Source organism: Streptomyces sp. NPDC033174, from assembly GCF_055577795.1.
This window is the reverse complement of record NZ_JBVIPQ010000001.1, coordinates 1274261-1331007: the sequence shown is the minus strand read 5'-3', so window position 1 is coordinate 1331007 and position 56747 is coordinate 1274261. Positions and strand designations below refer to the sequence as shown.

Below are 56747 nucleotides of genomic sequence, written 5' to 3'. Positions count from 1 at the left end.
CATCGGCTTCCGGATGCTGCCGCGCCTCGTCGCCGGCGGTCGTACCGCCGCCTGATCGGGCGGAAACAGCGCATGTGAGGGCCCGGGTCGCCGTTCGGCGGCCCGGGCCCTTGCGTCTGTCCGGATCTACGCGGTCTGGTGGGTCGCCAGCAGTGCAACCGCCGCGACCAGCACCACCAGAAGCATCAGCAGTGTCGCGGGGGACAGGCCGCCCAGCGGCCCCTGCTGCTGAAGGCGCTCACGGTTCGCCCTGCACACACGGCAGCGGCCCTCGGCGACCGGGGCCGCACAGTTGGCGCATACCAATCGGTCATAGGTCATGCGCTTTCCTCCTCCCGCGTGGCGGTTCCGTCCGCACAACGCTCAGGGCAACGCAACCGTTCCCCCTACCACTGTGCCAGCTCCCACGGGTTTCGGCGCGCCCCGCCGGATTACGCCCGTTCCGTTCCGGGGGTCATAAAGGATAAAGCACGCAAGCGCGGACGGCGACTGCGCGGGTCATCCCCGTTCGCGTATGGTCACGCACACCTACTCCCGGCCGACCGTGGTGCACCCGTGATCCGATTCGACAACGTCTCCAAGTCCTATCCGAAGCAGAACCGCCCCGCGCTCAGGGATGTCTCCCTGGAGATCGAGAAGGGCGAGTTCGTCTTCCTGGTGGGCTCCTCCGGCTCCGGAAAGTCCACCTTTCTCCGGCTGATCCTTCGGGAGGAGCGCGCCAGCCACGGCATGGTGCACGTCCTCGGCAAGGATCTGGCGCGGCTCTCCAACTGGAAGGTGCCGCACATGCGCCGCCAGCTGGGCACCGTCTTCCAGGACTTCCGGCTCCTCCCCAACAAGACCGTCGCGGAGAACGTGGCGTTCGCCCAGGAGGTCATCGGAAAGCCCCGCGGTGAGATCCGCAAGGCCGTACCGCAGGTCCTCGACCTGGTCGGTCTCGGTGGCAAGGAGGACCGCCGGCCGGGCGAGCTGTCCGGTGGCGAGCAGCAGCGCGTCGCCATCGCCCGCGCGTTCGTCAACCGGCCGATGCTCCTGATCGCGGACGAGCCGACCGGCAACCTCGACCCGCAGACGTCCGTCGGCATCATGAAGCTGCTGGACCGGATCAACCGCACCGGCACCACCGTGGTGATGGCGACCCACGACCAGAACATCGTCGACCAGATGCGCAAGCGCGTCATCGAGCTCGAAAAGGGCCGTCTCGTACGCGACCAGGCGCGCGGCGTCTACGGCTACCAGCACTGAGCTGTAGAGGAAAGGCTGAAAGAGTCGCATGCGCGCTCAGTTCGTACTGTCCGAGATCGGCGTCGGTCTCCGCCGCAATCTCACGATGACGTTCGCCGTCATCGTCTCCGTGGCCCTCTCGCTCGCCCTCTTCGGCGGCGCGCTGCTGATGCGCGAGCAGGTCAGCACGATGAAGGACTACTGGTACGACAAGGTCAACGTCTCCATCTTCCTCTGCAACAAGAGTGACGCGGGCACCACGCCCAAGTGCGCCAAGGGCGCGGTCACCGGTCAGCAGAAGGAGCAGATCGAGGCCGACCTGAAGAAGATGACCATCGTCGAGACGGTGACCCACGAGTCCGCCGACGAGGCGTACAAGCACTACCGGGAGCAGTACGGCGACACCCCGATCGCCTCCACCATCACCCCGGACCAGATGCAGGAGTCGTTCCGGGTGAAGCTGAAGGACCCGTCGAAGTACAAGGTGGTCGCCACCGCCTTCGCGGGCCGCGACGGCGTGCAGTCGGTCCAGGACCAGCGGAACATCCTGGAGAACCTCTTCTCCCTGATGAACGGCATGAATGTGGCCGCGCTGGGGGTGATGGCGCTGATGCTGGTGATCGCGCTGATGCTGATCGTCAACACGGTGAGAGTGTCGGCGTTCAGCCGGCGCCGTGAGACCGGCATCATGCGGCTGGTCGGCGCGTCCAGCTTCTACATCCAGATGCCGTTCATCATGGAGGCCGCCTTCGCGGGCCTCCTGGGTGGCGCCGTCGCCTGCGCCATGCTGCTGGTCGGCCGGTACTTCCTGATCGACCACGGTCTGGCGCTCGCCGACAAGATGCAGCTCGTCAACTTCATCGGCTGGGACGCCGTGCTGGCCAAGCTGCCGTTGGTGATCGCGATCGGTCTGCTGATGCCCGCCATGGCCGCGTTCATCGCGTTGCGCAAGTACCTCAAGGTGTGACATGCGCCCCGGGCGCCGTACGGTCAACGACCGTACGGCGCCTTTCGCTTGTCCTACAGTGGGCGACATGCCGGGTCCCGACTCCTGTATGCGGCCCCGCGGTGCCCGCCGCGGGGCTCTTCTCACGTTGGTCTTCGCCGGCGTCCTCGCGACGGCCGCCGTCACCAACTGCCTGCCCCGTCAAGAGCCCACGGCCGCGCGTCTGGCCCCCGCGCGGGTCACCGGTGCGACGGTCGACCGCGAGGCACTCGCGCGTGCAGCGGCCGACGCCGTCGCGGACGGGAAGTCCGGTACGAAGGCGGCCGAGGAGTTCGTCAGCCGCAGCGGTGACCGCTGGGGCGCGGTGTACGCCCCCAGTGAGTACGAGGAGTTCGAGCAGGCCCTCGGCGGCGCCTACACCGGCGTCGGGCTCTCCGCCCGCAAGGGCGACGGCGGACGCGTGGAAGTGGCCGGGGTCCAGAGCGGCGGCCCGGCCGCCAGGGCGGGGCTGCGGCCCGGTGACCGCATCCGTACCGTCGACGGCCGCTGCGTGGACGGACGGCCCGTATCCGAGGTGGTCGCCCTGCTGCGCGGCGACAAGGGCGGTACGACCGCCGCGCCCGGCTCGTCCGTCGTCCTCGGCGTCGAGCGCGGCCGGCACGCCTGGACCGAGACGCTGCGCCGGGCAAGGCTCACCACCGAACCCGTCACCGTTCGGAGCCTCGACGGCGACGCCGTGGTGATCAAGGTGGCGGCGTTCACCAAGGGCGCGGGAGAGCGGGTGCGGGACGCGGTGCGCGGAGCCCCGCCCGGCGCCGGTGTCCTCCTCGACCTCCGGGGCAACGGCGGTGGACTGGTCGCCGAGGCCGCCGTGGCCGCCTCCGCGTTCCTCGACGGCGGTCTGGTCGCCACGTACGACATCGACGGCGAGCAGCGGGCCCTGTACGCGGACGCGGGCGGGGACACCGGCCGGCCCGTGGTCACGCTCGTCGACGGCGGCACGATGAGCGCCGCCGAGTTGCTCACCGGGGCTCTCCAGGACCGCGGCCGGGCCGTCACCGTCGGCTCCCGCACCTTCGGCAAGGGATCCGTGCAGATGCCGAGCCAGCTCCCCGACGGCTCGGTCGCCGAGCTGACCGTCGGCCACTACCGCACCCCCGCAGGCCACAGCGTCGACGGCCGGGGCATCACACCCGACCTGGTGGTGAGCGGACGGGCCGAGGCGCGGGCCCGGACAGTATTGAGTGGCCTCGGGGGCCGGTCGTAGTGCGAAAATGACCGCACTATGGCTAAGGAAAAGGACACAGGGCGCAAGATCATCGCGCAGAACAAGAAGGCGCGGCACGACTACCTCATCCTGGACACCTACGAGTGCGGTCTCGTGCTCACGGGTACCGAGGTGAAGTCGCTGCGCCAGGGGCGGGCCTCGCTGGTGGACGGCTTCGTCCAGATCGACGGCAACGAGGCGTGGCTGCACAACGTGCACGTGCCGGAGTACGCGCAGGGCACCTGGACCAACCACTCCGCGCGGCGCAAGCGGAAGCTGCTGATGCACCGCGCCGAGATCGACAAGCTGGAGTCGAAGGCCCAGGAGTCGGGTCACACGATCGTGCCCCTGGTGCTGTACTTCAAGGAGGGCCGGGCGAAGATCGAGATCGCACTGGCCAAGGGTAAGAAGGAGTACGACAAGCGCCAGACGCTGCGCGAGAAGCAGGACCTGCGGGAGACGAACCGGGCGATCGCCGCCGTCAAGCGCAAGCAGCGGAGCGCCTAGCCCGCCACCCCGGCGGGAATACGCTGGCACCGTCGTCCGTTGGTCACGTACGATGGGTCCTGCACCTCACAGCGGGTGCACTGCTTTGAAAAAACAACATGGGGATGATCGGTTTCGACAGCGGATGTCGATGCAGGGGAAGCGAGCCGAGGAAGCGGCAATGATCTCGTTAACCACGTGTCGCAACCAATAATCGCCAACTCCAAGAGCGATAACTCCCGCTTCGCCCTCGCTGCCTAATTTTAGGTAACGAACAGAAGCCTCTGTGAGGAGCGTCAGCCCGGGCTTGATCCCGTCCCGGTTCCTGGCGTCATTCAGGGATCTAAACCTCTAGCTCCGGTCACGGGGGCTGGAGGGAAATCAAACAGTGACTGAGCCCGTCGGAGACTTGTCCGCGTGATCTCCGGGGCCGAGAAAATCGCAGCGGACTGCGCTCGGAGAAGCCCTGCTTCTGCACCGTTGGACGCGGGTTCGATTCCCGCCATCTCCACTCATCCCATGTTCCAATTGAATAGCGTTGACGAAGGCCCGGCAGCCGTCATGGCAGCCGGGCCTTCGTCATGCCCGCCGGAGCAGGTCAAGCACTCTGCGGCGCAGGTCAGACGCTCTGCGGCCGGCCCGTCAGCAGTGTGAGCAGCTCGTCCATCTCGCCGCGCCACTGCCGGTGCACGTTCATCCGGGCCGGTTCGGCCTGCCCGGGCAGCTGGAGACGGAAGGAGCTCCAGACGGCGTTGCGGCGTATGTCGCCGACGGCGCCCGTGACCTGGTCGAAGGTGAGCGCGTACGCGATCTCCTTCGGGCGGTTGCTGAGCCGGTCCGCCTTGTGGATGACGACGGCCTTCTCGGTCACGGTGATGAAGTAGTACGTGAGGAACGCCTGGCCGATCAGGCCGAGCATGCTCATCAGCCAGACACTGGGGCCGGCGATGGCCTGGATCGTGACGACCGGGCGGTCGGCCGGGTTGGCCTGCGCGATGGCGGCGGCGACCTGCTGCTGGATGGTGGCCTTCTTGACGGCCATGGGCCCTCCAATGAGCGGAGTAAGGGTGGGGACGGGAAAGAGCGGAATGATCGCCCCCGCTTGGGGGCGGTGCAGCGTACCGCCCCCGTGGGACCCTCATCCGCGGCGGGGGAGGGCAAGTGCGGCCAGGACGAGCGCCAGGGCCGCGGCCGACACCGGGACCAGATAGCCGTACGCCGGGCCGGCGTGCTCGACCGTCCAGCCGCCGGTCACCGAGCCCACCGCGATGCCGCCGAGGATGGCGGTGACCGCGAGCGTCATGCCCTCGTTCAACTGCCCCTGGGGGGTGAGCCGCTGAACCGCCGTCATGGCCGTGACCATCGTCGGGGCGGTCGCCATCCCGGCGAGCAGCAGACCGCCGGCCACCGCGAGCAGGGAACCCGTGGCGGCGGCGAGGAGCGGCAGGGCCATCAGTACCGTCATCGCGGCGAGGCAGGTCCGCAGCCGGGCGCCGCGCCGGGCCCGGCCGTAGACGAGGCCCGCCCCACATGAACCGGCCGCCTGCAGGGCCAGCACCGGGCCGGCCGCCGGGCCGTCGGCGAAGGCGATCGTGACGACCTCCGTCGACCCGAAGACCGCGCCGGTCGTGAGGAACACCGCGAGCATCGCGGGCATCCCCGGAACGCGCAGCGGCGAGGACTTGGAGGCGCGGGGTGCGACGGGCGGCTCGGTCGAGCGCTGCGCGGCGAAGACCACGACACCGGTGAGCAGGAGAGCCGCGCCGGCCAGCGTGCCGGCCTCCGGGAACAGGGCGGCACAGAGGAAGGCCGCGAGCACCGGGCCGAGCATGAAGCACAGTTCGTCGACGGCCTGCTCGAAGGCGTTCGCGGTGTGCAGGGCCGCCGGGTCGCCCCGGTGGAGGTGGGCCCAGCGGGCGCGGGACATGCCGCCGGTGTTCGGGGTCGTCGCGGTCGCGGCGTACGCGGCGAACAGCGTCCACGCGGGTGCTTCGTAGTGCACGCACAGCAGCAGCGCGAGCGATCCGAGTGCCGCGACCGCCGTGGCGGGCACGGCGACGCGGGCCTGCCCGTACCGGTCCACCTGGCGCGCGGTCCACGGCGCGACGAGCGCGGTGGCGGCGAGCCCGGTGGCGGTGACCGCCCCGGCCAGCGCGTACGAGCCGTACGCCCCGGCGATCATGATGACGGCGCTGACGCTGAACATCCCCATGGGGATCCGGGCGATGAGGTTCCCCAGCGTGAAGGCGCGGGCTCCCGGCGCGGAGAACAGCCGCCCGTAGGGGCCCGGGAGCCGCGGGGGGCGGGCGGCGGCCCGCCTGCGGGGCAGGGCGGCCGCCTCGAAGCGGGGGGCCAGGACGAGGGTCCCGCCCGTGGTGGTCATGCGTGAGGTGGTCGTCTGCGGCATGGATCAAGACTCGGCGCCGGGGTACCCGCGGGTCCAACACCTGCGGCCTCGCCATTGACGCACTCGCGTTGTCAAAGCCCACGCTGTTGAATGCGTCGGTGGCCTCCGACACCGATCCGCGCCTTCTGCGCGCCTTCCTCGCCGTCGCCGACGAGTTGCACTTCACCCGCGCCGCCGCGCGCCTCTACATCGCCCAGCAGGCGCTCAGCCGGGACGTCCGGCGGCTGGAGCGGGAGTTGGGCACCGAGTTGTTCGTACGGACCACCCGGCAGGTGTCCCTCACGGCCGACGGTGAGCGGCTCGTCCCGTACGCCCGGCGCGTGCTGGACGCGCACGACGAGCTGGGCGCCGCCTTCGCCGACGCCTCGCGGCCGCTGCTCGTCGACCTCAACACCGAGGGCATGATCTCCGGCCGGGTCCTCGCCCGCGCGCGGGAGCTCGCGCCGCAGTGCGAGCTGATGGCCCGCTTCGAGAGCGGGCTCACCGGCGCCGCCGCCGGGATACTCGCCGGGCGGCTCGACGTCTCCTTCGGATACGCGGGCGGCCTGGACGCCGCAGTACGGGCCGGGCTCGGGCACCAGCCCGTACGGTACGAACCGCTGGCCGTGCTGCTGCCCGAGGACCATCCGCTCGCCGGCCGCGCCGAGGTGCCGCTGGACGCGCTCGCCGGTGAGTCGATCTACGCGGGCGCCGGGAACCCCGCCACGCTGGAGTGGACCGGTCTGGCGGCCCGGCTCTTCGAGGGGCGGGGGATCGCCATCGCCCCTCCGGCGCCGGTGGCGATCGGCAAGGAGGAGTTCCGGCGGGTGATGGCCAAGACCCGCAGCCCGGTCCTCGCCACGGTCGACTTCCCCGAACTCCCCGGGTCCGTGCTGCGGCCGCTCACCGACCCCGTACCCCTCTCCCCGGTCTTCCTGGTCTGGCGCCGGGGCCTGCGCCACCCCGGGCTCGATGCCCTGCGCGCGGCGGCCGCGGAGCTCGGCGCCCGCGAGGGCTGGCTGCGCATCCCGCCGGACGCCTGGCTGCCGGCGGACGATCCCGGTCTCACAGCCGCGCCCGGCCGCGGGTGAGAGCAAGGTTGCGCAGGGGTCACTTCCTGCCACCGGGCTGAAACGAGGCATCCCTAGCGTCGGTGCCACGAGGTTCCAGAAGGTCCGGAGCTCTGCACGCTCCGGGCCCGACACCGTGGAGGTACCTGATGGGCGGCCGGTGGATCGAACGGTGGGAGCCGGAGGACGAGACCTTCTGGCGTGAAAAGGGAGAGCGGATCGCCAAGCGCAATCTGCTCTTCTCCGTGCTCTCCGAGCACATCGGGTTCTCCGTCTGGAGCCTGTGGTCCGTGATGGTCCTGTTCATGGGACCGCAGTACGGCATCGATCCGGCGGGGAAGTTCTTCCTGATCGCCACGGCGACCGTGGTCGGCGCGGTCGTCCGGGTGCCGTACACCTTCGCCGTCGCGCGGTTCGGCGGCCGGAACTGGACGATCTTCAGCGCCCTGATGCTGCTCCTGCCGACCGGGGCCGCGTACACCGTGATGGAGCCCGGCACGTCGTACACCACGTTCCTCGTGGTGGCCGCGCTCACCGGTGTCGGCGGCGGCAACTTCGCCTCCTCCATGACCAACATCAACGCCTTCTTCCCGCTGCGGAAGAAGGGCTGGGCGCTCGGGCTCAACGCGGGCGGCGGCAACATCGGCGTGCCCGTCGTACAGCTCGTGGGACTGCTGGTGATCAGCACCGCCGGAGCGACCCATCCCCGGATCATCCTCGGCGTCTACATCCCGCTGGTCGTCGTCGCCGCGCTCTGCTCCGCGCTCTTCATGGACAACCTCGCGCCGGTCAAGAACGACACCGGCGCCGCCCGGCAGGCCGTGAAGTCCCGGCACACCTGGATCATGGCGTTCCTGTACATCGGCACCTTCGGGTCCTTCATCGGCTACAGCTTCGCCTTCGGGCTCGTGCTGCAGACCCAGTTCGGGCGCACCCCGCTGCAGGCCGCCTCGCTGACCTTCATCGGGCCGCTGCTCGGCTCGCTGATCCGGCCCGTCGGCGGCTCGCTGGCCGACCGGTACGGCGGCGCCCGCATCACCGTGTGGACCTTCGCCGCGATGGCCGCGGCGACCGGTGTGGTGGTCTACGCGTCCGTCATCGAGTCGCTGGGCGTCTTCCTCGTGGGCTTCATCGGACTGTTCATCCTGAGCGGGCTCGGCAACGGCTCCACGTACAAGATGATCCCGGCCATCTTCCTGGCCCAGGGGCACCGCAAGGGGCTCGCGGGCGAGGAGGCCGAGGCGTACGGCCGCAGGCTCTCGGGGGCCGCGATGGGTCTCATCGGGGCGGTCGGCGCGCTCGGCGGACTGGGGATCAACCTCGCCTTCCGCCAGTCCTTCCAGACCGCCGGAACGGGAACTTCCGCCTTCGTGGCCTTCCTCGCCTTCTACGCGGCGTGCATCGCCGTCACCTACGCGGTATACCTTCGGCGGCCCGCCGAGGTGCCCCCCACGGCGGCCGCGGCGGAGGAAAAGCCGCAGCTCGGTTACGCCGAGGTGTGATCGGGAGTGGTCCGTAACGGCGGAGAAATACAGACGAACCGAATCTGTCACGTGTCACCGGCAGGCTCGGCTCTCATGTACGAGCAAGAGCAGGGTCCCCTCGCGGGGTTCACCGTCGGAGTCACGGCGGCGCGGCGCGCGGACGAGCTGGGCGCGCTCCTGCGGCGCCGCGGCTCGGCCGTCGTCCACGGTCCGGCGCTGCGGATCGTGCCACTCGCGGACGACACCGAACTGCTCGCCGCCACGAAGGAACTCATCGACCGGGCCCCGGACGTCGTCGTCGCGACCACCGCGATCGGCTTCCGGGGCTGGGTCGAGGCGGCCGACGGCTGGGGGTACGGCGAGGAGCTCCTCGACTGCCTGCGCGGGGTCGAGCTGCTCGCCCGGGGCCCCAAGGTCAAGGGCGCCGTCAGGGCGGCCGGGCTGACGGAGGCGTGGTCGCCGTCCTCGGAGTCCATGGCCGAGGTGCTCGACCGGCTGCTCGGGGAGGGCGTGGCGGGCCGCCGCATCGCCCTCCAGCTGCACGGCGAGCCGCTGCCGGGCTTCGTCGAGGCGCTCCGGGCGGGCGGCGCCGACGTCGTGGGCGTCCCCGTCTACCGGTGGATGCCTCCTGAGGAGCTCGGCCCGCTGGACCGGCTCCTCGACGCCACGCTGTCGCGGTCGCTGGACGCGGTCACCTTCACCAGCGCGCCGGCGGCCGCCTCGCTGCTCTCCCGGGCGGAGAACCGCGGGGTCCTGCCGGAGCTGCTCGACGCGCTGCGCCACGACGTGCTGGCGGTCTGCGTGGGGCCGGTCACGGCCCTGCCGCTCCAGGCCCATGGCGTCGACACGCTTCAGCCGGAGCGCTTCCGGCTGGGGCCCCTGGTGCAGGTGCTGTGCCAGGAACTGCCGGCCAGGGCGCGGACCTTCCCCGTGGCCGGGCGGAAGGTGGAGATCCGGGGCCATGCCGTCCTGGTGGACGGGGAGCTGCGACCGGTGCCACCGGCCGGGATGGCGCTGCTCAACGCGCTGGCTCGGCGGCCCGGCTGGGTGGTTTCCCGGGGGGACCTGCTCCGGGCGCTGCCGGGCGCGGGGCGCGACGAGCACGCGGTGGAGACGGCGATGGCCCGGCTGCGTTCGGCGCTGGGGGCGCCGAAGCTGATCCAGACGGTGGTCAAACGGGGGTACCGGCTGGCCCTGGACCAGGCGGCGGACACGAAGTACGCGGACCTGGAGACGGACTCGGGCGCGGGCGCCTGAACGGCCCCGGCCGGTCAGGCCCGGCGCCGCCCGCTCGCAGCCCCGGCCGGGTCACGCCCCGCGCAGCCGCCCGGGCACCCGCAGCAGGCACAGCAGTGCCGCCGTCGACAGGACGCCCCGTACCGTGTTCCAGGCCGTCCAGGGGGCCTCGAAGCGGTCCCGTATGCCCGCCGGGTCGGCGATCGAGGCGGGAGGGCCGGCCGCGGCCAGTGCGTCGTTGAGCGGCACGTTCACGGCCGAGGTGACCACCACGACCGCGACGGAGAGCAGCAGCGCCGCCAGGGTCCAGCGGGTCGCCGGGGTCGCGCGGAGCTGCCAGGCCGCCACCGCCGACAGGACGAGGGCGCCGAAGAAGACGGCGAAGAAGACCGGGTTCTGGATCACGTCGTTGATGTTCTGCATCACCTCGATGAAGACCCGGTCGTCGCTTCGGCCCAGGGCGGGCATCACGGAGCACGCGTAGGCGAACCAGACGCCCGCCGTCAGTCCCGTCGTCACCGTCGCCGCCGCGAGTACCGCGTTCGTGGTCCGTGTCATCGCCGTCTTTGTCATGAGCTCAGTCAACCGGTGGCGGCGGACCGCGACCATGGGCGAGCGTCGCAGGCGCATACGTCTGCGTCCAGGCCTGTGGGCCGGCACGACTGCGGGGCGCATAGCGTGACCGGATGACCGTTCAGATCCGCGGCGCCCGCCCGTCCGACGCGCCCGCCCTCGCCGAGGCCCTGGCCCGCAACCGGGCCCACATGCGCCCCTGGGAGCCGCACCGGCCCGAGGCCTACTTCACCGCCGAGGGACAGGCCGTCCGCCTCGCCGACGCCTCCGTGCGCTGGTTCGCCGTCGACGGGGAGGCGATCGTCGGCGCGGCCACCCTCTCCGGCATCGCCCTCGGCCCGTTCCGCAGCGCGAGCCTTGGCTACTGGGTCGACGCCGAGTACACCGGCCGCGGCCTCGCCACCCGGATCGTCGGGGAGGTGTGCCGCGCCGCACGCGAGGAACTCGGCCTGCACCGCCTGGAAGCCGGGACCGTGCTCCACAACACGGCCTCCCAACGGGTCCTGGCCAAGAGCGGATTCGAGCGGTACGGAACAGCGCCCCGCTATCTGCACATCGACGGCGAGTGGCGCGATCACCACCTCTTCCAGCGGATCCTGCACGACGACCCGCCGCCGCTCGGGTAGCGGGGGTTCCGGTCGCCGCCCCCGGCGGGCACTCTGTTCGGTACACCCGACGGTGACCCCGAGGCGGTGACAGGTACATGGCGCTGACTTTCGATTCCGGGCGGATCTGCCTGGATCTGGCGGCGGAAGAGCTCGACCGTACCGACACGCTCGACCAGTGGCTCAGGGCGGCCGGACTCGTTCCCGCCACCACCCCGCTCCGCGCCCTCGACGCCTGCTGGGTCACGCGTTTCCGGGAACTGCGGGACTGCATAGGCGAGTTGGTCCGGGCGCAGATCGAGGACAGGTGCGCCGACGCCGCCCTGGAGCGGCTCAACACCCTGGCCGCGGCCGCTGCGCCGCCCGCGCCCCGTGCCGTCCGTACGGAATCAGGCCTGCTCGTACGGGTGCTGAGCGGTGAGCCCGACTGCCTCGCCCTGCTCGCCGCCGTCGCCCGTGACGCCGTCGACCTGCTCACCGACCCCGTCGCGCGCGGGCGTCTGCGGCAGTGCGAAGGGGACAACTGCCGCCGCTGCTACCTCGACATGTCCCGCGGGCTCCGCCGCCGCTGGTGCTCCAGCGAGGTGTGTGGAAACCGCGAGCGCGTCGCCCGCCACCGCCGGCGGCACGGCGCCGTTCCGGCGCGGGCCTGAGCGCCGACGGCGGCGGCGTCCGCCGGCCCCGGCGCCGGTCTTCGAAAAAAAAGCCTCGCGCCCGTTGAGTCGATTCCCGTCCGTCTCCGTAGTGATGGGGGACAAGCAGTCAGACAGGGTCTCGACCAGGAGGTTCAGGTGCGCAAGGATGCCGCCGTGGCCGATGACCGTCCGCACAGGGCCCGGCATCGCAGTCAGGCATCACGCTTCGACCCCTCCGTCCCCGACGAGGAGTTGATGCGTGAGCTCTACCGCGAACACGCCGGCCCTTTGCTCGCCTACGTACTCCGACTCGTCGCCGGCGACCGCCAACGCGCCGAGGACGTCGTACAGGAGACGCTCATCCGTGCCTGGAAGAACGCCGGTCAGCTCAACCGGGCCACCGGCTCTGTCCGACCTTGGCTGGTGACGGTCGCCCGTCGCATCGTCATCGACGGCCACCGCAGCCGGCAGGCCCGGCCGCAGGAGGTCGATCCGTCGCCGCTCGAGGTCATGCCCGCGGAGGACGAGATCGACAAGGCGTTGTGGCTCATGACGCTCTCTGATGCGCTCGACGATTTGACCCCGGCCCACCGGGAAGTGTTGGTCGAGACGTACTTCAAGGGGCGTACGGTCAATGAGGCAGCCGAGACGCTCGGCATACCCAGCGGGACCGTCCGGTCCCGCGTGTTCTACGCACTGCGTTCCATGAAGCTGGCGCTGGAGGAGAGGGGGGTCTCGGCATGACGACGTACGAACACGAATCGGTCCACGACGCGGCGGGTGCGTATGTACTCGGCATTCTGGACGCCGCCGACGCCGCCGTCTTCGAGGCGCATCTGGCGGGATGCGAGCTCTGCGCGGCACACCTGGACGAATTCGCCGGTATCGAACCGATGCTGGCCATGCTCGCGGACGCCTCCGGTCCGCCGCCGGTCGTACGTCCCGTCGCGCCCGCACCCACCTCCGGCCCGCCGCTCCTCGACAGGCTCGTGGACGAGGTCGCCGTCAAGCGCGCCCAGCGCCGCCGCCGCACCAGGTTCCTCGTCGCGGCCGCCGCGGCCCTGATCATCGGCGGTCCCGCCGTCGCCGTGGTCGCCACGTCCGGAGGCGGTACGGAGAACCGGGCGGGCGCCGACCCGCACCCCACCAGCCCCGCCGAGGACGCCTTCTTCAACCACATGGACGAGAAGGTCCGGGCCACGGACGCGACCACCAAGGTCAGCGCCACCGTCGGCATGGAGAAGAAGGGCTGGGGCACGCACGCCGTCCTGGAGCTCAAGAACGTCAAGGGCCCCCTGAAGTGCAATCTCGTCGCCGTTTCCAAGAACGGCGAGGAGGAGGTCGTCACCTCCTGGGCGGTCCCGAAGTGGGGCTACGGCATCCCCGGAGCCTCCGAGGAGATGGCCAGGAACCCGCTGTACGTCCACGGCGGCGCGGCGATGGACCGCAACGACATCGACCACTTCGAAGTGCGTACATTCGACGGCAAACGCCTCGTGGAGGTCGACGCCTGAGACGGAGCCTGACAGAGCCGCCCCCTTCGCGTACGCTCGACGGCTGCCCAGTGCACGTCAGAAGGGGGCCTCGGTGGCCACGCAGGAAGCCGACGGTGTGGTCGATACGGTCCGGGACCGCGAGATCAGTGTCGAGCAGGACCATCTCGACCAGGTGTACCGCCGCCTCGAGGAGAAGATCCACGAGGCGGAGTTCCTCATGAACGACGCCGCCAAGCGCGGCCAGGTCGGCACGCCCGGCGCGCTCGCCGAACGCGACGCGCAGGTGTTCCGGGCCGGTATCCATCTGAACCGGCTCAACAACGAATTCGAGGACTTCCTCTTCGGCAGGATCGACCTGCTGCGCGGCAAGGACGGCCAGAAGGGCCCGGACGGGGCGTACACCTCGGTCGAGCCCGCCGAGGACGCCGTGGCGGGGGACAACACCGCCGAGATCGCGGAGACCCTCCACATCGGCCGCATCGGCGTCCTGGACTCCGACTACTCGCCGCTGGTCATCGACTGGCGCGCACCCGCCGCGGCGCCCTTCTACCGCTCCACCCCGGTCGATCCGGGCCGGGTGGTACGCCGCCGGGTCATCCGCTCCAAGGGCCGCAAGGTCCTCGGCGTCGAGGACGACCTGATGCGCCCGGAGCTGAAGGCCACCCTCGGCGGCCGGGACCTCCCGGTGATCGGCGACGGCGCCCTGATGGCCGCCCTCGGCCAGGCCCGCGGCCACACCATGCGCGACATCGTCGCCTCCATCCAGGCGGAGCAGGACATGGTCATCCGGGCGCCCGCCGCCTCGGTGACCTACGTCGAGGGCGGCCCCGGCACCGGCAAGACCGCCGTCGCCCTGCACCGGGCCGCCTACCTGCTCTACCAGGACCGGCGGCGGTACGCCGGCGGCATCCTGATCGTCTCGCCGACGCCACTGCTGGTGTCGTACACCGAGGGCGTCCTGCCGTCCCTCGGCGAGGAGGGGCAGGTCGCGATCCGCGCGGTCGGTTCCCTGGTCGACGGCGTCGAGGCCACCGCGTACGACGATCCGGCCGTGGCCCGCGTCAAGGGCTCCTCCCGGATGCTGAAAGTGCTGCGCAAGGCCGTCCGCGGGGCGCTGGAGACACCGCCCCCAAGACGCACCGGACAGCTCGCCCTCGGCGAGGACGAGGAGCCCCAGGGCGCCCCCGGCACCCCCACCCGGCTGCGGGTCGTCGCCTTCGGCCGCCGCCTGGAGCTGGAGAACGACGAACTCCAGCGCATCCGCCACAACGTCCTCGGCGGCTCCGCCCCCGTCAACCTGCTGCGCCCGCGCGCCCGCAGGCTGCTCCTCGACGCGCTGTACGCCAAGTCCGGCGCCGGCACCCGCCACACGGATCCGGAACTCGCCGCCGAACTCCGCTCCTCCTTCGACGAGGACATCACCTCCGAGGACAGCTTCATCGCCTTCCTCGACGCCTGGTGGCCGGAGCTCACACCCCGACAGGTGCTCACCGCGATGGCCGACGAGAGGCGGCTCGGCCGCTGGGCCCGCCGGATCCTCAACCCGGGTGAGGTGCGCCGGGTGGCCCGCTCGCTGCGCCGCGACGCCCTGTCGGTCCACGACGTGGCGATCCTGGACGAGCTGGAGCTGCTCCTCGGCGCCCCGGCCCGGCCCCGCAAGCGGCGCGAACTGGACCCGATGGACCAGCTGACGGGTCTGGAGGAGCTGATGCCCGTACGCGAGGAGACACAGCGCGAGCGGGCCGAGCGGCTGGCGCAGGAGCGCACCGAATACGCCCATGTCATCGTCGACGAGGCGCAGGACCTGACGCCGATGCAGTGGCGCATGGTCGGCCGGCGCGGCCGCCAGGCCACCTGGACCGTGGTCGGCGATCCGGCCCAGTCGTCGTGGTCGACGCCGGACGAGGCCGCCGAGGCCCGTGACGAGGCCCTCGGCAGCCGTCCCCGGCGCCGTTTCGAGCTCACGGTGAACTACCGCAACCCGGCCGAGATCGCCGAGCTCGCGGCCAAGGTGCTGGCCCTGGCGATGCCCGGCAAGGAGTCGCCGCGCGCGGTCCGCTCCACGGGCGTGGAGCCTCGGTTCGTGGCCACGAGTGGCGGGGACCTCGCCGAGCTGGTCCGCGCGGAGGCACAGCGCCTCCTGGACCGGGTGGACGGCACGGTGGGCGTCGTCGTGGCCATGAACCGCCGCGAGCAGGCGGCGCGCTGGCTCGCCGGTCTGGGAGAACGGGTGGTCGCGCTCGGCAGCCTGGAGGCGAAGGGGCTGGAGTACGACGCCACGGTCGTCGTCTCGCCGGCGGAGATCGCGGACGAGTCGCCGGCCGGTCTTCGGGTGCTGTACGTGGCGCTGACCCGCGCGACACAGCAGTTGACGGTCGTCTCGGGGCCGCGCGACGAGCCGGACGCGGACGGGGTTCCGGACCTGCTCAGGGACTGATCCCGGGGAGCTTCGACGGCTCCGGTTCCGGGTCTTCGCGTCAGGACGGCGAGTCAACTCGTCAAGGAGGAATCACTTACCGGGGTGGTTTGTTAGCCTGTAGGTGGCACCGGCTCGATCCAAGCCCCCGGGCCCAACCTTCGTCGCTCAGAGCGACCACTTGCCGCGAGGCGAGCATGGCGGGTCGGTGCCACTTGGTACGTACATACAGAAGAGGTCCGCGTCACCGCTCCGGTGACGCGGACCTCTTCTGTTTCACCATCACTTCTCGTATGGTGGAAAACAGTTTCCGAAAACAAAATGACCGCATTACCTGCTACCCGCAGGTAGGTGCGACCATCGGAGGGCGCCGCCGGGCAACCAGCCGTGGCGGCGTAGCAACGAAGCTAGGGAAAGCAGAGGAACCCGGTCATGGCAACGGCGCCCAGCGTCTCGTACTCGATGACGGTCCGGCTGGAGGTGCCCGCCAGCGGAACGGCGGTCTCCCAGCTCACCACGGCCGTGGAGTCCTCCGGCGGCTCCGTCACCGGCCTCGATGTGACCGCCTCAGGCCACGAGAAGCTGCGGATCGACGTCACCATCGCGGCGACCTCGACCACCCACGCGGACGAGATCGTCGAGAAGCTCAGCGGCATCGAGGGCGTCACCCTCGGCAAGGTCTCCGACCGTACGTTCCTGATGCACCTCGGCGGCAAGATCGAGATGGCGTCGAAGCACCCCATCCGCAACCGTGACGACCTCTCCATGATCTACACCCCGGGTGTCGCCCGGGTCTGCATGGCGATCGCCGAGAACCCCGAGGACGCCCGCCGCCTCACCATCAAGCGCAACTCCGTCGCGGTCGTGACGGACGGCTCCGCCGTCCTCGGTCTCGGCAACATCGGCCCGATGGCCGCGCTGCCCGTGATGGAGGGCAAGGCGGCCCTCTTCAAGCGCTTCGCCGGCATCGACGCCTGGCCGATCTGCCTCGACACCCAGGACACCGACGCGATCGTCGAGATCGTCAAGGCCATCGCCCCGGGCTTCGCCGGCATCAACCTCGAGGACATCTCCGCACCGCGCTGCTTCGAGATCGAGGCGCGCCTGCGCGAGGCCCTGGACATCCCCGTCTTCCACGACGACCAGCACGGCACCGCGATCGTCGTCCTGGCCTCGCTCACCAACGCGCTGCGCGTGGTCGGCAAGGCCATCGGTGACGTACGGGTCGTCATGTCCGGCGCCGGAGCGGCCGGTACGGCCATCCTCAAGCTGCTGATCGCCGCCGGTGTAAAGCACGCCGTCGTCGCCGACATCCACGGCGTCGTCCACGCCGGCCGCGAGGACCTGGTCGACGCCGCGCCCGGGACGCCGCTGCGCTGGATCGCCGACAACACCAACCCCGAGGGCGTCACCGGCACCCTCAAGGAGGCCGTCGTCGACGCCGACGTCTTCATCGGCGTCTCCGCCCCGAACGTCCTGGGCGGCGACGACGTCGCGGCGATGGCGGACGGCGCGATCGTGTTCGCGCTCGCGAACCCGGATCCCGAAGTGGATCCCGCAATCGCCCGCCAGACGGCGGCAGTTGTGGCCACCGGCCGCTCGGACTTCCCCAACCAGATCAACAACGTGCTGGTCTTCCCCGGCGTCTTCCGCGGTCTGCTCGACGCGCAGTCCCGGACCGTCAACACCGAGATGATGCTCGCGGCCGCCGCCGCCCTCGCCGACGTCGTCACCGACGAGGAGCTGAACCCGAACTACATCATCCCGTCCGTCTTCAACGACAAGGTCGCGGGCGCGGTCGCGGGCGCCGTCCGCAACGCAGCGAAGGCCGCGGGCCCCGCTGTGACGGGCCCCACGTCCGCCTGACCTACGGCGCGTCGCGGGCACCGGGGCCGTAAACCCACCTTTAGGGTGGCGATTCGGCTCCGTGGAGTCCCCGCGGAGTCGACGGAACGTCACGATGACGAGGCAGTGGCGCTTTTCGTGTGACTCCGGGGGGTGCCGGATTGGCTTTCCCGCCGCTGGTGGGGGCAGGATGCTCCATTGAGGGCCTGCGCCCCAGGGGGAACCCCACCGGCGCGGCGGGTCTGACGGCAGACCCGGGTCCGGGGACTGTCCGAGGGCCCTGGCAGCATCGGCTTCGATCTCACGCCTCACAGGCAAGAAGAACACGGGAGTAACAACATGAACCGCAGTGAGCTGGTGGCCGCCCTGGCCGACCGCGCCGAGGTGACTCGCAAGGACGCCGACGCCGTGCTGGCCGCTCTCGCCGAGACCGTCGGTGAGATCGTCGCCAAGGGCGACGAGAAGGTCACCATCCCCGGCTTCCTGACCTTCGAGCGCACCCACCGTGCCGCTCGCACCGCTCGTAACCCGCAGACCGGCGACCCGATCAACATCCCGGCCGGTTACAGCGTGAAGGTCTCCGCGGGCTCCAAGCTCAAGGAAGCCGCCAAGGGCAAGTAACACCCCGAGGCAACGGAGGAGGGCGGTCACCCTGTCAGGGGGTGGCCGCCCTTCGCCGTTGCGCACACCTGCGTGTCAGGGGTCCCGTCAGGGAGGCGGCACGAAAACAGCCCCCGCCGAAGCGGGGGCTGTCGTCCTTCGCCGGGTCAGACGAGCGCCCTGCCCGGGAGTTCGACCTTCGCGCCGAGCTCGACGAGCTTCTCCATGAAGTTCTCGTAGCCGCGGTTGATCAGGTCGATGCCGTGGACACGGGACGTCCCCTGGGCCGCCAGGGCCGCGATCAGGTACGAGAATCCACCCCGGAGGTCCGGGATGACCAGGTCGGCGCCCTGGAGCTTCGTGGGGCCGGACACGACCGCCGAGTGCAGGAAGTTCCGCTGGCCGAAGCGGCAGTCCGAACCACCCAGGCACTCGCGGTACAGCTGGATGTGGGCACCCATCTGGTTCAGCGCGGAGGTGAAGCCCAGCCGCGACTCGTAGACCGTCTCGTGGACGATGGAGAGCCCCGCCGCCTGGGTCAGGGCCACCACCAGCGGCTGCTGCCAGTCGGTCTGGAAACCGGGGTGCACGTCCGTCTCCAGGGCGATCGCGTTGAGCGAGCCACCCGGGTGCCAGAAGCGGATGCCCTCGTCGTCGATCTCGAAGGCGCCGCCGACCTTCCGGTACGTGTTGAGGAAGGTCATCATCGAGCGCTGCTGGGCGCCGCGCACATAGATGTTGCCCTCGGTCGCCAGCGCCGCCGACGCCCAGGAGGCCGCCTCCAGGCGGTCCGGGAGCGCCCGGTGGGTGTAACCGCCGAGGCTGTCGACGCCGGTGATCCGGATCGTGCGGTCGGTGTCCATCGAGATGATCGCGCCCATCTTCTGCAGGACGCAGATCAGGTCCTCGATCTCCGGCTCCACGGCCGCGTTGGAGAGCTCGGTCACGCCCTCCGCGAGCACGGCCGTCAGGAGCACCTGTTCGGTCGAGCCGACCGAGGGGTACGGCAGCCGGATCTTCGTGCCGCGCAGTCGCTGCGGGGCCTCCAGGTACTGGCCGTCCGCGCGCTTCTCGATCGTCGCGCCGAACTGCCGCAGCACCTCGAAGTGGAAGTCGATCGGCCGGCCGCCGATGTCGCAGCCGCCCAGGCCCGGGATGAAGGCGTGGCCGAGGCGGTGCAGCAGCGGACCGCAGAAGAGGATCGGGATGCGGGACGAGCCGGCGTGGGCATCGATGTCGGCGACGTTGGCCGACTCGACGTGGGACGGGTCGAGGATCAGCTCGCCGGGCTCGTCGCCCGGCCTGACCGTCACACCGTGCAGCTGCAGGAGCCCGCGGACGACGCGGACGTCACGGATGTCGGGCACATTGCGCAGTCGGCTCGGCCCGCTGCCGAGGAGTGCGGCGACCATCGCCTTGGGCACGAGGTTCTTCGCGCCGCGGACGCGGATCTCGCCCTCGAGCGGGGTTCCGCCGTGGACAAGCAGTACATCGTCTGTGCCGGTCATGAATCTCGCGTTCCGGAGAGGTGGGCAGGGGGCCAGGGAAAAGGGTACGGCGCTTCTACCCCCGTTCTGTAAGGCCAAGGGGGCCTCGGGCCTGTAATGAATTGGGTACAGCACTATCTGTCCCGCAAGCCTCGCGGAGCGTTACCGTCCGTTTGTTCGAGGGGAGGGGTGCGGGTGCGTGCGCCGTCCCCTGTGTACTGCGTAGCAATCGCACACCACCGGGGCCCGCCGTACAACCCCCGCGAAGGCCGAAGATGCGGGATCATGTCTCGCATGACCGAGGTGTCCTCGCTCACAGGACGGCTGCTCGTCGCCACCCCCACGCTGGTGGACCCGAATTTCGACCGCGCGGTGGTGCTCCTCCTCGACCACGACGACGAGGGCTCCCTCGGCGTGGTCCTCAACCGTCCGACCCCGGTCGGCGTGGTGGAGATCCTGGAGCAGTGGTCCCCTCTCACCGGCGAGCCGGGCGTGGTCTTCCAGGGCGGCCCCGTCTCCCTGGACGCGGCCCTGGGCCTCGCGGTGATCCCCGGTGACGAGGGCCCCCTTGGCTGGCGGCGGGTCTACGGCGCGATCGGCCTGGTGGACCTGGAAACCCCACCGGAACTCCTCGCGGAGGCCCTCGGCTCCCTGCGGATCTTCGCCGGCTACGCGGGCTGGGGCCCCGGCCAGCTGGAGGAGGAGCTCACCCAGGGCGCCTGGTACGTCGTCGAGTCGGAACCGGGGGACGTCTCCTCCCCGCGCCCGGAGGGCTTGTGGCGCGCGGTCCTGAGACGCCAGCGCAACGAACTCGCGATGGTCGCCACGTACCCGGACGACCCGTCGCTGAACTGACCCGCCCGGCTTTCAGTACCCTTGGCATTTATGAGCACTCTCGAGCCCGAGCGCGGGGCAGGTACGGGAACCCTCGTGGAGCCGACGCCACAGGTGTCCCACGGTGACGGCGACCACGAGCGCTACGCCCATTACGTTCAGAAGGACAAGATCATGGCGAGTGCCCTCGACGGCACTCCCGTGGTGGCACTGTGCGGCAAGGTCTGGGTGCCGGGGCGTGACCCCAAGAAGTACCCGGTCTGTCCGATGTGCAAGGAGATCTACGAGTCCATGGGCGCCGGTGGCGGGGACAAGGACAAGGGCGGCAAGGACAAGAAGTAGGGACCGCCTGCAGCGGGGTTCTTTTCGCAGGGGACGGCCCCCGGCGCGCGTACTCGGGTACGCGCGCCGGGGGCCGTTCGCATGGGTGCGCGGCGCCGTGGGGGTGTTCGCGTTGCAGGGCGTGCAACCGCTGGTCACAGAGTGGTCGAGACCACTTGTCGTGCTCTTCGCGCGGGCCTAACCTCACGCGTGTTGTGCAGCACGAAACGTTCGTTGCGTATGCTGCAACGCCATCGGAGGGGATCCCGTATGAAGCTTCCTGCCCGAATCACCGCCCCGATTGCCGCCCTCGCGCTCGCCGGCCTCGCTGCCACCGCCGGGTGCGCCCCGCAGACCTCCGACACCGGCGCGAAGAAGGACGAGACGAGCGGCACCTTGCGCGTCTGGCTCTTCCAGGAGGTCAACAACAAGCCCAAGGAGCAGGTGGTCGAGGCCGCCGTCGCCGCGTTCCAGAAGCGGCACAAGGGGGTGAGTGCCGAAGTGGAGTACATCCCGGTCGACACCCGCGCCCAGCGCATCAAGGCCGCCTTCAACGATCCCAAGAGCGCGCCGGACCTGGTCGAGTACGGCAACACCGACACCGCCGGGTACGTGAAGGACGGTGGACTCGCCGACATCAGCGCCGAGTTCGGGGCGTGGCCGGAGGCGAAGGACACCGACCCGACGGCACGGACCTCGGTCACGGTGGACGGGAAGGTGTACGGCGCGCCGCTGTTCGTGGGGGTGCGCGCTCTGTACTACCGCACCGACGTCTTCCGGGAGATGGGGCTCGCGGCGCCGAAGTCGCAGGCCGAGCTGATCGACACCGCGAAGAGGATCCACAAGGCGAAGCCGGAGCTGTACGGCCTTGCCGTCGGCGGCGCGTACACCTATGGCGCGATGCCGTTCATCTGGGCGAACGGCGGCGAACTCGCCACCGGGAGTGGTGGCGCGTACAAGGCCGCGATCAACAGCGAGGCGGCGCGCAGGGGCATCACCTCGTACACCTCGCTCTTCGGTGACGACAATTGTCCCGCCGCCAAGTGCGCCTCGATGGGCGGCAACGCGACCGTCACCGCCTTCGCCTCGGGCAGGGCGGCGATGGCGATCGGTGGCGACTTCAGCCACGCGGCGGTCGAGGCGGGTGCGGTGAGGGGAAAGTACGCGGTGGTGCCGCTGCCGGGTGTGGCGGCGGGCTCGATCGCCCCACCCTTCGCCGGCGGCAACAACATCGGGGTACTGAAGAGCAGTTCGCACCGGACGCTGGCCGTCGACCTGATGAAGTCCCTGGCCGGGAAGGAGACCCAGGGCAAGCTCTTCGACGCGATGGGATTCCTGCCGACGTACACGGACGTGCGGGCGGACGTGGCGAAAAGGGAGCCGTTCGTGAAGCCATTCGTCGACTCGCTGGGCGCGGGGGCGAAGTTCGTGCCGGCGTCCCCGGGCTGGGGGCAGATCGACGCGTCACTGGTGCTGCCGACGATGTTCCAGGAGATCGTGAGCGGCCGTAAGGACGTGGCGGCCGCGTCGGACGACGCGGCGAAGAAGATGGACGCGGCGTTCGCCGCGGCGGGCTGACCCGGTGATCGACGGTACGAAGACGCGCGCCGCCGGGCCGGAGGCGGCGCCGGCGGCGGGGAGCGCCGTCGGGGCGCGCGGCCCCCGCAGGGCTTCCGGCCCCAAAGCCTCCGGTGGCCCCGGTCGCCGGGGCGGCTGGACGCCCTGGCTCTATCTCGCCCCCGCGCTCGTCGTGCTCGGCGGGCTCCTGGTGTACCCCATCTACCAACTGGGCCTGATCTCCTTCCTGGAGTACACGCAGGCCCAGGTCAGTGGCGGCGAGCCGACCTCCTTCCAGGGCCTCGGCAACTACTCCGCCCTCTTCTCCGACAGCCAGTTCTGGCAGGTCCTGCTCGCCACCCTGCTCTTCGCCGCCGCCTGTGTCGTCGCCACCCTCGCCGTGGGCTGCGCGCTCGCCGTGCTCCTCACCCGGATCCGCGCCGTTCCCCGCCTCGCGCTCATGCTGGCCGCGCTCGGCGCCTGGGCGACGCCCGCCATCACCGGGTCCACCGTCTGGGTGTTCCTCTTCGACCCGGACTTCGGACCCGTCAACAGGGTTCTGGGGCTCGGCGACTTCTCCTGGACGTACGGGCGCTACAGCGCCTTCGCGCTCGTCCTCTTCGAGGTCGTGTGGTGTTCGTTCCCGTTCGTGATGGTGACCGTGTACGCGGGCATCAAGGCCGTCCCGGGCGAGGTCCTGGAGGCCGCGTCGCTCGACGGTGCCTCCCAGTGGCGCACCTGGCGGTCGGTCACCGCACCCATCCTGCGGCCGATCCTCGTCGTCGTCACGATCCAGTCGATCATCTGGGACTTCAAGGTGTTCACCCAGATCTATGTGATGACCGGCGGCGGCGGTATCGCCGGCCAGAACCTCGTCCTCAATGTGTACGCCTACCAGAAGGCCTTCGCGTCGTCCCAGTACAGCCTGGGCTCGGCGATCGGCGTCGTGATGCTGCTGATCCTGCTGGCGGTCACGCTGGTCCATCTCCGTCTGCTGCGACGCCAGGGAGAAGAACTGTGAGCCTCCCGCGCCCCGCCGCCCGTGTCCGCCGTCCCCTCCCGCGTGTCCGCCGCCCCGGGCGCCTCGCCGCCGAGGCCCTCGCCCTCCTCGTCGCCGCCGTCGTCGCCTTCCCGCTGTACTGGATGGTCCTCTCGGCCCTCAAGCCGGCCGGGGAGATCCAGTCGACCGAGGCGCGCCCATGGACCCTGTCCCCGTCCCTGGATTCCTTCCGCCGCGTCTTCGAGCAGCAGGATTTCGGCCGTTATTTCGTCAACAGTCTGATCGTCGCGGGCTCGGTGGTCGTCGCCTCCGCCCTCATCGCCTTTCTGGCGGCGACGGCCGTGACCCGCTTCCGCTTCCGGCTCCGCACGACCCTGCTGATCATGTTCCTGGGCGCGCAGATGGTGCCGATCGAGGCGCTGACGATCCCGCTCTTCTTCCTCATGCGGGACCTCGGCCGGCTCAACACCCTGGGGTCGCTGATCCTGCCGCACATCGCCTTCTCGCTGCCCTTCGCGATCTGGATGCTGCGCGGCTTCGTCAAGGCGGTCCCCGAGGCCCTGGAGGAGGCGGCGTACATCGACGGGGCGAGCCGCACCCGCTTCCTCTGGCAGATCCTCTTCCCGCTGGTGTTCCCCGGCCTGGTCGCGACGAGTGTCTTCTCCTTCATCTCGACGTGGAACGACTTCCTCTTCGCCAAGTCCTTCCTCATCAGCGACACCTCGCAGTCCACCCTCCCCATGGCCCTGCTTGTCTTCTTCAAGCCGGACGAGAACGACTGGGGCGGGATCATGGCCGCGTCGACCGTGATGACGATCCCCGTGCTCGTCTTCTTCGTACTCGTACAGCGCCGCCTGGTCTCGGGCCTCGGCGGCGCGGTGAAGGACTGACCCGCCATGTCCCCAACGGACCTGATCCCCGCTCCGCGTGCAGTCCGCCACGGCGGGGCAGGCGGCTCCTTCTCGCTCGACGAACGGACCACGCTCGATGCCGGTCCGGGCACCGAGGGAGTGGCGCGATGGCTGCGTGCCACGCTCGGGGCCGCCACCGGGCTCCCGTTCGCGGAAGGGCCCGGGCCGCGCGGTGTCCGCCTGCGGCTCAGCGACGCGGTGGGACGCGAGCTGGGCCCGGAGGGCTACCGGCTGTCGACCGACGGGTCGGTCGAGGACGTCGCCGTCCTCATCGAGGGCGGCAGCGCCGCCGGAGTGTTCTGGGGAGCCCAGACACTGCGGCAGCTGCTGGGCCCCGACGCGTACCGCAAGGCGCCCGTCGGCCCGCCGGGCCGTGACTGGGACCTCCCCGAGGTCACGGTCGAAGACGCCCCCCGCTTCTCCTGGCGCGGCCTCATGCTCGACGTCTCACGGCACTTCGTGCCCAAGGACGACGTCCTGCGCCATCTCGACCTCCTCGCCGCGCACAAGCTCAACGTCTTCCACTTCCACCTCACCGACGACCAGGGCTGGCGCATCGAGATCAAGCGCCACCCGAGGCTCACCGAGGTCGGCGCCTGGCGTTCGCGTACGAAATGGGGGCACCGCGCCTCACCGCTGTGGAGCGAGGTCCCGCACGGCGGTCACTACACGCAGGACGACATCCGCGAGATCGTCGCCTACGCCGCCGAGCGGCATATCGGCGTGATCCCCGAGATCGACATTCCCGGCCACTCGCAGGCCGCAATCGCCGCGTATCCGGAACTCGGCAACACCGATGTCATCGACACGACCTCCCTCACCGTCTGGGACACCTGGGGCGTCAACCCGAACGTACTCGCCCCCACTGACAACACCCTCCGGTTCTACGAGGGCGTCCTGGAGGAGGTGCTGGAACTCTTCCCGGCCGAGACGTCTCCCTTCGTCCACATCGGCGGCGACGAGTGCCCCAAGGACCAGTGGAAGCAGTCGCCGACCGCCCAGGCGCGGATCCGGGAGCTGGGCCTCAAGGACGAGGACGAGCTCCAGTCCTGGTTCATCAGGCACTTCGACAACTGGCTGACCGCGCGCGGCCGTCGCCTGATCGGCTGGGACGAGATCCTGGAGGGCGGCCTCGCGCCCGGCGCCGCCGTCTCCTCCTGGCGTGGGTACGCGGGCGGCATCGCCGCCGCCGAGGCCGGTCACGACGTCGTCATGTGCCCCGAGCAGCAGGTCTACTTGGACCACCGCCAGGCGCCGGGTGACGACGAGCCGATGCCCATCGGATACGTCCGCACCCTCCAGGACGTGTACCGCTTCGAGCCCGTACCGCCGGGGCTCTCCGCCGGGGCGGCCGCCCATATCCTCGGCACCCAGGCCAATGTCTGGACCGAGGTCATGGAGAACCGCGCCCGCGTCGACTACCAGGTCTTCCCGCGTCTGGTGGCTTTCGCGGAGGTCGCCTGGTCCGCGCTGCCCGCACCCGCCGAACGCGACTTCGCTGATTTCGAGAGGCGAATGACCGTCCACTACCGGCGCCTTGACGCGCTCGGCGTCGACTACCGGCCCCCGACCGGCCCCTTGCCGCGGCACCTGCGGCCCGGCGTCGTCGGTCGCCCGATCGAGGGGGCGCCCCCGAACGTGTGAGCCCGGTGGGCAGGCGGCCGTCCCGCGCCCCTCCGCCCGGGACGGCGGAGGCCCGTCGGCGCCCCGGGGAGCCGCGTGGGCCCGGGCGCCGCCGGACCGGTCGGAACCGTCAAGAACAAGTCGCCCAAGGTTCGCCGAAGGACAGCAATCCGCATGTGACGCCAATCCTGTGGCAAATCGGGCCATCTCCCTGGTCAACGGACGTCAGGGACGGAAGCATCCTTCGCGGACCCTCTCGTCGGTCGGCTCGGAAGATGTGCCAGAGTTGCCACGTCCGGGCTGTGAGCACGTACCGTACGGCCTCACAGGCGGGACAGCCGGGACAGCCGGGACACCGGGAAGGGGCAGCTGGGTTGACCACGCACGCACCGCAGGCGGCGCAGTCCGTGATGCTGCCGACCTCGCTCGACGAGGCCGTGGCGGCGCTGAGCGCCATGCCCGCCGCCGTGCCCGTCGCGGGCGGCACCGATCTGATGGCGGCCGTCAACAGAGGTCAATTGCGCCCGGCCGGACTCGTCGGCCTCGGCCGGATCAACGAGACGCGCGGCTGGCAGTACCAGGACGGCAACGCCCTCCTCGGCGCCGGCCTCACCCACGCCCGTATGGGCCGCCCCGACTTCGCCGCCCTCATCCCCGCGCTCGCCGCGGCCGCGCGCGCGGCCGGCCCGCCGCAGATCCGCAACGCCGGAACGCTAGGGGGCAACATCGTCACCGCCGCCCCGACCGGAGACTCCCTGCCCGTCCTGGCCGCCCTGGAGGCGGACCTGCTGATTTCGGGCCCGGCCGGCACGCGCGAGATCCCCGTCTCCCATCTGCTGGCCGGCCGGGAGATGCTCGGCCCCGGCGAACTCATCGGCTTCGTGCGGGTGCCGCTCCTGCACGCCCCCCAGGTCTTCTTCAAGGCGACGGGCCGCACCGGCCCCGGGCGGGCCACGGCCTCCGTCGCGGTCGTCCTCGACCCGGCGCGGCGCGGCGTGCGCTGCGCGGTCGGCGCGATCGCGCCCATGCCGCTGCGCCCGCTGGAGGCGGAGCGCTGGATCGCCTCGCTGATCGACTGGGACGGTGAGCGGGGGCTGGCACCGGAGGCGCTGACGGCGTTCGGCGAGTACGTCGCCGCCGCCTGCATTCCGGACCCGGTGGCCGTCGACGGCGAGGAGCCGCCCGCACTGCCGCCCGCCGTACTGCATCTGCGGCGCACGGTCGCCGCGCTGTCCCGACGGGCACTGGGGAGGGCGCTGTCGTGAGCACCGACGAGAACGAGAACGAGAACCAGCGGCCGGGGCCGCAGCAGGGCGGCTGGCAGCCGGTCCCGCACGGCGGCGAGTACGACGCCGAGGCCACCGCGTTCGTACAGCTGCCGCCGGGCGACCTGCTGGACGGGGCGCCGCTGGCCGCACCGGGCCACGGTTACGTGCCGCCGCAGTTCACGCCGCCCTCGATCGTGCCGTTGACGCCGGCCGCCGGCACCGACCCGGCCGCGACGGGCACCTGGGTCGTCCAGACGCCCGGGTCCGTCCCGGACCCCGCCGCGGAGCCTTCGGGCGAGCAGGTGACCTGGCCGGAGCCGGGCGCGGTGCACGAGGCGGCGCACGACCCGCGGGCGACAGGACAGTGGACCTTCCCCGAGGCGGCGGAGGGCGGGCCCGGCGGCCCGGCCCCCTCGGAGCTGACGGGGCAATGGACGATCCCGGTCGCCCAGGGGGATCTTCCGGACGAGTCGGGCGAGTTCACCACGTCGGCCCTGATGTCCCAGTGGGCGGGCGGGGCCCCGCCGGCCACGCTGCCCGGCGGCGCGCCCGCGCCCTGGGCCACGCCCGCCGTGCCACAGCACCCCGAGCCGGCGCCCGAGCCCGAGGAGGGCCACGCGTCCTACGCGACGGCGGGCGGGCCGGTCACCGGCCCGCCGACCCTGCCCGGTGGCGCACCCGCGCCGTGGGCGACCGAGGCGGCCGCGGCCGCCGCGCCGGACGCCGGAGAGGCCGCCGGCGCGGAGCCCGCTGCCGAGGACGCCGTCGCTCCCGTGGAGCCCCAGGAACCCCTGGAGCCGGTGGAGAGCGCACACGGGCCCGCACAGCCCGTGGAGCAGCCCCCGGAGCCGTTCACGGAGCCCGTGGGGCAGCCCGCGGCCGAGGCTCCCGCCGTCATCGCCACGAGCAGCAGTGACAGCGACGAACACCCCCACGGCTCCTACGTCCTGCGCGTCAACGGCACCGACCGTCCCGTCACCGACTCCTGGATCGGCGAGTCGCTGCTCTACGTCCTGCGCGAGCGCCTCGGCCTCGCCGGGGCCAAGGACGGCTGCTCCCAGGGCGAGTGCGGCGCGTGCAACGTCCAGGTCGACGGGCGGCTCGTCGCCTCCTGCCTGGTGCCCGCGGCCACCGCCGCCGGCAGCGAGGTCCGTACGGTCGAGGGCCTGGCCGTCGACGGCGAACCGTCCGACGTCCAGCGCGCCCTCGCCAAGTGCGGAGCCGTCCAGTGCGGCTTCTGCATCCCCGGCATGGCGATGACCGTCCACGACCTCCTGGAGGGCAACCACGCCCCCAGCGAGCTGGAGACACGCCAGGCGCTCTGCGGCAACCTCTGCCGCTGCTCCGGCTACCGGGGCATCGTCGACGCCGTCCAGGAAGTGGTCGCCGAGCGCGAGGCGAGCGCCGCGGCCTCCGCGAGCGCAGCCGCCGGTACCGCCCGCGCGGCGCACCCACCGCACGCGCCGGCCCAGGGCGCCGGCGACGAGCTCCGCATCCCGCACCAGGTTCCCCACCCGCACGACGGAGGCATGGCGTGAGCAACGACGCGGCCACCGCCACCATGGCGGTCGACGGACCCCAGCAGGAACCGCCGGCCCACGGCCTCGGCGCGTCGCTCCCCGCGGCCGACACCCGGGCCAAGACCGAGGGCACGTTCCCGTACGCCTCCGACCTGTGGGCCGAGGGACTGCTCTGGGCCGCGATCCTGCGCTCGCCGCACGCGCACGCGCGGATCGTGTCGATCGACACCACGGCCGCCGCCGAGATGCCGGGCGTACGGGCCGTGGTGACGCACGCCGACGTCCCGGGCGACCCGGCCTACGGCCGTACCGTCGCCGACCGTCCCGTCTTCGCCACCGACCTCGTGCGCCACCACGGCGAGGCCATCGCCGCCGTCGCCGCCGACCACCCCGACACGGCCCGCCTCGCCGCCGCGGCCATCGCCGTCGAGTACGAGCTCCTCGACCCGGTCACCGACCCCGAGAAGGCGTTCGCGGCCGAACCGCTGCACCCCGACGGCAACCTGATCCGCCACATCCCGCTGCGCTACGGAGACCCGGACGTCACCGGTGACGTGATCGTCGAGGGCCTCTACCGCATCGGCCGCCAGGACCCGGCCACCGTCGGCGCGGAGGCCGGCCTCGCCGTGCCGCGCCCCGACGGCGGCGTCGAGATCTACACCGCGTCCACCGACCCGCACACCGACCGCGACCTCGCGGCGGCCTGCTTCGGCCTCGAAGCCGACCGGGTCAAGATCGTCGTCACCGGCGTCCCCGGCGCGACGGGCGACCGCGACGACCCCGGCTTCCAGATCCCGCTCGGCCTGCTGGCCCTGCGCACCGGCTGCCCCGTCAAACTCACGGCCACCCGCGAGGAGTCCTTCCTCGGCCACGCCCACCGCCACCCCACCCTGCTGCGCTACCGCCACCACGCGGACGCCGAGGGCCGGCTGCTGAAGGTCGAGGCCCAGATCCTCCTCGACGCGGGTGCCTACGCGGACGCCTCGTCCGAGTCGCTGGCCGCGGCGGTCGCCTTCGCCTGCGGCCCGTACGTCGTGCCGCACGCCTTCATCGAGGGCTGGGCCGTCCGTACGAACAACCCCCCGTCCGGCCATGTGCGGGGCGAGGGCGCGATGCAGGTCTGCGCCGCGTACGAAGCGCAGATGGACAAACTGTCCGCCAAACTCGGTATCGAGCCCACCGAGCTGAGGCTGCGCAACGTGCTGGCGACGGGCGACATCCTGCCCACCGGCCAGACCGTCACCTGCCCCGCCCCCGTGGCCGAACTCCTTCAGTCCGTACGCGACTTCCCCCTGCCCGCTCTCCCCGTGGACGCCCCGGAGGACGACTGGCTCCTCCCCGGCGGCCCGGAGGGCGCGGGCGAACCGGGCGCCGTGCGCCGAGGGGTCGGCTACGCCCTCGGCATGGTCCACATGCTCGGCGCCGAGGGCACGGACGAGGTGTCGACCGCCACCGTCAAGGTGCACGACGGCGTCGCGACCGTCATCTGCGCGGCCGTCGACACCGGCCAGGGCTTCACCACGCTGGCCCGCCAGATCGTGCAGGAAACCCTGGGCATCGACGAGGTCCACGTGGCCTCCGTCGACACCGACCAGCCCCCGGCGGGGCCGGCCACCCACGGCCGCCACACCTGGGTCTCCGGCGGAGCCGTCGAACGCGCCGCGAAGATGGTGCGCACTCAGCTCCTCCAGCCGCTGGCCCACAAGTTCGGCATGTCCACCGAGCTGCTCCAGATCACCGACGGCAAGATCACGTCGTACGACGGCGTCCTCTCGACGACGGTCACGGAAGCCATGGACGGCAAGGAACTCTGGGCCACCGCCCAGTGCCGCCCCCACCCCACCGAGCCCCTCGACGAGGCGGGCCAGGGTGACGCCTTCGTCGGCCTCGCCTTCTGCGCGATCCGCGCGGTCGTCGACGTGGACATCGAACTCGGTTCGGTCCGCGTCGTCGAAATGGCCGTCGCCCAGGACGTCGGCCGCGTCCTCAACCCCGCCCAACTGGCCACCCGTATCGAGGCGGGCGTCACCCAGGGCGTCGGCGCCGCCCTCACGGAGAACCTCCGCACCACCCGCGGTGTCGTCCGTCACCCCGACTTCACCGGCTACGCCCTCCCCACCTCGCTGGACGCCCCGGACATCCGCATCGTCAAGCTCGTCGAGGAACGCGACGTGGTCGCCCCCTTCGGCGCGAAGGCGGCGAGCGCGGTGCCCGTGGTGACCTCCCCGGCGGCGGTGGCCTCGGCGGTCCGCGCGGCGACCGGGCGGCCCGTCAACCGCCTCCCGATAAGACCCCAGGCGGCGGTGGCGGCGCCCGTCCAGTGACGGCCTGAACCGATCCCTTCCGTACGCTCGGGATGCACCGTGTCACTGTCAGTGACTACAGTGTGTCCCGACGCTTTTTCGCGACGCGTACGGGTGGGACCGGGGGAGGGGCGGCGGCATGGTGACTGCGGGCGGTGGGACGGGCCGGGAGCGGCCGTCGCAGGCCGAGACGGACAAGCTCTGGAGGGATGCTCCGAGCAAGGCGATGCTGGTCGAGGCCGACACCCTCCGGAAGTTCCGGCACCGGACCGACGAGGCCCTCACCAAACTCCTCGGCTCCCCGACCGCGCCCGGCCGCCTCGCCGACGAACGCATCGCGCGCGGCCAACTGGGCGGCGGAAACGGTCACTTCGCCGAGGCGGAGGATCTCTTCGGTGCGTACGAGACCGTCGTGACCCAGCTCAAGCAGCTCTCCACCATGCTGTCCGACTCGATCGAGGGGCTGAGCATCGCCGTCCACGCGTCCCAGGCGGGCTACGACGCGATCGACGAGGACGTACGCCGGCGCCTGGCGGCCCTCGACCGGAACACCCGCCGCTGGGCCCAGGCCCACCCTCCGGCGGGCACTCCGAAGAGCAGCCCCTCCCGGGGCACGGAATTCTGACGACGCCGACGACCGGGAGGCGCGACATGGGTACGAACACGGGCGGGCACGGGGTCTCGACACCCTTCGAGACCATGACCCACGACCAACTCCGGGCCTGGCTGCACCCGGCCAGCAGCGACGCGGTGACCGCGATCGCCGACCGCCTGACCGCGGCCGCGCGGACCATGCACGCGATCTCCGCCGACCTCAAGGCCCACATGAGCCGCGTCGGCTGGCAGGGCGAGGCGGGCGACGCCTTCCGCACCTGGGGCACGGACACGGCCAACGCGACGGCCCGCCTGGCGAACTACAGCGCGGGCGCGGCGAAGTGGCTGTCGATCGCCTCCGAAACGATCGCCGAGGTCAAGAGCGCGATGCCCTACGACAAGGGCTCCCCGAAGGCCAACCTCGCCTCCGCCCTCTCCCACCCGAACAGCCAGGACCCGGCGACCGCGGCCTGGGCGGCCCGAACGACCCTGGTGGCGGACGAGGGCCTCCGCCAGGCGGCGATCCGCCAGATGCGGAAGCTCGCGGGGGCGTACGCGTGGGCGGCGAGCGGGCTGAACGCGTTGGAGGTACCTCGGTTTCCGGCGCCGCCGGGGGAGTTTGTGCCGGCGGGGTTGGAGGACGTCGGCGCCCGTCGACAGGATTATGGATCCGGCGGTTTGCCTGCGGGAGGCAGTGGCATTGCTTCCGCGGTGCCATGGACTGCTCATACTCCGTCGCAACCAAGCTTCGCGGATTCGGAGCACAACCCACGGTTCGAACTTGACGGCGGCGCCACTCCGTTGCAGCAAAGTTCGGTTCCTGTTGCCGATAGCGGCGTCCCCAGCCTGGGAAGAGCGGACGGAGGCGGGTTCGTACCTGCCGTCGTGCCCTCTCGCGGGCTAACTCGGCTAACAGGCAACCTGACAGGAATCCCCGACGCCATAAGGATGTCCGAGGTGGGCCAACTTCCAACAGTCCCGCAAGACGAAGGCATCGTGGGCGGGCGCCCTGTACTGCGCGAGCCCGGACGGACTGCTGGTGGGATTCCGCGGGGCACCGTGATCGGAGTGGAGGGGACGCATGCTCGTACTCCGTCGAGCCGGGGTATTGGCGGCCCAGAAACGGCTGATCCCGGCAGCCCTCATAGCGGTGTGGCGGGCAGCCGTCGTATTACCGCCTCACCCGCTCTCAGCGACTCGCCCCACCACACCACCATTGGCGGCGCTATCGGACCCGGCGGTCATGGAGGCGTGTCAGGTAACCAGGCCCGCAGGAGCACGCGACCGGACTACCTCACCGAGGACGAGGAGACTTGGCGCTTGGGTGGGCGTCGGGTCGTGCCACCGGTCATCGAATGATCGCGATCACGGAACTGGGCTAAGGAAGCAGATGCGCAGCATCGGTATTGGTAGAAGCCTGAGCCGGCCAGCTCTGGCCCTCGCGCTGGCATTCCTGGTAGTTGGCGCAGCTGGTGTCCCGGCGATCGCGGATTCCATCCGCTCGGGTCAGTGGCACCTTGACGCTATGCATGCCGAAGAGATGTGGAAGACGAGTACCGGCCTGGGGATTACGGTCGCCGTGATCGACACGGGTGTGAATGCGGCGCATCCCGACCTGAAGGGTCAAGTCTTCGAAGGTAGGGACCTTGCCACGGGTGAGCGCGGTGATGCGCAAACCGACTATCGGGGGCACGGGACCGGGATGGCTGCGCTCATTGCTGGGACAGGTCGACAACGAGGTGGGGACGGCGCCTTCGGCCTGGCACCCGGCGTCAAGATCTTGCCGGTACGTATGCCGAACTCCGAGGGCTCGAAGAATCAGGCGGAAGTGAATCGCAACTACAACGCGCTGATCGATGATGCGATTCGTTACGCCGCGGACTCCGGTGCCAGAGTCATCAACATCTCCCAGGCCGTCCCCGAAGGGTCCCCACAGCTGACGGCCGCCGTCCGATACGCACTTCGTAAGGGATCACTCATCTTCGCCGGCGTGGGCAACGACGGTGATACGGGCAACGCCCCCATGTACCCCGCCGCCACCCCCGGCGTCGTCGGCGTCGGCGCAGTCGGGCGGGATGGGAAGAGGACCGTCGAAGCCCAGCACGGTCCCCAAGTCGACCTCGTGGCCCCCGGTTGGGACATCGTCGCCGCCTGCAACGGCAAGACCGGCGTATGTAAGACCAGCGGCACAAGCGACGCCACCGCCCTCGTCTCCGCCTCCGCCGCTCTGCTCTGGGCCGCTCATCCCGACTGGACCAACAATCAGGTCCTCCGTGTCCTTCTTCGTACGGCCGGTGGCACCAAGAGCGCCGCCAAGCGGGACGATCACGTCGGGTACGGCGCCGTGCGGCCGAGGGTTGCTCTGGTGGAGCCGGGGGACCCCGGGCCCGCCGACGTGTATCCGCTTCCGGATCTCGCCCCCGTGCCGCGGACTTCGCCCTCCGCCTCCACCACCGCCCCGGCCGCGCGCGGAGTCGGCCTGGGGGTGGGGGTGGGGGTGGGAGTCGGCATCGCCGTACTCGTTCTCGGCGTCGCCGTCCCTCTCGTCCGGTCCCGTCGGCGCCGCACCTGACGGGCTCAGTCGGCGGCCGGCTCCGGGTCGGAGCCGGGCGGGAGGAGCAGGGACGCGGCGAGGATCGACGCGCGGGTGATCAGCGCCGCGAGGAGGATCGGGCCGAAGCCGTCGACCTGGAGGTCCGCGATCTCGCCGCCCAGCCAGGAGAGCAGCCACCAGATGAGGGCGTCCTGCACGTACCCGGCCGCCGCGAAGGCCAGTAGCGCCGGGGCGGGGACGGGCGCGGACGGGCCTATGAAGATGAGCTGGGTGAGCAGTGCGACCACGATGAACGCGACGGCGAGGGAGAAGACCGCTTCTTCGCCGGACGGGCCCAGTGTGATGCCGGGCAACAGCGTTCCGGCGAGGCACACTCCGACGAGCGCGCCGAGCTTGCGTCTGCCTTGTGCGGTCATGCGCGGACTCTGGCACACCCCTACCGGGGTTGTGAAGATCCTCTGGAGGCCGTGATCGGAATCGAACCGACGTAACCCGCTTTGCAGGCGAGTCCCTAAGCCACTCGGGCACACGGCCGTGTGCTTTTCGATGTCATGACCGTAGGCCCGCGCCGCCCGGGGTCTCAAGGGCCCCGGCCGCCCTGCAACATGACTGCCATGTTGCGTTCACGCTGGTCGTACGACCAAAGGCGCGCAGCGTGCCCGTCTCGGGACAGGGTCCAACTGGAGGGACGCCCCTTACGCTGGTGGTCATGGCCCCCCTGGAACCACGTGACACGGATGTCACTCGCGCCACCCCGCCCGCCCAAGAGGAGCGGCCCGGGGGCGCCGCCCGGGTTCTGGACCGGGCCCATCGTGCCCTCAGTGTCGGCATGGTCTCCGTCGTCCTGCTGATCGCCTTCGAGGCGACCGCGGTCGGCACGGCCATGCCCGTCGCCGCCCGGGAGCTGAACGGCGTCCCCCTCTACGCCTTCGCCTTCTCGGCGTACTTCACCACCAGCCTCTTCGCGATGGTGCTCTCCGGGCAGTGGTCCGACCGCAGCGGGCCTCTCGCGCCGCTCACCACCGGCATCTCCGCCTTCGCCGCCGGTCTGCTGCTGTCCGGTACGGCCGGCAGCATGTGGCTCTTCATCGCCGGCCGGGCGGTCCAGGGTCTCGGCGGCGGACTGCTGATCGTGGCGTTGTACGTCGTCATCAGCCGGGCCTACTCCGAAGAGCTGCGCCCGGCCATCATGGCGGCCTTCGCAGCCAGTTGGATCGTCCCGTCCATCGTCGGGCCCCTCGCCTCCGGAGCCGTCACCGAACACCTCGGATGGCGCTGGGTCTTCGTCGGCATCCCCGTCCTCGTCGTGCTGCCACTGGTGCTCGCGTTGCCCGCGATCCGGCGCACCGCGTCCGGGCCCGCCGACCCCGACGCGCCGGTGACGCCCTTCGACGCGCGGCGGATCCGGCTGGCGCTCGGTATCTCGTCGGGGGCGGGTCTCCTTCAGTACGCCGGGCAGGAGCTCCGCTGGCTGTCCCTGGTCCCGGCCGTGGCCGGTGCGGCACTGCTCGTGCCGTCGGCGCTGGGGCTGCTGCCGCGCGGAACGTTCCGATCGGGCCGTGGGCTGCCCTCGGTCGTCCTGTTGCGCGGGATCGCGGCCGGGTCGTTCATAGCGGCGGAGTCCTTCGTACCGCTGATGCTGGTCACCGAGCGGGGGCTGAGTCCCACGCTGGCCGGGATGTCGCTCGCGGTCGGCGGCGCGACCTGGACGCTCGGGTCGTACCTCCAGTCGCGGCCGAGGGTGGAGCCGTACCGCGAGCGGTTGGTCGTACTCGGCATGGTGCTCGTCGCGGCGGCGATCGCGGCAGCGCCGAGCGTGCTGATCCCTGCGGTGCCGGTGTGGGTGGTGGCGGTGGCATGGGGGTTCGGCTGCCTCGGCATGGGCCTGGTGATCGCGTCGACCAGCGTCCTGCTGCTCACCCTGTCGGCGCCGGAGGAGGCGGGAGCCAACTCGGCCGCGCTCCAGATCTCGGACGCCCTCTCCAACGTGCTGTTGCTCGCCGGCGGAGGGGCCGCGTTCGCGGCGCTGGGCGGGGGAGCGGTGGCCGCCCACGGGGTGACGGCGACGGCCGGTTCCCATCCCTCGGCCTTCGCGGCGGTGTTCCTGCCGATGGCGGGCGTGGCCCTGGTGGGCGCGTGGGTGGCGACGCGCCTGCGTACTCACCCGGTCCACCCGTAATCCGGCGAGCCCGAGCGCAAGGGGTGGCTCCGCCCTGTCTGACCCGCACCCCTGCCTGACCCGCACCCCGGCCTGCCTCGCGCGCCGACCGAAACCGGGAAACCGGGGGCGCCCCCCCGCACCCGCTGACCAGGACGCCGCATACGACCTGCTCATCGCCGTCGCCCCCGGTGAGCCGTCCCGTACCCGCGCCGTCCGGGACGTACCGCGGCGGCTGTGAGCCAGGTCTCAACGGCCGCCGTCCCGGCCCCGTTCCGGCGGGAGGCGGGAGTCCCCCCGGTAGGGTGGCCCGGTTGTCGTACGTAAGCAGTACCCACGAGAGCCGAATCGGAGACCGTGACTACTACCGCCTCCCATCACCTCTCACCCGCCTTCCCCGGCCGCGCCCCCTGGGGCACCGCCAACAAGCTGCGCGCCTGGCAGCAGGGCGCCATGGAGAAGTACATCCAGGAGCAGCCGCGTGACTTCCTCGCGGTCGCAACCCCCGGCGCCGGCAAGACCACCTTCGCGCTGACCCTCGCGTCCTGGCTGCTGCACCACCACGTGGTGCAGCAGATCACCGTCGTCGCGCCCACCGAGCACCTCAAGAAGCAGTGGGCCGCGGCCGCCGCGCGCATAGGGATCAAGCTGGACCCGGACTACAGCGCCGGGCCGCTGAGCAAGGAGTACCACGGCGTCGCCCTGACCTACGCCGGCGTCGGCGTGCGCCCCATGCTGCACCGCAACCGCTGCGAGCAGCGCAAGACGCTCGTCATCCTCGACGAGATCCACCACGCCGGTGACTCCAAGTCCTGGGGTGAGGCGTGCCTGGAGGCCTTCGACCCGGCGACCCGCCGCCTCGCGCTCACCGGTACGCCCTTCCGGTCGGACACGAATCCGATCCCCTTCGTGACCTATGAAGAGGGGAACGACGGAATCCGGCGCTCCTCCGCCGACTACACCTACGGCTACGGGAACGCGCTGGGCGACGGCGTCGTCCGGCCCGTGATCTTCCTCAGCTACAGCGGCAACATGCGCTGGCGCACCAAGGCCGGTGACGAGATCGCCGCCCGCCTGGGCGAGCCGATGACCAAGGACGCCATCTCGCAGGCCTGGCGGACGGCGCTCGACCCGCGCGGCGACTGGATGCCGAACGTGCTGCGCGCCGCCGACCAGCGGCTGACGGAGGTACGCAAGTCCATCCCGGACGCCGGTGGCCTCGTCATCGCCTCCGACCAGGAATCGGCCCGCGCTTACGCCAAGCTGATCCGCGAGATCACCGGCACCGGCGCGACGCTCGTGCTGTCGGACGAGGCGGAGGCGTCCAAGCGGATCGACGAGTTCAGCGAGAACGAGGACCGCTGGATGGTCGCCGTCCGCATGGTCTCCGAGGGCGTCGACGTGCCCCGCCTCGCCGTCGGCGTCTACGCGACCACGATCTCCACGCCCCTCTTCTTCGCCCAGGCCGTCGGCCGCTTCGTGCGATCCCGCAGGCGCGGCGAGACCGCGTCCGTGTTCCTTCCTACGATTCCCAATCTTCTCGGCTTCGCCAACGAGATGGAGGTCGAGCGCGACCACGTCCTCGACAAGCCGAAGAAGGACGGGGACGAGGACCCGTACGCCGAGTCCGAGAAGGAGATGGACGAGGCGAACAAGGAGCAGGACGAGGACACCGGCGAACAGGACATGCTGCCCTTCGAGGCGCTGGAGTCCGACGCGGTCTTCGACCGGGTGCTCTACGACGGCGCCGAGTTCGGCATGCAGGCCCACCCGGGCAGCGAGGAGGAGCAGGACTACCTCGGCATTCCCGGGCTCCTCGAACCCGACCAGGTGCAGCTCCTGCTCCAGAAGCGGCAGGCCCGGCAGATCGCGCACAGCCGCAAGAAGCCCGACGAGGAGGCCGATCTCCTGGAGCTGCCGGCCGAGCGGCGACCGGTCGTCTCCCACAAGGAGCTCCTCGAACTGCGCAAGCAGCTGAACACCATGGTCGGCGCGTACGTCCACCAGAGCGGCAAGCCGCACGGCGTGATCCACACCGAGCTCCGCCGGGTGTGCGGCGGCCCGCCGAGCGCGGAGGCGACGGCCGGACAGATCCGGGAGCGGATCAAGAAGGTGCAGGAGTGGGCCACCCGAATGCGGTGAGCGCCTGGGCGCGGCCGCGGTGCGCCCGGGCCGCGCTCGCCGGGGCGGCCAAAGCGCCAAAAGGCCTTGACTCGGCGCCGTGACTCCGCACCCCGTCGGCCCAGGGACAAAGTTCGTCCTGACCTCCAAAGTCCCGCGTCCTCGCGGATTGGTTACCGAACGGGCAGTAAGTACCCGGCGGCGCCCGGATTCTGGACGAGGGCTTCCGCTGAGCGGAGCCGGTCGCTACTGTCCCCGCAATGCATACGCCCCGTGGCAGCGCCGCCGCGGAGCGCAGCCGGTGTGCCATGGCCTGCCGGCGGCCTCTCCGTGCGTCGCCGCTGGGACCGGTGTCGTAGCCCCGCGAGAGTGTCCGCCGTTACTCACTCCGAAGGAGAGGGCGTCGTGACAGCGGAGACTTCCCAGACGCTCGACCGGGGACTGCGTGTCCTCAAACTGCTCGCCGACACCGACCACGGCCTGACGGTCACCGAGTTGTCCAACAAACTCGGTGTCAACCGGACCGTCGTCTACCGTCTGCTCGCCACGCTCGAACAGCACGCCCTCGTCCGCCGTGACCTGGGCGGCCGCGCCCGAGTCGGGCTCGGCGTGCTCAGACTCGGCCGCCAGGTCCATCCGCTCGTACGCGAAGCGGCGCTGCCCGCGCTCCGCTCGCTCGCGGAGGACATAGGCGCCACCGCCCACCTCACCCTGGTCGACGGGGCAGAGGCGCTCGCCGTCGCGGTCGTCGAACCGACCTGGACCGACTACCACGTGGCGTACCGGGCCGGCTTCCGTCACCCCCTGGACCGGGGCGCCGCCGGCCGGGCGATACTCGCCGCCCGTCAGGCCGGCGGGCAGACCGACCCGGGCTTCACCCTCACCCACGGCGAACTGGAGGCGGGCGCCAGTGGCGCCGCCGCGCCGCTCGTCGGAGTGACCGGGATCGAGGGAAGCGTCGGTGTCGTGATGCTGGCGGACGCGGTTCCCGAACGCGTCGGGCCTCGTGTCCTGGACGCGGCCCGCGAGGTCGCGGACGCCCTGAGGTAGCGGCAGACAGGCGGCGCCGCGCGGAAGACGGAACGCGGGAGGAACGCGGGACGGAACGGGGAGGCGCGGGGGACGGCGGGTGCCGCGAGGGCCCCGGGAGCGGGCCGATAGATTGGCCGGGTGTTCTCCAGCCTCTCGCGCGGCCGCGCGCTCGCCCTGTGCGCCCTGCCCGTCGCCGCGCTCTTCGCCGTCGTCGGGTTCGCGCCGCTGCCGTACTCCGTCGCGCAGCCCGGTCCGACCGCGGACGTCCTCGGGGCCGACGAGGGCACGCCGGTGATCACGATCTCCGGGGCGCCCACCCGGCCGACCACCGGCCAGCTGCGGATGACAACCATCGTGGCGACCGGGCCCTCCGTGGACATCGATCTCGGCGATGTGGTCGACGGCTGGTTCAAGACCGATCGTGCCGTGCTGCCGCGCGACTCCGTCTACCCCTCCGGGGAGTCGGAGGAGGAGATCTCCCGGCACAACCTGGACCAGATGACGCAGTCGCAGGACGCGGCCGTCGCCGCCGCGCTCCGCTATCTGGACATGGACCCGAAGAAGGTGAAGGTCTCCCTCCACCTCGCGGACATCGGTGGCCCCAGCGCCGGGTTCCTCTTCTCTCTCGGGATCATCGACAAGCTGGACGGGGACGGCGCGGGCCGGGATCTGACCGGGGGGAAGAACATCGCCGGTACGGGGACGATCGAGGCGGACGGGACCGTCGGAGCCGTCGGCGGGGTGTCCCTGAAGACCCAGGCCGCTGGACGGGACGGGGCGACAGTCTTCCTCGTACCGAAGGCGGAGTGCGCGGACGCGCAGTCGGAGCTGCCCAAGGGGATGCGGCTGATCCCGGTCACCACCCTCAAGGACGCCATCGTGTCCCTGCGCGCCCTCGACAAGGGCGGCCCGGTCCCCAGCTGCTGACGGCCCCGGTCACCCGCCCCCGCCCTCCGCGCTCACCGCCCAACGCCCAACGCCCTGCGCTCATCGCAGCGGCTGGTCCTCCGCCGCCTGTTCCACCAGCGGGATGATCCGCAGGGGTACGGGGTTTTCCATGACGATCGCCGTGGAGGCCCGCACGATGCCCTCGAAGCCGACCACCCGGTCGATCACCCGCTGGAGGTCGGCGTTGGAGCGGGCCACCAGGCGGCAGAGCATGTCCCCGTGGCCCGTGGTGGTGTGGAGCTCCAGTACCTCGGGGACGCCCGACAGGTGCGCGCGGACGTCGGCTCCCTGGCCCTGCTTGATCTCCAGCGTCGCGAAGGCGGTGACCGGATAGCCGAGGGCCGCCGGGTCGACCTGGGGGCCGAAGCCGCGGATGACGCCGTTCGACTGAAGCCGGTCGAGCCGCGCCTGGACCGTGCCGCGGGCCACTCCGAGACGGCGCGAGGCCTCCAGTACGCCGATGCGGGGCTCACGGGCGAGGAGCACGATGAGCCGGCCGTCCAGATGATCGATCGCCATCAAGGCCTCCCGATGGTCATCCTGTACAGATAGTCCGCCTATCCTCCCACTCTGCTGGTCAGATTGACCAGTGGAAGTACGAACTATTGCGCAGCTTGCCGATCGGAGAGAGTCTGCCGCCATGACTGAGACCCTCCACACCACCCCCGAAACCGCCCGGCAGGCAGACCCCTTCCCGGTGAAGGGAATGGACGCGGTCGTCTTCGCCGTCGGCAATGCCAAGCAGGCCGCGCACTACTACTCCACGGCCTTCGGCATGAAGCTCGTCGCCTACTCCGGACCGGAGAACGGCAGCCGCGAGACCGCGAGTTACGTCCTGACGAACGGCGCCGCCCGCTTCGTGTTCACCTCCGTCATCAAGGTGGCCACGGAGTGGGGCCGGTTCCTCACCGACCACGTCGCCGAGCACGGTGACGGCGTCGTGGACCTCGCCATCGAGGTGCCGGACGCGCGTGCCGCCTACGCGTACGCCGTCGAGCACGGCGCCCGAGGGATCACCGAGCCGTACGAGGTCAAGGACGAGAACGGCACGGTCGTGCTGGCCGCGATCGCCACGTACGGCAAGACCCGCCACACGCTCGTCGAGCGCTCCGGCTACGACGGCCCGTACCTGCCCGGGTACGTCGCCGCCTCCCCGATCGTGGAGCCGCCGGCCAAGCGCACCTTCCAGGCCATCGACCACTGCGTGGGCAACGTCGAGCTCGGAAAGATGAACGAGTGGGTGGCCTTCTACAACAAGGTCATGGGCTTCACGAACATGAAGGAGTTCGTGGGCGACGACATCGCCACCGAGTACTCGGCGCTGATGTCGAAGGTGGTCGCGGACGGCACCCTGAAGGTGAAGTTCCCGATCAACGAGCCGGCGATCGCGAAGAAGAAGTCGCAGATCGACGAGTACCTGGAGTTCTACGGCGGTGCGGGCGTCCAGCACATCGCGCTGGCCACGAACGACATCGTCGCGACGGTCCGCTCGATGCGGGCGGCGGGTGTGCAGTTCCTGGACACCCCCGACTCGTACTACGACACGCTCGGCGAGTGGGCGGGCGAGACGCGCGTCCCCGTGGAGACGCTGCGGGAGCTGAAGATCCTCGTCGACCGTGACGAGGACGGCTACCTGCTGCAGATCTTCACCAAGCCGGTCCAGGACCGCCCGACCGTCTTCTTCGAGATGATCGAGCGCCACGGCTCGATGGGCTTCGGAAAGGGCAACTTCAAGGCCCTGTTCGAGGCGATCGAGCGCGAGCAGGAGAAGCGCGGCAACCTCTGACGCGCACCGGCCGGGGGCCTGGGCCCGTACGGGTTCCGGGCCCCGGCCCCACCGGCTCCCCGGCTCCCCCGGCCCCATCCGCTCGTCCCGGTCCCGGCCCGGCTCGCGCCCGCTCGCCTCAGCCCCGACGCGTCCCGCCGCCCCCGGCGCTCCCCGTGCCCGGGCCGCCGGGTTCTCCTGTGTCCATGGGCGCCGGGACGGGAGCGCCGGCGTCAGCGAGCCGGTTTCCAGGTGGGCGCGGGCTTCCACGGGGAGGACGACGGCTGCCTCTGAGGCGTCCGCGGTCGACCGCCTCTGGCAGGGGTCCAGGCGCTCTCCTCCCGAGAGGCCTTGTCGCGTTTCGACGAGGACCGCCGCGGAAACATCTGGCGCGGACCGCCCTCCGGCGGCTCGCCAATGGCGTCCAGCGACTCCTCGGCCTTCGGCGCCAGCAGCGGCGAGAACTTCGGGTTGATCCGCAGCGCCTCCGTCAGATGGCGGCGCGCCGGCCCGTAGTCGCCCAGGGCCCGCTCGATCTCGCCCTGGTGGTACGTGAACAGCGCACTGCGCACCCCCGTCTCCAGCGCCCTCTTCGCGTAGTCCAGCGCCTCCACGGGCTCGCCCGCCCGGTAGAGCGCCCACGCCAGCGCGTCCGCCACCTCCACCGACCGGTGCGCCCGCGACCACTCGGCGCGCAGCCGTACCACCGCCGCCTCGGGGTCCCCGTGGTCCGCCTCGAAGCGGCCGAGGACCACGGCCTCGTTCACCCCGTTGGTGGACGCCTCCGCCGCCCGCGCGCGCATCGCGGCGTACTGCGTCCTCGCGTCCCCGTCGAGGCCCAGCGACTCGTACAACTCGCCCGCCTCCAGGGCGTACTCGGGCAGCGGCAGCTTGGACAGCGCCACCTGGTAGTCCCGGAACGCCTCGCCCGTCCGCTCCAGGGCGGCCAGTGCCCGCGCCCGACCGGCCAGCGACGGCGCGTGATCCGGCGAGACCCGCAGCGCCGCGTCGTACTCGGCGATCGCCTCTTCCGGCTCGCCCCGCTCCCACGCCAGCTCACCGAGCCGGTGCAGACACATCGCCTTCTCCTGCGGCGTGCGGGCCCGCGCCGCCGCCTCGGCCGCCGTCGCCGCCGCGTCCTCGCGCCAGCCGCGCGCCCAGTACATCCGGGCCGTTCGGATCAGCACCGGCGTCCCCGAGTGCAGCTTCTGGAGACGGTCCAGCGCCTTCTGGGCCGACTTGAGATCCCCCATGCCGGTGTACGCGTCGATCAGCACGGGGTACGCCGACCAGCGCCTCGGCCGCTGCTCGCGCACCCCCTCGCCCCAGTTCCGCGCCGCCACGTAGTCCCCTCGCGCCGCGGCGAGCACCCCCAGCCCGACCTGCGCCTCGACGTTGCCCCGGTTCACCGGGAGCGCCGCGACCGACCGCCGCAGCGCCTGTTCGGCCCGCCGGTAGGCCACCGCCTCCCCGGCACGGGTGGCCCGTTCCGTGTACGCGGCCCCCAGTACGGCCCATGACTCGTCGTCATCCGGGTGCTCGCGCAGCCACTTCCGGCGCTCGCCGATGAGCGCGGACAGTTCCGGCAGCGACGCCTGCGAGCCGGCGGTGACCGCGGTGAGGGCCCGCGCGGCCGGACCGGGAGCCGGCGGCGGTTCCTTCTCCGCCCTCCCGGGCACGCACAGCAGAGCCGCCCCCACCAGCACGGCGCCCACTCCCGAGGCCAGCACCGTCCTTGTGACCGTTTCCGTCTTCATGGCGCTCACTGTGCGCCAGTACGAAGAGCACACGAGGGCCACACTCCGCCCGGCGAAGCGGATCGGCGGACGGGTTCACACCGATGGCCCCGAGTGCCACGCTGGGTTCATGGACGATCTTCTGGCGCAGCTCCACGAACGGCTCCGCGCGGGCCTTCCGGCCGAGGCCCTGATCACCGACCCGGACGTCACCGTTTCCTACGCCAACGACATGGCGAGCTTCTGCCCGGCGGGCACTCCCGCCGTCGTGGTCCTGCCCCGGACGGTCGAGCAGGTCCAGCACGTGATGCGCACCGCGACCGCGCTGCGCGTCCCGGTCGTCCCGCAGGGCGCCCGCACCGGTCTGTCCGGCGCCGCCAACGCGTCCGACGGCTGCATCGTCCTGTCCCTGGTCAAGATGGACCGCATCCTGGAAATCAGCCCGGTCGACCGGATCGCCGTCGTCGAACCCGGAGTCATCAACGCCGTCCTCTCCCGGGCCGTCGGCGAACAGGGCCTCTACTACCCGCCGGACCCCTCCAGCTGGGAGATGTGCACGATCGGCGGGAACATCGGCACCGCCTCGGGCGGCCTGTGCTGCGTCAAGTACGGCGTCACCGCCGAGTACGTCCTCGGGCTGGACGTCGTCCTGGCCGACGGCCGTCTGATGTCCACCGGCCGCCGCACCGCCAAGGGTGTCGCCGGCTACGACCTGACCAGGCTCTTCGTCGGGTCGGAAGGCAGTCTGGGCATCGTTGTCAGAGCGGTCCTGGCGTTGCGGCCGAAACCCCCGCGGCAGTTGGTCCTGGCCGCGGAGTTCCCGTCCGCGGCCGCCGCCTGCGACGCCGTCTGCGCGATCATGGAGCGCGGCCACACGCCCTCACTCCTGGAGATCATGGACCGCACGACCGTCCGTGCCGTCAACCAACTCGCCCACATGGGCCTTCCGGACGCGACGGAGGCCCTCCTGCTCGCCGCCTTCGACACCCCGGACCCGACCGCCGACCTGGCCGCCGTCGGTGAGCTGTGCACGGCGTACGGAGCCACTCGGGTCGTCCCGGCCGACGATGCCGCCGAATCCGAACTGCTGCTCCAGGCCCGGCGGTTGTCACTCACCGCGCTGGAGGCCCTGAAGCCCGCGACGATGATCGACGACGTGTGCGTACCGCGCTCCCGGCTCGCCGCGATGATCGACGGCACCGCCGCCATCGCCGAGAAGTACGACCTCACCATCGGTGTCTGCGCCCACGCGGGCGACGGCAACACGCATCCCGTCGTCTGCTTCGACCACGCCGACCCCGACGAATCGCGCCGGGCCCGCGAGTCGTTCGACGAGATCATGGCGCTGGGCCTGGAACTCGGCGGCACGATCACCGGTGAGCACGGCGTCGGCACCCTGAAGAAGGAGTGGCTTGCGCGCGAACTGGGACCGGTGGCGCTGGAGTTGCAGCGAGGCATCAAACAGACCTTCGACCCGCTGGGCATCCTCAACCCGGGAAAGCTGTTCTGAGATTCACGAGAACCGGCGCCCGCGCCTCACGCCTCACCCTCCTGCGACTCGTCCGACGGCCACGGGTCGCTCAGCCACAGATCGTCGGCGGCCGTCGGCGCCAGCAGCCGGGCCAGGCCGTCGTCGATCCCGAGCCGGTCCGACTCGGTGCCCGGCGGCACCGCGCGCAGCGTCCGCTCCAGCCACGCCGAGACCTGCGTGGCGGATGCCTCCAGGAGTGCGTCGCCGTCGGGGGAGGAGAGCGCCATCAGGACGACCCCCGCTCCGTCGACCTTGCTGGGCCAGATCCGTACGTCCCCGTGCCCGCACGCTCTGAAGACCCCTTCGGCGAGCAGTTCGCGGGCGAAGGTCCAGTTCACGGGGTGCTGGGAGCCGATGTGGAACGTGATGTGCACGGCGTAGGGGTCGGCCGTCCGGTAGGAGAGCAGGGCCGGAACGGGGATGCTGCGCTCCGGTGAGAGCACCAGCCTCAGTTCCAGTTCGCGCTCCACCACGGTGTGCTCCATGCGAGCCTTCCTCTCCAGTACGGGGCCCCGGAGCGGGCCCGTACTCAGGAAGAGCGGGCTGCACGCCGGTTATGACGCGACTTGCGCAAAGTTTTTTCGCCCGTTTTCCCCGGCATCACCGGCCCACACCACCGAACTGTCGTGCGGGTGTCACACCCCGGGCCGCACCTCGGTGTCCGGCCTTCGCGCGGGCGCCAAACCTCACCCCCGACCTTCACGCTTCGCTTCCGCGCCCCCGGTTCTGTCGCTCATACGCGGTCTTTCTGCGGCTCTCCTTGTTGCCTGGCCCGGGTTCTTCGTTACTGTCCTCCTTGGCCCGGCGGAGACGCATCGCGTGAGTGAACGGAGTTGGGGCAGTGGCTACGCCTCCTGGTGACGGCGGGAACGTACCCCGGGAGGGGTACTACCCGGACCCGTCCATCCCCGGATATGTCCGGTACTGGAACGGAGCCGCCTGGGTCCCCGGGACGAGCCGGCCCGAACCGAAGAGCGGAGAGGCGATGCCTCTGCCGCCGACCTCCTCGTTCCCCGCGCCTGCCGGGGGGCCCGCGCTCGCCCCGGTGCCCGTCCCGCCCCCTGCCGCCGTCGAGGAGACGGGACCGGTGTTCCTGGACGAGGACCCGGTCACCGAGGCGCGTCAGGAGCCGGCGTCCGCCTGGCAGGCCGACGCCTCTCGCCAGACCGGCTTCGGCGGCGACCGCGACCGCAAGGTGTCGTGGGGGAGCACGTCCGACGGGCAGGGGTCCACGGACCCCCGCCCGGACCCGCGCCGGCCCGCCCAGCCCCGGACCCCGGCGACCGACCCGAAGCCGGCCGACCCGACGGGCGGCGCGCTGCCCGGCGTACGGCAGGTGGAGGCGCGCCCCGGGAGCGAGCCGCCGAAGGACCGCACGGTCACCATCCGCGCGACCCCTCCGCAGCAGCCCCTGCCGGAGCAGGCCGAGGGCACGATGACGATCCGCGCGCTCGGCGCCCCGGCGCCTCAGGCCCCGGCTTCTCAGGCCCCCCCGGCTCAACCCCCTGCTGCTCAACCCCCGGCGGCCCAGGCGTCCGCGGCGCCCCAGGCGGCCCAGCCGCCGCGCGCCCCGCAGCCGACGCAGGCCCCGCAGAGTCCCCAGGTGCCCGCGCAGCCCCAGTCGGCGGAGACGCGGACGCCCCTCGCGCAGGGCCCCGGTGGCGGTGCGGCGTCCTGGGCCCAACAGGTGCACCAGCTCGCCCGGCCGGAGCCGGCCCCGCTTCCCCACCAGCAGCCGTCGCAGCAGCCGCAGCAGCCGGTCGTCCCCTGGAAGCCGCCAGTCGAGGACCCCTTCCTCAAGGCCGCCCGGGCACAGGCCGCCGCCCGTCCCGCCCCACTCGGCAAGCGTCTGCTGGCCCGGCTCATCGACACCCTCGTCCTCGGCGCGGTCGCCGGAGCCGTCTCCCTGCCGTTCGTCACCAAGGCCCTCGACCACATCGACGGGAAGATCGAGGAGGCCAAGCAGTCGGGTGAGACCGTCACCGTCTGGCTGCTCGACTCCACCACCGCCGTCAACTTCGGCATCGCCCTCGGCGCCCTGCTCGTCCTCGGCGTGCTGTACGAAGCGCTGCCCACCGCCAAGTGGGGCCGCACCCTGGGCAAGAAGCTCTGCGGGCTCGACGTGCGGGACATCGAGGCGCTGGAGCCGCCGTCCTTCGGCGCGGCGCTGCGCCGCTGGCTCGTCTACAGCGTGCTGGGACTTCTGGTGGTCGGTGTCGTCAATGTCCTGTGGTGCCTGTTCGACCGGCCGTGGCGCCAGTGCTGGCACGACAAGGCCGCGCGCACCTTCGTGGCGGGGTAGCGTTCCGGGCCGCGTCGTCTCCCGCACGTCCGCTCGCAGGGGTCCCCCGAACGGCATATGAGCCGTTGCGGGGCCCTGCCCGTCGGGATGCACTGCCCCCATGAGCAACGACCAGCCGACGCCAGGCCAGCCGCCCGAGGACGATCCGTTCCTCAAGAAGCCGCAGGAACCCCCGCCGCCGTCGGCGGGTCCGCCGCAGGGGCCCCCGGGAGGTCCGCCCCCGGGAGGTCCGCCCCCGGGAGGGCCTCCCCCCGAAGAGCCCCCTCCGGGAGGCCCCCCGCCCCCCGGCTCCCCGTACGGCTCTCCGTACGACAACGCTCCGCCTCCCCCGTACGGCGGCTATGGCCCCGGCGGCTACGGCGGGACCGATCCGCTCTCCGGGATGCCCCCGCTCGCCGACACCGGCCGGCGCGTCCTGGCCCGCATCATCGACTGGCTGATCATCGCCATCCCGCTGGCGCTCATCGGTATCCCGTTCGACATCTACGACCGGGCGACGGACAACACCGACGACTTCGGTGACGCCATCAGCCAGTACAACGGCGGCAGTCAGCTGGTGTTCCAGCTCATCACGATCGTGGCGTACGTGGCCTACGACACCGTGATGACCGCGCGGAACGGCCAGACCGTGGGCAAGAAGCTGATGAAACTGCGCGTCGCGATGCTCAACGACGGTTCCACCCCGCCGATGAACGCCTCTCTGGTCCGCGCGCTCGTGCTGTGGCTGCCGGCACTGATCTGCTGCGCCTGTCTGTGGCCCCTGCTCATCCTGATCCTCATCCTCGTCGACAAGCCCTACAAGCAGGGTCTGCACGACAAGGCGGCCAAGACGGTGGTGGTGTCAACGACGCAGTGAGTGCTCGCTCATACGGGTGTCGGCACCCGCGGCCGCATGGGCCCGGGTGGCCGGCACCCGGCTTTCCGGCCCCTCGCCAGAGGCGGAGGCGGCGGACGAGGCGGGCGGGGCGGCGGCGTGGGCCGGTGCGGTACGGGCCGGGTGCGCCGCCTTCCTGCCGGCGGGAACCGGCACGGTCATCGCGACCAGAAGTCCCAGGAGAAGAGCGGCGACGCCGATGACCGCGATCCCCACACCCGTCGTGGTGCGGGAGAGCAGAAGCATGGCGACGGTCGAGAAGACGACGGTGGCCGAACCGTAGGCGAGCTGTGCGGCAGTCGGACGCGGCATGACGGTTTCCGTCCTCGGGGCATCGAATGGGGGTAACTCGCACCTGGGTCGCACTGTCAAGCGACTCTACGACGGTGAATGCCCGAGAGGAACCGCTAGTAAGCGTGACCTAACCCACGGTGCCGGAGCAAGGGGGGCGCATGGAGTCACTGAACCCGTCAACCCGACCGGCGGGTGCGCCCGTTGCGTGGTCGCACAGCCTGGGGGACCGTCCGGATATCGGAAGCGGGCTACTGCATAGTGCAGTTGGCCTGTTCAAGTCAAGGTCTGTCTTTTCTGTCGAAACTCCGGTCGAATGTCGTCACTTGTGACGCGCGACACCGCACGCGGACACCACCCCACCCTCGGTCCGTGGTCGCGGGCGCCGGGGAGGACAACATCAAGTGAGCAACAGACGACGGGCGATCAGAGCGTCCGCGGTCGTCGTGGCCCTTGCGGCCACCGCCGCGACGGCCTCGGCCTTCACCACCGCTCAGGCCGGAAATCGCGCTTCGGGGGCGGCCGCCATTGAGCGCCACGCTGCGGCGCCGGGCGTGAACCAGGACAAAACGACGGTCGACCACGACCTCGAAGGTCCCTTCAGCAAGCAGCAGGAAGCGCAGCGCAAGGCGGCCCTGGAGCAGGTGCTGGCCGGCGACGCGAAGGTCGAGCGCCGCGGCGGTTCCCAGGTCGTCAAGCTCGATGCCAAGAAGTACGTCGAGCTGGGCCGGGAGAAGACCGACAAGATCTTCACGATCCTGGTCGAGTTCGGCGACAAGGTCGACAACACGACGATGGTCGACCGCGCCGACGACGACACCACGGACCCGAAGCCCAAGTTCGGTGGTACGCCCGGCCCGCTGCACAACAAGATAGCCAAGCCCGACCGCGCGGTGGACAACTCCACCGCCTGGCAGGCGGACTACAACCGGCAGCACTTCCAGGACCTGTACTTCGGCACCGGCAAGGACAAGAAGGGCAAGCCGAAGCAGTCCCTGAAGACCTACTACGAGCGCACCTCGTCCGGCCGCTACTCGGTCGACGGCAACGTCGCCGACTGGGTCAAGGTCGACTACAACGAGGCCCGCTACGGCTCCAACTACTGCGGCAGCACCAACTGCGCCAACGTGTGGGACGCGGTCCGCGACGGTGTCACCGCCTGGGCCGCCGACCAGAAGGCCAAGGGCCGCACGGACGCCCAGATCAAGGCCGACATGGCCCAGTACGACCTGTGGGACCGCTACGACTTCGACGGCGACGGCAACTTCAACGAGCCCGACGGGTACATCGACCACTTCCAGCTCGTCCACGCGGGCGAGGACGAGTCGGCGGGCGGCGGCGACCAGGGCGGCGACGCGCTGTGGGCCCACCGCTGGTACGCGTACGGCACCGACGCGGGCAAGACCGGCCCGGCGAACAACCAGGCCGGCGGCACCCAGATCGGCAACACCGGCATCTGGGTCGGCGACTACACGATGCAGCCCGAGAACGGCGGCCTCGGTGTCTTCGCGCACGAGTACGGCCACGACCTGGGCCTGCCGGACCTGTACGACACCTCGGGCAAGAAGGGCGCCGAGAACTCGGTCGGCTTCTGGTCCCTGATGTCGGCCGGCTCCTGGCTCGGCACCGGCAAGGACTCGATCGGTGATCTGCCCGGCGACATGAACGCCTGGGACAAGCTGCAGCTCGGCTGGCTGAACTACACCAAGGTCGCCGACGGCCAGCGCTCGAAGAAGTCCACCCACAAGCTGGGTGTGGCCGAGTACAACACCAAGAACCCGCAGGCGCTCGTCGTCGAGCTGCCGAAGAAGGGCGTCACCACCGACGTCGTCGCCCCCGCCGAGGGTGCCACCCAGTGGTGGAGCGACATGGGTGACGACCTCAAGAACACCCTCACCCGCTCCGTCGACCTCACCGGCAAGTCCAAGGCCGAACTCGCGCTCAGCGGCTGGTGGGACATCGAGCTGGACTACGACTACCTCTACGCCGAGGTGTCGACGGACGGCGGCGCCAAGTGGACCGCGCTGGACGGCACCGCCGACGGCAAGGCCATCCCGAGGGACGCGAGCGGCACTCCGGCGCTGACCGACGTCTCGGGCGCCTACAAGAAGCTCGTCTACTCGCTGGACGCCTACGCGGGCAAGAAGTTCGACCTCCGCTTCCGCTACCAGACCGACGGCGGCGCGGGCGGCAAGGGCTTCGCGGCCGACGCCATCAGCATCACCGCCGACGGCGCCACCGTCTTCTCGGACAACGCCGAGGGCGGTGACAACGGCTGGACCGCGAAGGGCTTCTCGCGGATCGGCAAGGGCTTCACGAAGGAGTACGACCAGTACTACCTCGCGGAGAACCGGCAGTACGTGTCGTACGACGCGACCCTCAAGGTCGGCCCGTACAACTTCGGCTTCACCGGTGACAAGGCCAGCTGGGTCGAGCACTACCCGTACCAGAACGGTCTTCTCGTCTGGCTGTGGGACACCTCCCAGAAGGACAACAACACCGCCGTCCACCACGGCAAGGGTCTGATCCTTCCGATCGACGCCCACGCCAAGCCCATGAAGTGGACGAACGGCGCGCTGCTGCGCAACAAGATCCAGCCGTTCGACGCGCCGTTCAGCCGGTACGCCACGGACGGGTTCACGCTCCACAACGCGGGCGTTCCGCTGCGGATCAAGCCGCAGGCCGGCAACCCGGTCTTCGACGACCACAAGGGTGTCTACTGGTACGCCGAGAACCCGCAGGGCAGTGTTCAGGTAACTGACACCAACACCAAGATCGCGATCGTCAAGGAGCCGCGCGACGGCCAGACGATCACGGTTCAGGTCGGTCCCTCGACCAAGTAATTCGCATAATCGCAGGTCAAAGCATGATCGGCCGTCGCCCTCTAGCGGGCGGCGGCCGATCGTGTTTAGGTGCGTCTGACGAGAGTCTTATTGACACACCAACTCACGGGGGAGTGGTTCAGCATGCCCGGCGGAGGGTTTTGCAAGTTGCCGAACGGCAGTGTGGTCGTCGCGCTGAGCCTGCCCAGCCCGGCGCAGGACGGCGGTACGGCCCGCTATCTGGTCCATGCCGTCAACCGGTCCCGCGCCCTGACCAGGCTGCGGAACCTCGGGCTGCGGGCCGTCTATCTGCGGGGCAACGCCGAGCCCCCGACGCCGGACGAGATCACCGCCGTGCTCCACCACCCGGACGGCCTGCTCTGGCGCACGGCACCCGTCCGCGACGCGGAGCTCTGGCACCCCATACGCGCCCTGGGCAGACCCTGACCCGTCGGCCCGACCGCCGCACCGCCGCTAGACCACCGGCTTGCCGCTCAGCTCCACGCCGGCCTCGCGCAGCTCCTCCAGCGCCCGGTCCGTCGTCTCCTTCGCGACGCCCGCCGTCAGATCCAGCAGCACATGCGTGGTGAAGCCCTCCCGGGCGGCGTCCAGGGCCGTCGCGCGGACACAGTGGTCGGTGGCGATCCCCACCACGTCCACCTCGGTCACGTCCCGCTCCCGCAGCCACTGGGCGAGGGTCGCGCCGTTCTCGTCGGCGCCCTCGAAGCCGCTGTACGCCGCCTCGTACGCGCCCTTGTCGAAGACGGCGTCGATCGCGCCGCAGGCGACCGCCGGGGCGAAGTTCGGGTGGAAGCCGACGCCCTCCGTGCCGGCGACGCAGTGCACCGGCCAGGAGGACACGTAGTCGGGACGCTCGGAGAAGTGCTCACCCGGGTCTACGTGGTGGTCGCGGGTGGCGACCACATGCCGGTAGACGGCCCCGGCGGCCTCGCCCACCAGGTCCGTGATGGCGGCGGCGACGTCCGCGCCCCCCGCCACCGCGAGGCTGCCGCCCTCGCAGAAGTCGTTCTGAACGTCCACGACGATCAATGCGCGGTGCATGACGGGTGTCCTTCGGTGGGGGTGAGCGGTGGTCGGAGGATGACAACGAGCCTAGAGACTTCACGGTCGGTGCGGGAGGGGGCATGAGCCTGCTCCACACACGCATCCGCGCGTCCCCGTGTGTTCCGCGCGTCCCCGTGCGTTCCCGGGCGGCCGCGAGGTGCCCCGCGGCCGCGCCTGCCCCCGTCTGTCCGCCCTCGGGGCGCCCGCCTCAGATGTACTCGGTCGGGATCACCGGCTCGCCGCGCGACAGCTGGATCGCCGACAGCGGCAGCCCGGCCCGTACGGCTATGTGCCGCTCCCGCGCCGCGTCCAGCGGTTCGCGGGCCACGATCTCGCCGCCCTTGACCAGCTCCACCAGCAGCTGCCGGTCCGCGAGCTCGGTCGGGACCGGTCCGGTGCCGATGACCTCCGCCTCGGCCACGCCCTCCGCGTCCACCCGGCGGGCGGCCCACTTGCGGCCGCCGACGGACGCCTTGCCGCCCAGCGACTTCTTGGCCACCGGGTGAAGCGGGGCCTTGGGGTCGGCGGACTGGGCGCGGGCGACCAGCTTGTAGACCATCGAGCAGGTGGGGTGGCCGCTGCCGGTGACGAGCTGGGTGCCCACCCCGTAGGCGTCCACGGGGGCGGCGGCCAGCGAGGCGATGGCGTACTCGTCCAGGTCCGAGGTCACCACGATCCTGGTCTCGGTGGCGCCGAGCTCGTCGAGCTGCTGGCGCACCCGGTGGGCGACGAGCAGCAGGTCGCCCGAGTCGATGCGGACGGCTCCGAGGCCGGGCCCGGCGATCTCCACCGCGGTCCGCACGGCCTCGGCCACGTCGTAGGTGTCGACGAGCAGTGTCGTACCGCTGCCGAGGGAGTCGATCTGGGCCCGGAACGCGTCGCGCTCGCTGTCGTGCAGCAGGGTGAAGGCGTGGGCGGAGGTGCCGACGGTCGGAATGGAGTAGCGGAAGCCGGCGGCCAGGTCGGAGGTGGAGTCGAAGCCGCCGACGTACGCGGCGCGCGCGGACGCCACCGCGGCCAGCTCGTGGGTGCGCCGGGCGCCCATCTCGATGAGCCGCCGGCCGCCCGCCGCGGCGGACATCCGGGACGCGGCCGCGGCGATCGCCGAGTCGTGGTTGAGGATGGAGAGGACCACGGTCTCCAGGAGCACGCACTCGGCGAAGGAGCCCTCGACCCGCAGGAGGGGCGAGCCGGGGAAGTACACCTCGCCCTCGGGGTAGCCCCAGATGTCCCCGGTGAACCGGTAGGACGCGAGCCATTGGAGTGTCGGTTCGTCGACGATCCCGCGCTCGCGCAGGAAGCCCAGGACGCCCGCGTCGAAGCGGAAGTTCTCCACGGCGTCCAGCACGCGGCCGATGCCCGCCACGACGCCGTAGCGCCGCCCCTCGGGCAGCCGCCGGGTGAAGACCTCGAAGACGGAACGGCGGTCGGCCGTGCCGCCGCGCAGGGCCGCCTGGAGCATCGTCAGCTCGTACTGGTCGGTGAAGAGCGCTGTCGATGGCACGTCCACCGGCAGCCCGAGGTCCGCAGTGTTCATAGGCCGGATGCTACCCCGAATACTCGTCAGAGTGACGATTTCTAGGGGCCCGTTTGTGCGGGGGCCCTCCCTGGGTGGCAGCATGGGGTAAGTGAGTGTCGCACCGGTTGAGATCGAACGTCCGGAATCGGCGGAGGAGAGCCTCCCCGTCGTGGAACCCGACGTGCCCTGGGTGACGATCGTGCACAACGATCCGGTCAATCTGATGAGCTATGTGACCTACGTCTTCCAGGCGTACTTCGGCTACTCCAAGGACAAGGCACACAAACTGATGCTCGATGTGCACCACAAGGGCCGGGCGGTGGTCTCCAGCGGTAGCCGTGAGGAGATGGAGCGGGACGTGCAGGCGATGCACGGGTACGGGCTGTGGGCGACGATGTCGCAGGACCGCGGCTGATGGCCGGGAACTTCGAGGCGCTGCCGGGTGGCGGCGCCGCCGTCGCGCTCGACGAGGTCGAGATCTCCATCCTCCGCTCGCTGGCCGTCCAGCTCATGGAGCTGATCGGGCCCGGCGACGAGCCGGCCAAGGGCGAGGACCCGCTGGCCGCGCTGTTCGCCGAAGGGCCCAGTGAGCCGCCCTCCGACCCGGCGCTGGCCAGGCTGTTTCCGGACGCCTACGCGGACGACGACGAGGAACTGCGCGCGGCCGCCGCCGAGTTCCGGCGCTTCACCGAGAACGATCTGCGCGCCCGCAAGCGCGAGGACGCCCTCGCCGTCGTACGGAGCCTGGACGGGCTCTCCGCCGTGGGGGAGGGCGGGGCGATCCTCAAGCTGACCGCCGACGAGTCCCGTCAGTGGCTCGGCGCGCTCAACGACCTCCGGCTGACCATCGGCACCCGCCTGGAGGTCACGGACGAGGACGAGACCGGCGACCTCTACCGGCTGCCCGACTCCGATCCCCGCAAGCCGATGGTGATGGCCTACCTCTGGCTGGGCGCACTGCAGGAGACGCTCGTCGAAACGCTGATGCCCTGACGCCGGCCCCGGCGCTCACCTTGGCGCCGGACCGCGTGCTCCGACGCCGGCCCGGCGCGCACTCCGACCGGACCCGGCGAAGTCGCGACATGTGATCATCCGCCGATGTTCGCTCAACGGACACTCAAATCCGGATAACGATCCCGTCACCCAAGCGCCCTAGTTGGCCCGCCGATATTCCGTTTGTCCGGTTCTTATTGTGGTGTGCGTCACAATCGCCCGCATCGATCACTGTTTCCGTCGTGATAAATCTTCACGACCGCCCGGGGACGCCACCCATGTCCCCGGGGGCGCTTTGACCGGCTGACCGCCGGTAGCACTCCATCCGTATCCGGGGGGATCAGGACCTGATCCGCAGCCGCAGCAGTCGGCGCGGGTCAGCATGGAGAAAGGCGCACCACCATGACCTCAGTGCAGGTCGACAAGCAGCACGACGGCAATGAGGCCAGCGAGTCCGCCGGCGAGGGTTATCAGCGGGGCCTCGGCGCACGCCAGATCCAGATGATCGCGATCGGCGGCGCCATCGGCACCGGCCTCTTCCTCGGCGCGGGCAAGGCCATCGCGAAGGCCGGCCCGAGCCTCATCCTGGCCTACGCCATCGCAGGCCTGGTCATCTTCTTCATCATGCGGGCGCTGGGCGAACTGCTCATGTACCGCCCCGTGTCGGGCTCCTTCTCGGAGTACGCCCGTGAGTTCGTCGGCCCCTTCGCGGGGTTCGTCACCGGCTGGACGTACTGGCTCTTCTGGGTCGTCACCGGCATCACCGAGGTCACCGCGGCCGCCACGTACATGACGTACTGGTTCGACATCCCGCAATGGGTGTCCGCGCTGATCTTCACGGTCATCCTCTACGGCGCGAACCTGATCTCCGTGAAGCTCTTCGGTGAGCTCGAGTTCTGGTTCTCGATGGTCAAGGTCACCGCGATCATCGGCATGATCCTCATCTGCGCCGGCATCCTCACCATCGGCTTCTCCGACGCCGGGGACACCGCCTCCGTCACCCACCTGTGGGCCGACGGCGGCTTCTTCCCCAAGGGCATCGGCGGCACGCTGATGACCCTGCAGATCGTGATGTTCGCCTTCCTCGCGGTCGAGCTGGTCGGCGTCACCGCCGGCGAGTCCAAGGACCCCAAGACCGTCCTGCCCAAGGCCATCAACACCGTGCCGTGGCGGATCGCCGTCTTCTACGTCGGCGCGCTGATCATGATCCTGTCGGTCGTCCCGTGGACCTCCTTCCAGCCCGGCATCAGCCCCTTCGTGGCCGCCTTCGAGAAGATGGGCCTCGCCGCCGGCGCCGGCATCGTCAACTTCGTGGTGCTGACCGCGGCGCTGTCGTCCTGCAACTCCGG

At 70.9% G+C, this 56747-nt stretch carries 52 protein-coding genes, 1 tRNA gene and 1 other RNA gene (2 of these 54 running past the window's edge); 41 read left to right on the top strand and 13 right to left on the bottom strand.

Features of this window, described 5'->3' with window-relative positions; translation table 11 throughout:
• On the top strand, positions 1–55 hold the 3' end of the coding sequence (locus ACZ5VC_RS06060; RefSeq protein WP_469118847.1) for an LPXTG cell wall anchor domain-containing protein. 824 nt of this gene lie to the left of the window's left edge; 55 of the gene's 879 nt are visible here — the last part of the coding sequence; its start codon lies beyond the left edge, outside the window; its stop codon occupies positions 53–55.
• A 71-nt stretch (positions 56–126) separates the two neighbouring features.
• On the opposite strand, the gene ACZ5VC_RS06055 is transcribed toward ACZ5VC_RS06060, so the two are convergent.
• Entirely contained in the window at positions 127–321 is a 195-nt protein-coding gene (locus ACZ5VC_RS06055; RefSeq protein WP_469118846.1) for a hypothetical protein, read from the bottom strand.
• Between the two features lie 234 nt (positions 322–555).
• Here ACZ5VC_RS06055 and ftsE point away from each other — a divergent pair, with 234 nt between their 5' ends.
• The 5 genes from ftsE to ssrA all read left to right on the top strand — a co-directional run bounded on the left by ftsE (position 556) and on the right by ssrA (position 4437).
• Entirely contained in the window at positions 556–1245 is a 690-nt protein-coding gene (gene ftsE / locus ACZ5VC_RS06050; protein WP_468710897.1) for a cell division ATP-binding protein FtsE, read from the top strand.
• Positions 1246–1273: 28 nt separating this feature from the next.
• Positions 1274–2191: a permease-like cell division protein FtsX gene (ftsX, locus tag ACZ5VC_RS06045; RefSeq protein ID WP_468710895.1), complete on the top strand. Its 918-nt coding sequence runs from the start codon at positions 1274–1276 to the stop codon at positions 2189–2191.
• A 67-nt stretch (positions 2192–2258) separates the two neighbouring features.
• Positions 2259–3437 (top strand): S41 family peptidase, encoded by a 1179-nt coding sequence (locus ACZ5VC_RS06040; RefSeq protein ID WP_469118845.1) that lies wholly within the window; start codon positions 2259–2261, stop codon positions 3435–3437.
• Positions 3438–3455: 18 nt separating this feature from the next.
• Entirely contained in the window at positions 3456–3944 is a 489-nt protein-coding gene (gene smpB, locus ACZ5VC_RS06035; protein WP_468710892.1) for an SsrA-binding protein SmpB, read from the top strand.
• 100 nt (positions 3945–4044) lie between these two features.
• Positions 4045–4437: a transfer-messenger RNA gene (ssrA, locus tag ACZ5VC_RS06030) on the top strand.
• A 105-nt stretch (positions 4438–4542) separates the two neighbouring features.
• On the opposite strand, the gene ACZ5VC_RS06025 is transcribed toward ssrA, so the two are convergent.
• Positions 4543–4965, bottom strand: a complete 423-nt coding sequence (locus ACZ5VC_RS06025; RefSeq protein ID WP_468710890.1) for a hypothetical protein — start codon at positions 4963–4965, stop codon at positions 4543–4545.
• A gap of 96 nt (positions 4966–5061) precedes the next feature.
• Positions 5062–6330, bottom strand: a complete 1269-nt coding sequence (locus ACZ5VC_RS06020) for an MFS transporter (protein WP_469118844.1) — start codon at positions 6328–6330, stop codon at positions 5062–5064.
• Between the two features lie 98 nt (positions 6331–6428).
• Between ACZ5VC_RS06020 and ACZ5VC_RS06015 the strand changes: the two genes are divergently transcribed.
• The 3 genes from ACZ5VC_RS06015 (at position 6429) to ACZ5VC_RS06005 (ending at position 10120) form a co-directional block, all read left to right on the top strand.
• On the top strand, positions 6429–7400 hold the full coding sequence (locus ACZ5VC_RS06015; protein ID WP_469118843.1) for a LysR family transcriptional regulator: 972 nt from the start codon (positions 6429–6431) through the stop codon (positions 7398–7400).
• 128 nt (positions 7401–7528) lie between these two features.
• Complete coding sequence (locus ACZ5VC_RS06010; RefSeq protein ID WP_469118842.1) at positions 7529–8881, top strand: nitrate/nitrite transporter; 1353 nt, start codon at positions 7529–7531, stop codon at positions 8879–8881.
• A gap of 75 nt (positions 8882–8956) precedes the next feature.
• Positions 8957–10120, top strand: coding sequence for a uroporphyrinogen-III synthase (locus ACZ5VC_RS06005; protein WP_469118841.1), 1164 nt, complete (start codon positions 8957–8959; stop codon positions 10118–10120).
• Positions 10121–10171: 51 nt separating this feature from the next.
• Here the strand turns inward: ACZ5VC_RS06005 and ACZ5VC_RS06000 are convergent, their stop codons facing one another.
• Positions 10172–10672 (bottom strand): anthrone oxygenase family protein, encoded by a 501-nt coding sequence (locus tag ACZ5VC_RS06000; RefSeq protein ID WP_469118840.1) that lies wholly within the window; start codon positions 10670–10672, stop codon positions 10172–10174.
• A 113-nt stretch (positions 10673–10785) separates the two neighbouring features.
• Between ACZ5VC_RS06000 and ACZ5VC_RS05995 the strand changes: the two genes are divergently transcribed.
• The 7 genes from ACZ5VC_RS05995 (at position 10786) to ACZ5VC_RS05965 (ending at position 18290) form a co-directional block, all read left to right on the top strand.
• The gene (locus ACZ5VC_RS05995) at positions 10786–11298 is read left to right on the top strand and encodes a GNAT family N-acetyltransferase (protein WP_469118839.1); all 513 of its coding nucleotides are present in this window, start codon (positions 10786–10788) and stop codon (positions 11296–11298) included.
• Positions 11299–11375: 77 nt separating this feature from the next.
• Complete coding sequence (locus tag ACZ5VC_RS05990; RefSeq protein WP_469118838.1) at positions 11376–11930, top strand: CGNR zinc finger domain-containing protein; 555 nt, start codon at positions 11376–11378, stop codon at positions 11928–11930.
• Between the two features lie 138 nt (positions 11931–12068).
• Positions 12069–12656 (top strand): sigma-70 family RNA polymerase sigma factor, encoded by a 588-nt coding sequence (locus ACZ5VC_RS05985; protein ID WP_468710880.1) that lies wholly within the window; start codon positions 12069–12071, stop codon positions 12654–12656.
• Positions 12653–13426: a zf-HC2 domain-containing protein gene (locus ACZ5VC_RS05980; RefSeq protein ID WP_469118837.1), complete on the top strand. Its 774-nt coding sequence runs from the start codon at positions 12653–12655 to the stop codon at positions 13424–13426. Before ACZ5VC_RS05985 ends, ACZ5VC_RS05980 begins: the two co-directional genes overlap by 4 nt.
• A 73-nt stretch (positions 13427–13499) precedes the next feature.
• Positions 13500–15845, top strand: a complete 2346-nt coding sequence (locus ACZ5VC_RS05975; protein WP_469118836.1) for a HelD family protein — start codon at positions 13500–13502, stop codon at positions 15843–15845.
• 411 nt (positions 15846–16256) lie between these two features.
• Positions 16257–17690, top strand: coding sequence for an NAD-dependent malic enzyme (locus ACZ5VC_RS05970; RefSeq protein WP_469118835.1), 1434 nt, complete (start codon positions 16257–16259; stop codon positions 17688–17690).
• A 318-nt stretch (positions 17691–18008) separates the two neighbouring features.
• Positions 18009–18290, top strand: coding sequence for an HU family DNA-binding protein (locus ACZ5VC_RS05965; RefSeq protein WP_003968811.1), 282 nt, complete (start codon positions 18009–18011; stop codon positions 18288–18290).
• A 146-nt stretch (positions 18291–18436) separates the two neighbouring features.
• On the opposite strand, the gene murA is transcribed toward ACZ5VC_RS05965, so the two are convergent.
• On the bottom strand, positions 18437–19777 hold the full coding sequence (gene murA, locus ACZ5VC_RS05960; protein WP_468710874.1) for a UDP-N-acetylglucosamine 1-carboxyvinyltransferase: 1341 nt from the start codon (positions 19775–19777) through the stop codon (positions 18437–18439).
• A gap of 273 nt (positions 19778–20050) precedes the next feature.
• Here murA and ACZ5VC_RS05955 point away from each other — a divergent pair, with 273 nt between their 5' ends.
• The 12 genes from ACZ5VC_RS05955 to mycP all read left to right on the top strand — a co-directional run bounded on the left by ACZ5VC_RS05955 (position 20051) and on the right by mycP (position 34259).
• A complete protein-coding gene (locus ACZ5VC_RS05955; RefSeq protein ID WP_469118834.1) occupies positions 20051–20611 on the top strand; it encodes a YqgE/AlgH family protein in 561 nt (186 codons plus the stop codon).
• A gap of 30 nt (positions 20612–20641) precedes the next feature.
• Positions 20642–20932 (top strand): DUF3039 domain-containing protein, encoded by a 291-nt coding sequence (locus ACZ5VC_RS05950; protein ID WP_318106551.1) that lies wholly within the window; start codon positions 20642–20644, stop codon positions 20930–20932.
• 249 nt (positions 20933–21181) lie between these two features.
• Positions 21182–22489 (top strand): extracellular solute-binding protein, encoded by a 1308-nt coding sequence (locus ACZ5VC_RS05945; RefSeq protein ID WP_469118833.1) that lies wholly within the window; start codon positions 21182–21184, stop codon positions 22487–22489.
• 7 nt (positions 22490–22496) lie between these two features.
• Complete coding sequence (locus ACZ5VC_RS05940; protein ID WP_469118951.1) at positions 22497–23489, top strand: carbohydrate ABC transporter permease; 993 nt, start codon at positions 22497–22499, stop codon at positions 23487–23489.
• Entirely contained in the window at positions 23486–24358 is an 873-nt protein-coding gene (locus ACZ5VC_RS05935) for a carbohydrate ABC transporter permease (protein ID WP_469118832.1), read from the top strand. The genes ACZ5VC_RS05940 and ACZ5VC_RS05935 overlap by 4 nt, the downstream gene beginning before the upstream one ends.
• Before the next feature lie 6 nt (positions 24359–24364).
• The gene (locus ACZ5VC_RS05930; protein WP_469118831.1) at positions 24365–26023 is read left to right on the top strand and encodes a beta-N-acetylhexosaminidase; all 1659 of its coding nucleotides are present in this window, start codon (positions 24365–24367) and stop codon (positions 26021–26023) included.
• A 353-nt stretch (positions 26024–26376) separates the two neighbouring features.
• The gene (locus ACZ5VC_RS05925) at positions 26377–27267 is read left to right on the top strand and encodes an FAD binding domain-containing protein (RefSeq protein WP_469118830.1); all 891 of its coding nucleotides are present in this window, start codon (positions 26377–26379) and stop codon (positions 27265–27267) included.
• Positions 27264–28808, top strand: a complete 1545-nt coding sequence (locus tag ACZ5VC_RS05920) for a (2Fe-2S)-binding protein (protein ID WP_469118829.1) — start codon at positions 27264–27266, stop codon at positions 28806–28808. Before ACZ5VC_RS05925 ends, ACZ5VC_RS05920 begins: the two co-directional genes overlap by 4 nt.
• Positions 28805–31114 (top strand): xanthine dehydrogenase family protein molybdopterin-binding subunit, encoded by a 2310-nt coding sequence (locus ACZ5VC_RS05915; RefSeq protein WP_469118828.1) that lies wholly within the window; start codon positions 28805–28807, stop codon positions 31112–31114. The genes ACZ5VC_RS05920 and ACZ5VC_RS05915 overlap by 4 nt, the downstream gene beginning before the upstream one ends.
• A gap of 118 nt (positions 31115–31232) precedes the next feature.
• On the top strand, positions 31233–31718 hold the full coding sequence (locus ACZ5VC_RS05910) for a hypothetical protein (RefSeq protein ID WP_469118827.1): 486 nt from the start codon (positions 31233–31235) through the stop codon (positions 31716–31718).
• A 26-nt stretch (positions 31719–31744) separates the two neighbouring features.
• Positions 31745–33046, top strand: coding sequence for a WXG100 family type VII secretion target (locus tag ACZ5VC_RS05905; RefSeq protein WP_469118826.1), 1302 nt, complete (start codon positions 31745–31747; stop codon positions 33044–33046).
• A 31-nt stretch (positions 33047–33077) separates the two neighbouring features.
• Positions 33078–34259 carry a type VII secretion-associated serine protease mycosin gene (mycP, locus tag ACZ5VC_RS05900; protein ID WP_469118825.1) on the top strand — a complete coding sequence of 394 codons (1182 nt, stop codon included), beginning with the start codon at positions 33078–33080 and terminating at the stop codon, positions 34257–34259.
• 5 nt (positions 34260–34264) lie between these two features.
• Here the strand turns inward: mycP and ACZ5VC_RS05895 are convergent, their stop codons facing one another.
• Together ACZ5VC_RS05895 and ACZ5VC_RS05890 are read right to left on the bottom strand one after the other, a co-directional pair.
• A complete protein-coding gene (locus ACZ5VC_RS05895) occupies positions 34265–34657 on the bottom strand; it encodes a hypothetical protein (protein WP_469118824.1) in 393 nt (130 codons plus the stop codon).
• A gap of 43 nt (positions 34658–34700) precedes the next feature.
• A tRNA-Cys gene (locus ACZ5VC_RS05890) sits at positions 34701–34775 on the bottom strand.
• 175 nt (positions 34776–34950) lie between these two features.
• Between ACZ5VC_RS05890 and ACZ5VC_RS05885 the strand changes: the two genes are divergently transcribed.
• From ACZ5VC_RS05885 to ACZ5VC_RS05870, 4 genes are all read left to right on the top strand, one after another.
• Positions 34951–36420, top strand: a complete 1470-nt coding sequence (locus ACZ5VC_RS05885; protein WP_469118823.1) for an MFS transporter — start codon at positions 34951–34953, stop codon at positions 36418–36420.
• Positions 36421–36756: 336 nt separating this feature from the next.
• Positions 36757–38541: a DEAD/DEAH box helicase gene (locus tag ACZ5VC_RS05880; protein WP_469118822.1), complete on the top strand. Its 1785-nt coding sequence runs from the start codon at positions 36757–36759 to the stop codon at positions 38539–38541.
• A gap of 384 nt (positions 38542–38925) precedes the next feature.
• Positions 38926–39570, top strand: a complete 645-nt coding sequence (locus ACZ5VC_RS05875; RefSeq protein WP_468710854.1) for an IclR family transcriptional regulator — start codon at positions 38926–38928, stop codon at positions 39568–39570.
• 120 nt (positions 39571–39690) lie between these two features.
• Positions 39691–40479 (top strand): YlbL family protein, encoded by a 789-nt coding sequence (locus ACZ5VC_RS05870; RefSeq protein WP_469118821.1) that lies wholly within the window; start codon positions 39691–39693, stop codon positions 40477–40479.
• Between the two features lie 60 nt (positions 40480–40539).
• Here ACZ5VC_RS05870 and ACZ5VC_RS05865 read toward each other — a convergent pair whose 3' ends face one another.
• On the bottom strand, positions 40540–41019 hold the full coding sequence (locus tag ACZ5VC_RS05865; protein WP_469118820.1) for an Lrp/AsnC family transcriptional regulator: 480 nt from the start codon (positions 41017–41019) through the stop codon (positions 40540–40542).
• 121 nt (positions 41020–41140) lie between these two features.
• Here ACZ5VC_RS05865 and hppD point away from each other — a divergent pair, with 121 nt between their 5' ends.
• The gene (gene hppD / locus ACZ5VC_RS05860) at positions 41141–42286 is read left to right on the top strand and encodes a 4-hydroxyphenylpyruvate dioxygenase (protein WP_468710851.1); all 1146 of its coding nucleotides are present in this window, start codon (positions 41141–41143) and stop codon (positions 42284–42286) included.
• Between the two features lie 212 nt (positions 42287–42498).
• On the opposite strand, the gene ACZ5VC_RS05855 is transcribed toward hppD, so the two are convergent.
• A complete protein-coding gene (locus ACZ5VC_RS05855; RefSeq protein ID WP_469118819.1) occupies positions 42499–44022 on the bottom strand; it encodes a tetratricopeptide repeat protein in 1524 nt (507 codons plus the stop codon).
• 109 nt (positions 44023–44131) lie between these two features.
• On the opposite strand from ACZ5VC_RS05855, the gene ACZ5VC_RS05850 reads away from it, so the two are divergent.
• Entirely contained in the window at positions 44132–45511 is a 1380-nt protein-coding gene (locus ACZ5VC_RS05850; RefSeq protein WP_469118818.1) for an FAD-binding oxidoreductase, read from the top strand.
• Positions 45512–45537: 26 nt separating this feature from the next.
• Here ACZ5VC_RS05850 and ACZ5VC_RS05845 read toward each other — a convergent pair whose 3' ends face one another.
• A complete protein-coding gene (locus tag ACZ5VC_RS05845; protein ID WP_469118817.1) occupies positions 45538–46017 on the bottom strand; it encodes an SsgA family sporulation/cell division regulator in 480 nt (159 codons plus the stop codon).
• 356 nt (positions 46018–46373) lie between these two features.
• On the opposite strand from ACZ5VC_RS05845, the gene ACZ5VC_RS05840 reads away from it, so the two are divergent.
• Positions 46374–47834: an RDD family protein gene (locus ACZ5VC_RS05840; protein ID WP_469118816.1), complete on the top strand. Its 1461-nt coding sequence runs from the start codon at positions 46374–46376 to the stop codon at positions 47832–47834.
• A 100-nt stretch (positions 47835–47934) separates the two neighbouring features.
• The gene (locus ACZ5VC_RS05835) at positions 47935–48690 is read left to right on the top strand and encodes an RDD family protein (RefSeq protein ID WP_469118815.1); all 756 of its coding nucleotides are present in this window, start codon (positions 47935–47937) and stop codon (positions 48688–48690) included.
• Here ACZ5VC_RS05835 and ACZ5VC_RS05830 read toward each other — a convergent pair.
• A complete protein-coding gene (locus tag ACZ5VC_RS05830) occupies positions 48676–49020 on the bottom strand; it encodes a hypothetical protein (RefSeq protein ID WP_469118814.1) in 345 nt (114 codons plus the stop codon). The two genes, ACZ5VC_RS05835 and ACZ5VC_RS05830, sit on opposite strands and share 15 nt — an antisense overlap.
• A 383-nt stretch (positions 49021–49403) precedes the next feature.
• On the opposite strand from ACZ5VC_RS05830, the gene ACZ5VC_RS05825 reads away from it, so the two are divergent.
• Together ACZ5VC_RS05825 and ACZ5VC_RS05820 are read left to right on the top strand one after the other, a co-directional pair.
• Complete coding sequence (locus ACZ5VC_RS05825) at positions 49404–51842, top strand: immune inhibitor A domain-containing protein (RefSeq protein ID WP_469118813.1); 2439 nt, start codon at positions 49404–49406, stop codon at positions 51840–51842.
• 123 nt (positions 51843–51965) lie between these two features.
• Complete coding sequence (locus tag ACZ5VC_RS05820; RefSeq protein ID WP_469118812.1) at positions 51966–52268, top strand: hypothetical protein; 303 nt, start codon at positions 51966–51968, stop codon at positions 52266–52268.
• Between the two features lie 27 nt (positions 52269–52295).
• On the opposite strand, the gene ACZ5VC_RS05815 is transcribed toward ACZ5VC_RS05820, so the two are convergent.
• Both ACZ5VC_RS05815 and ACZ5VC_RS05810 read right to left on the bottom strand, forming a co-directional pair.
• Entirely contained in the window at positions 52296–52883 is a 588-nt protein-coding gene (locus ACZ5VC_RS05815) for an isochorismatase family protein (protein ID WP_469118811.1), read from the bottom strand.
• Between the two features lie 211 nt (positions 52884–53094).
• Positions 53095–54423, bottom strand: a complete 1329-nt coding sequence (locus tag ACZ5VC_RS05810) for a nicotinate phosphoribosyltransferase (RefSeq protein ID WP_469118810.1) — start codon at positions 54421–54423, stop codon at positions 53095–53097.
• 91 nt (positions 54424–54514) lie between these two features.
• Here ACZ5VC_RS05810 and clpS point away from each other — a divergent pair, with 91 nt between their 5' ends.
• The 3 genes from clpS to ACZ5VC_RS05795 all read left to right on the top strand — a co-directional run.
• A complete protein-coding gene (clpS, locus tag ACZ5VC_RS05805; protein ID WP_468710836.1) occupies positions 54515–54820 on the top strand; it encodes an ATP-dependent Clp protease adapter ClpS in 306 nt (101 codons plus the stop codon).
• Positions 54820–55398: a DUF2017 domain-containing protein gene (locus tag ACZ5VC_RS05800; protein ID WP_469118809.1), complete on the top strand. Its 579-nt coding sequence runs from the start codon at positions 54820–54822 to the stop codon at positions 55396–55398. Before clpS ends, ACZ5VC_RS05800 begins: the two co-directional genes overlap by 1 nt.
• 402 nt (positions 55399–55800) lie before the next feature.
• Positions 55801–56747, top strand: partial view of an amino acid permease gene (locus tag ACZ5VC_RS05795; protein ID WP_468710833.1) — the 5' portion only. It continues 481 nt past the right edge of the window; 947 of the gene's 1428 nt are visible here — the first part of the coding sequence; it begins with the start codon at positions 55801–55803; the stop codon falls past the right edge of the window.

Excerpts from the sequence above, each read along its gene's own strand:
- ACZ5VC_RS06000 (WP_469118840.1), bottom strand. The coding sequence starts at position 10,672 with ATGACAAAGACGGCGATGACACGGACCACGAACGCGGTACTCGCGGCG.
- ACZ5VC_RS06020 (WP_469118844.1), bottom strand. The coding sequence starts at position 6,330 with ATGCCGCAGACGACCACCTCACGCATGACCACCACGGGCGGGACCCTC.
- ACZ5VC_RS05970 (WP_469118835.1), top strand. The coding sequence starts at position 16,257 with ATGGCAACGGCGCCCAGCGTCTCGTACTCGATGACGGTCCGGCTGGAG.
- ACZ5VC_RS05850 (WP_469118818.1), top strand. The coding sequence starts at position 44,132 with ATGGACGATCTTCTGGCGCAGCTCCACGAACGGCTCCGCGCGGGCCTT.
- ACZ5VC_RS05980 (WP_469118837.1), top strand. The coding sequence starts at position 12,653 with ATGACGACGTACGAACACGAATCGGTCCACGACGCGGCGGGTGCGTAT.
- ACZ5VC_RS05895 (WP_469118824.1), bottom strand. The coding sequence starts at position 34,657 with ATGACCGCACAAGGCAGACGCAAGCTCGGCGCGCTCGTCGGAGTGTGC.
- ACZ5VC_RS05955 (WP_469118834.1), top strand. The coding sequence starts at position 20,051 with ATGACCGAGGTGTCCTCGCTCACAGGACGGCTGCTCGTCGCCACCCCC.
- ACZ5VC_RS05910 (WP_469118827.1), top strand. The coding sequence starts at position 31,233 with ATGGTGACTGCGGGCGGTGGGACGGGCCGGGAGCGGCCGTCGCAGGCC.
- murA (WP_468710874.1), bottom strand. The coding sequence starts at position 19,777 with ATGACCGGCACAGACGATGTACTGCTTGTCCACGGCGGAACCCCGCTC.
- ACZ5VC_RS05990 (WP_469118838.1), top strand. The coding sequence starts at position 11,376 with ATGGCGCTGACTTTCGATTCCGGGCGGATCTGCCTGGATCTGGCGGCG.
- ACZ5VC_RS05830 (WP_469118814.1), bottom strand. The coding sequence starts at position 49,020 with ATGCCGCGTCCGACTGCCGCACAGCTCGCCTACGGTTCGGCCACCGTC.
- ACZ5VC_RS05965 (WP_003968811.1), top strand. The coding sequence starts at position 18,009 with ATGAACCGCAGTGAGCTGGTGGCCGCCCTGGCCGACCGCGCCGAGGTG.
- ACZ5VC_RS05995 (WP_469118839.1), top strand. The coding sequence starts at position 10,786 with ATGACCGTTCAGATCCGCGGCGCCCGCCCGTCCGACGCGCCCGCCCTC.
- ACZ5VC_RS05845 (WP_469118817.1), bottom strand. The coding sequence starts at position 46,017 with ATGGAGCACACCGTGGTGGAGCGCGAACTGGAACTGAGGCTGGTGCTC.
- ACZ5VC_RS06040 (WP_469118845.1), top strand. The coding sequence starts at position 2,259 with ATGCCGGGTCCCGACTCCTGTATGCGGCCCCGCGGTGCCCGCCGCGGG.
- ACZ5VC_RS06010 (WP_469118842.1), top strand. The coding sequence starts at position 7,529 with ATGGGCGGCCGGTGGATCGAACGGTGGGAGCCGGAGGACGAGACCTTC.
- smpB (WP_468710892.1), top strand. The coding sequence starts at position 3,456 with ATGGCTAAGGAAAAGGACACAGGGCGCAAGATCATCGCGCAGAACAAG.
- ACZ5VC_RS05820 (WP_469118812.1), top strand. The coding sequence starts at position 51,966 with ATGCCCGGCGGAGGGTTTTGCAAGTTGCCGAACGGCAGTGTGGTCGTC.
- hppD (WP_468710851.1), top strand. The coding sequence starts at position 41,141 with ATGACTGAGACCCTCCACACCACCCCCGAAACCGCCCGGCAGGCAGAC.
- ACZ5VC_RS05810 (WP_469118810.1), bottom strand. The coding sequence starts at position 54,423 with ATGAACACTGCGGACCTCGGGCTGCCGGTGGACGTGCCATCGACAGCG.
- ACZ5VC_RS05945 (WP_469118833.1), top strand. The coding sequence starts at position 21,182 with ATGAAGCTTCCTGCCCGAATCACCGCCCCGATTGCCGCCCTCGCGCTC.
- ACZ5VC_RS06005 (WP_469118841.1), top strand. The coding sequence starts at position 8,957 with ATGTACGAGCAAGAGCAGGGTCCCCTCGCGGGGTTCACCGTCGGAGTC.
- ACZ5VC_RS06025 (WP_468710890.1), bottom strand. The coding sequence starts at position 4,965 with ATGGCCGTCAAGAAGGCCACCATCCAGCAGCAGGTCGCCGCCGCCATC.
- ACZ5VC_RS05885 (WP_469118823.1), top strand. The coding sequence starts at position 34,951 with ATGGCCCCCCTGGAACCACGTGACACGGATGTCACTCGCGCCACCCCG.
- ACZ5VC_RS05905 (WP_469118826.1), top strand. The coding sequence starts at position 31,745 with ATGGGTACGAACACGGGCGGGCACGGGGTCTCGACACCCTTCGAGACC.
- ACZ5VC_RS05950 (WP_318106551.1), top strand. The coding sequence starts at position 20,642 with ATGAGCACTCTCGAGCCCGAGCGCGGGGCAGGTACGGGAACCCTCGTG.
- ACZ5VC_RS05800 (WP_469118809.1), top strand. The coding sequence starts at position 54,820 with ATGGCCGGGAACTTCGAGGCGCTGCCGGGTGGCGGCGCCGCCGTCGCG.
- ACZ5VC_RS05865 (WP_469118820.1), bottom strand. The coding sequence starts at position 41,019 with ATGGCGATCGATCATCTGGACGGCCGGCTCATCGTGCTCCTCGCCCGT.
- ftsX (WP_468710895.1), top strand. The coding sequence starts at position 1,274 with ATGCGCGCTCAGTTCGTACTGTCCGAGATCGGCGTCGGTCTCCGCCGC.
- mycP (WP_469118825.1), top strand. The coding sequence starts at position 33,078 with ATGCGCAGCATCGGTATTGGTAGAAGCCTGAGCCGGCCAGCTCTGGCC.
- ACZ5VC_RS05930 (WP_469118831.1), top strand. The coding sequence starts at position 24,365 with ATGTCCCCAACGGACCTGATCCCCGCTCCGCGTGCAGTCCGCCACGGC.
- ACZ5VC_RS05855 (WP_469118819.1), bottom strand. The coding sequence starts at position 44,022 with ATGAAGACGGAAACGGTCACAAGGACGGTGCTGGCCTCGGGAGTGGGC.
- ACZ5VC_RS05835 (WP_469118815.1), top strand. The coding sequence starts at position 47,935 with ATGAGCAACGACCAGCCGACGCCAGGCCAGCCGCCCGAGGACGATCCG.
- ACZ5VC_RS06055 (WP_469118846.1), bottom strand. The coding sequence starts at position 321 with ATGACCTATGACCGATTGGTATGCGCCAACTGTGCGGCCCCGGTCGCC.
- ACZ5VC_RS05815 (WP_469118811.1), bottom strand. The coding sequence starts at position 52,883 with ATGCACCGCGCATTGATCGTCGTGGACGTTCAGAACGACTTCTGCGAG.